At 50.5% G+C, this 57,671-nt stretch carries 49 protein-coding genes, 1 tRNA gene and 1 pseudogene (2 of these 51 cut by a window edge); 25 read left to right on the top strand and 26 right to left on the bottom strand.

Annotated elements, in window-relative coordinates:
* Both AAC007_RS08625 and AAC007_RS08620 read left to right on the top strand, forming a co-directional pair.
* Positions 1-771, top strand: the 3' portion of a protein-coding gene (locus tag AAC007_RS08625; RefSeq protein ID WP_339676003.1) for a GIDE domain-containing protein. The gene continues 102 nt to the left of window position 1, outside the view; the window shows 771 of its 873 coding nt (coding positions 103-873); its start codon lies off the left edge, out of view; its stop codon occupies positions 769-771.
* A gap of 34 nt (positions 772-805) precedes the next feature.
* A complete protein-coding gene (locus tag AAC007_RS08620) occupies positions 806-1,411 on the top strand; it encodes a TetR/AcrR family transcriptional regulator (RefSeq protein WP_295872837.1) in 606 nt (201 codons plus the stop codon).
* Between the two features lie 26 nt (positions 1,412-1,437).
* Here the strand turns inward: AAC007_RS08620 and AAC007_RS08615 are convergent, their stop codons facing one another.
* Positions 1,438-1,890, bottom strand: coding sequence for a DUF2489 domain-containing protein (locus tag AAC007_RS08615; RefSeq protein WP_339676001.1), 453 nt, complete (start codon positions 1,888-1,890; stop codon positions 1,438-1,440).
* Between the two features lie 224 nt (positions 1,891-2,114).
* Here AAC007_RS08615 and mtnA point away from each other — a divergent pair, with 224 nt between their 5' ends.
* The 4 genes from mtnA to mtnC are packed head-to-tail and all read left to right on the top strand — an operon-like array spanning position 2,115 to position 5,066.
* On the top strand, positions 2,115-3,167 hold the full coding sequence (gene mtnA / locus AAC007_RS08610; protein ID WP_339675999.1) for an S-methyl-5-thioribose-1-phosphate isomerase: 1,053 nt from the start codon (positions 2,115-2,117) through the stop codon (positions 3,165-3,167).
* 11 nt (positions 3,168-3,178) lie between these two features.
* On the top strand, positions 3,179-3,802 hold the full coding sequence (locus AAC007_RS08605; RefSeq protein ID WP_339675996.1) for a methylthioribulose 1-phosphate dehydratase: 624 nt from the start codon (positions 3,179-3,181) through the stop codon (positions 3,800-3,802).
* Positions 3,803-3,811: 9 nt separating this feature from the next.
* Positions 3,812-4,357 carry a cupin gene (locus AAC007_RS08600; protein WP_339675994.1) on the top strand — a complete coding sequence of 182 codons (546 nt, stop codon included), beginning with the start codon at positions 3,812-3,814 and terminating at the stop codon, positions 4,355-4,357.
* Between the two features lie 22 nt (positions 4,358-4,379).
* Complete coding sequence (mtnC, locus tag AAC007_RS08595; protein ID WP_339675992.1) at positions 4,380-5,066, top strand: acireductone synthase; 687 nt, start codon at positions 4,380-4,382, stop codon at positions 5,064-5,066.
* A 6-nt stretch (positions 5,067-5,072) separates the two neighbouring features.
* On the opposite strand, the gene AAC007_RS08590 is transcribed toward mtnC, so the two are convergent.
* A complete protein-coding gene (locus AAC007_RS08590) occupies positions 5,073-5,465 on the bottom strand; it encodes a DUF6491 family protein (RefSeq protein ID WP_339675991.1) in 393 nt (130 codons plus the stop codon).
* A 94-nt stretch (positions 5,466-5,559) separates the two neighbouring features.
* On the bottom strand, positions 5,560-7,992 hold the full coding sequence (locus tag AAC007_RS08585; RefSeq protein ID WP_339675990.1) for an ATP-dependent helicase: 2,433 nt from the start codon (positions 7,990-7,992) through the stop codon (positions 5,560-5,562).
* Between the two features lie 360 nt (positions 7,993-8,352).
* Here AAC007_RS08585 and AAC007_RS08580 point away from each other — a divergent pair, with 360 nt between their 5' ends.
* The 5 genes from AAC007_RS08580 to ppa all read left to right on the top strand — a co-directional run bounded on the left by AAC007_RS08580 (position 8,353) and on the right by ppa (position 12,435).
* Complete coding sequence (locus AAC007_RS08580; protein ID WP_295872853.1) at positions 8,353-9,150, top strand: enoyl-CoA hydratase-related protein; 798 nt, start codon at positions 8,353-8,355, stop codon at positions 9,148-9,150.
* A 26-nt stretch (positions 9,151-9,176) separates the two neighbouring features.
* A complete protein-coding gene (locus AAC007_RS08575; RefSeq protein WP_295872855.1) occupies positions 9,177-10,064 on the top strand; it encodes a crotonase/enoyl-CoA hydratase family protein in 888 nt (295 codons plus the stop codon).
* A gap of 118 nt (positions 10,065-10,182) precedes the next feature.
* Entirely contained in the window at positions 10,183-11,403 is a 1,221-nt protein-coding gene (locus tag AAC007_RS08570) for an FAD-dependent oxidoreductase (RefSeq protein WP_339675988.1), read from the top strand.
* Between the two features lie 23 nt (positions 11,404-11,426).
* Positions 11,427-11,747 carry a 2Fe-2S iron-sulfur cluster-binding protein gene (locus AAC007_RS08565; protein WP_295872860.1) on the top strand — a complete coding sequence of 107 codons (321 nt, stop codon included), beginning with the start codon at positions 11,427-11,429 and terminating at the stop codon, positions 11,745-11,747.
* Between the two features lie 160 nt (positions 11,748-11,907).
* Positions 11,908-12,435: an inorganic diphosphatase gene (ppa, locus tag AAC007_RS08560; RefSeq protein WP_295872862.1), complete on the top strand. Its 528-nt coding sequence runs from the start codon at positions 11,908-11,910 to the stop codon at positions 12,433-12,435.
* 347 nt (positions 12,436-12,782) lie between these two features.
* Here ppa and AAC007_RS08555 read toward each other — a convergent pair whose 3' ends face one another.
* From AAC007_RS08555 to AAC007_RS08540, 4 genes are all read right to left on the bottom strand, one after another.
* Entirely contained in the window at positions 12,783-14,243 is a 1,461-nt protein-coding gene (locus tag AAC007_RS08555; RefSeq protein WP_339675985.1) for a capsule assembly Wzi family protein, read from the bottom strand.
* Between the two features lie 499 nt (positions 14,244-14,742).
* Positions 14,743-15,219 carry a hypothetical protein gene (locus tag AAC007_RS08550; RefSeq protein WP_219044121.1) on the bottom strand — a complete coding sequence of 159 codons (477 nt, stop codon included), beginning with the start codon at positions 15,217-15,219 and terminating at the stop codon, positions 14,743-14,745.
* 87 nt (positions 15,220-15,306) lie between these two features.
* Complete coding sequence (gene cysE / locus AAC007_RS08545; RefSeq protein ID WP_296436241.1) at positions 15,307-16,098, bottom strand: serine O-acetyltransferase; 792 nt, start codon at positions 16,096-16,098, stop codon at positions 15,307-15,309.
* Positions 16,095-16,844, bottom strand: a complete 750-nt coding sequence (locus AAC007_RS08540; protein WP_339675982.1) for a M15 family metallopeptidase — start codon at positions 16,842-16,844, stop codon at positions 16,095-16,097. Before AAC007_RS08540 ends, cysE begins: the two co-directional genes overlap by 4 nt.
* A gap of 96 nt (positions 16,845-16,940) precedes the next feature.
* On the opposite strand from AAC007_RS08540, the gene AAC007_RS08535 reads away from it, so the two are divergent.
* Together AAC007_RS08535 and AAC007_RS08530 are read left to right on the top strand one after the other, a co-directional pair.
* Positions 16,941-17,969: a patatin-like phospholipase family protein gene (locus AAC007_RS08535; RefSeq protein WP_295872871.1), complete on the top strand. Its 1,029-nt coding sequence runs from the start codon at positions 16,941-16,943 to the stop codon at positions 17,967-17,969.
* Positions 17,970-18,036: 67 nt separating this feature from the next.
* Positions 18,037-18,363, top strand: a complete 327-nt coding sequence (locus AAC007_RS08530) for a Rieske (2Fe-2S) protein (RefSeq protein WP_339675978.1) — start codon at positions 18,037-18,039, stop codon at positions 18,361-18,363.
* Positions 18,364-18,397: 34 nt separating this feature from the next.
* Here AAC007_RS08530 and sfsA read toward each other — a convergent pair whose 3' ends face one another.
* Positions 18,398-19,108, bottom strand: a complete 711-nt coding sequence (gene sfsA / locus AAC007_RS08525) for a DNA/RNA nuclease SfsA (protein WP_339675977.1) — start codon at positions 19,106-19,108, stop codon at positions 18,398-18,400.
* Between the two features lie 272 nt (positions 19,109-19,380).
* On the opposite strand from sfsA, the gene AAC007_RS08520 reads away from it, so the two are divergent.
* A complete protein-coding gene (locus AAC007_RS08520) occupies positions 19,381-22,068 on the top strand; it encodes a hypothetical protein (RefSeq protein ID WP_339675976.1) in 2,688 nt (895 codons plus the stop codon).
* A 12-nt stretch (positions 22,069-22,080) separates the two neighbouring features.
* Here the strand turns inward: AAC007_RS08520 and AAC007_RS08515 are convergent, their stop codons facing one another.
* The 5 genes from AAC007_RS08515 to AAC007_RS08495 form a co-directional block, all read right to left on the bottom strand.
* Positions 22,081-23,154, bottom strand: coding sequence for a methyltransferase (locus AAC007_RS08515; RefSeq protein WP_339675975.1), 1,074 nt, complete (start codon positions 23,152-23,154; stop codon positions 22,081-22,083).
* Positions 23,155-23,205: 51 nt separating this feature from the next.
* Positions 23,206-23,922: a pseudouridine synthase gene (locus AAC007_RS08510; protein WP_339675972.1), complete on the bottom strand. Its 717-nt coding sequence runs from the start codon at positions 23,920-23,922 to the stop codon at positions 23,206-23,208.
* 115 nt (positions 23,923-24,037) lie between these two features.
* The gene (locus AAC007_RS08505) at positions 24,038-24,517 is read right to left on the bottom strand and encodes a hypothetical protein (RefSeq protein WP_339675969.1); all 480 of its coding nucleotides are present in this window, start codon (positions 24,515-24,517) and stop codon (positions 24,038-24,040) included.
* A gap of 139 nt (positions 24,518-24,656) precedes the next feature.
* Positions 24,657-24,866 (bottom strand): hypothetical protein, encoded by a 210-nt coding sequence (locus AAC007_RS08500; protein WP_339675967.1) that lies wholly within the window; start codon positions 24,864-24,866, stop codon positions 24,657-24,659.
* Between the two features lie 99 nt (positions 24,867-24,965).
* Positions 24,966-26,552, bottom strand: a complete 1,587-nt coding sequence (locus AAC007_RS08495) for a peptide chain release factor 3 (protein WP_219044130.1) — start codon at positions 26,550-26,552, stop codon at positions 24,966-24,968.
* A 289-nt stretch (positions 26,553-26,841) separates the two neighbouring features.
* Here AAC007_RS08495 and AAC007_RS08490 point away from each other — a divergent pair, with 289 nt between their 5' ends.
* Both AAC007_RS08490 and AAC007_RS08485 read left to right on the top strand, forming a co-directional pair.
* Positions 26,842-28,152 carry a DEAD/DEAH box helicase gene (locus AAC007_RS08490; RefSeq protein ID WP_296436232.1) on the top strand — a complete coding sequence of 437 codons (1,311 nt, stop codon included), beginning with the start codon at positions 26,842-26,844 and terminating at the stop codon, positions 28,150-28,152.
* A gap of 172 nt (positions 28,153-28,324) precedes the next feature.
* Positions 28,325-28,819, top strand: a complete 495-nt coding sequence (locus tag AAC007_RS08485) for a TIGR00645 family protein (protein WP_219044135.1) — start codon at positions 28,325-28,327, stop codon at positions 28,817-28,819.
* 12 nt (positions 28,820-28,831) lie between these two features.
* On the opposite strand, the gene AAC007_RS08480 is transcribed toward AAC007_RS08485, so the two are convergent.
* From AAC007_RS08480 to AAC007_RS08460, 5 genes are all read right to left on the bottom strand, one after another.
* On the bottom strand, positions 28,832-29,350 hold the full coding sequence (locus tag AAC007_RS08480; RefSeq protein ID WP_339675962.1) for an AAA family ATPase: 519 nt from the start codon (positions 29,348-29,350) through the stop codon (positions 28,832-28,834).
* Between the two features lie 46 nt (positions 29,351-29,396).
* The gene (dbpA, locus tag AAC007_RS08475) at positions 29,397-30,785 is read right to left on the bottom strand and encodes an ATP-dependent RNA helicase DbpA (RefSeq protein ID WP_295872889.1); all 1,389 of its coding nucleotides are present in this window, start codon (positions 30,783-30,785) and stop codon (positions 29,397-29,399) included.
* Positions 30,786-30,962: 177 nt separating this feature from the next.
* Positions 30,963-31,169, bottom strand: a complete 207-nt coding sequence (locus tag AAC007_RS08470; RefSeq protein WP_008251819.1) for a cold-shock protein — start codon at positions 31,167-31,169, stop codon at positions 30,963-30,965.
* Between the two features lie 259 nt (positions 31,170-31,428).
* Positions 31,429-32,871 carry a sucrose phosphorylase gene (gene gtfA / locus AAC007_RS08465; protein WP_296434167.1) on the bottom strand — a complete coding sequence of 481 codons (1,443 nt, stop codon included), beginning with the start codon at positions 32,869-32,871 and terminating at the stop codon, positions 31,429-31,431.
* 175 nt (positions 32,872-33,046) lie between these two features.
* On the bottom strand, positions 33,047-34,066 hold the full coding sequence (locus AAC007_RS08460; RefSeq protein WP_339675958.1) for a helix-turn-helix domain-containing protein: 1,020 nt from the start codon (positions 34,064-34,066) through the stop codon (positions 33,047-33,049).
* 368 nt (positions 34,067-34,434) lie between these two features.
* Between AAC007_RS08460 and AAC007_RS08455 the strand changes: the two genes are divergently transcribed.
* A complete protein-coding gene (locus tag AAC007_RS08455; protein ID WP_339675956.1) occupies positions 34,435-34,836 on the top strand; it encodes a hypothetical protein in 402 nt (133 codons plus the stop codon).
* A 60-nt stretch (positions 34,837-34,896) separates the two neighbouring features.
* On the opposite strand, the gene AAC007_RS08450 is transcribed toward AAC007_RS08455, so the two are convergent.
* Together AAC007_RS08450 and AAC007_RS08445 are read right to left on the bottom strand one after the other, a co-directional pair.
* Positions 34,897-36,141: a cytochrome P450 gene (locus AAC007_RS08450; protein ID WP_339675954.1), complete on the bottom strand. Its 1,245-nt coding sequence runs from the start codon at positions 36,139-36,141 to the stop codon at positions 34,897-34,899.
* Between the two features lie 126 nt (positions 36,142-36,267).
* Positions 36,268-38,376 (bottom strand): hypothetical protein, encoded by a 2,109-nt coding sequence (locus AAC007_RS08445; RefSeq protein WP_339675953.1) that lies wholly within the window; start codon positions 38,374-38,376, stop codon positions 36,268-36,270.
* Between the two features lie 121 nt (positions 38,377-38,497).
* Here AAC007_RS08445 and AAC007_RS08440 point away from each other — a divergent pair, with 121 nt between their 5' ends.
* The gene (locus AAC007_RS08440) at positions 38,498-39,148 is read left to right on the top strand and encodes a TetR/AcrR family transcriptional regulator (RefSeq protein WP_339675950.1); all 651 of its coding nucleotides are present in this window, start codon (positions 38,498-38,500) and stop codon (positions 39,146-39,148) included.
* Positions 39,149-39,189: 41 nt separating this feature from the next.
* Here the strand turns inward: AAC007_RS08440 and ggpS are convergent, their stop codons facing one another.
* The gene (gene ggpS / locus AAC007_RS08435) at positions 39,190-41,463 is read right to left on the bottom strand and encodes a glucosylglycerol-phosphate synthase (RefSeq protein ID WP_295872908.1); all 2,274 of its coding nucleotides are present in this window, start codon (positions 41,461-41,463) and stop codon (positions 39,190-39,192) included.
* 394 nt (positions 41,464-41,857) lie between these two features.
* Here ggpS and doeB2 point away from each other — a divergent pair, with 394 nt between their 5' ends.
* From doeB2 to AAC007_RS08415, 4 genes are read left to right on the top strand one after another with little or no spacing between them, the layout of a single operon-like run.
* Positions 41,858-43,051 (top strand): N(2)-acetyl-L-2,4-diaminobutanoate deacetylase DoeB2, encoded by a 1,194-nt coding sequence (doeB2, locus tag AAC007_RS08430; protein WP_339675948.1) that lies wholly within the window; start codon positions 41,858-41,860, stop codon positions 43,049-43,051.
* A 53-nt stretch (positions 43,052-43,104) separates the two neighbouring features.
* Positions 43,105-44,343, top strand: coding sequence for an aspartate aminotransferase family protein (locus AAC007_RS08425; protein ID WP_339675945.1), 1,239 nt, complete (start codon positions 43,105-43,107; stop codon positions 44,341-44,343).
* Entirely contained in the window at positions 44,340-45,611 is a 1,272-nt protein-coding gene (doeA, locus tag AAC007_RS08420; protein ID WP_339675943.1) for an ectoine hydrolase, read from the top strand. The genes AAC007_RS08425 and doeA overlap by 4 nt, the downstream gene beginning before the upstream one ends.
* Positions 45,612-45,664: 53 nt before the next feature.
* Entirely contained in the window at positions 45,665-47,026 is a 1,362-nt protein-coding gene (locus AAC007_RS08415) for an NAD-dependent succinate-semialdehyde dehydrogenase (protein ID WP_339675941.1), read from the top strand.
* A gap of 114 nt (positions 47,027-47,140) precedes the next feature.
* On the opposite strand, the gene AAC007_RS08410 is transcribed toward AAC007_RS08415, so the two are convergent.
* Positions 47,141-48,562, bottom strand: a complete 1,422-nt coding sequence (locus tag AAC007_RS08410) for an aldehyde dehydrogenase family protein (RefSeq protein WP_339675939.1) — start codon at positions 48,560-48,562, stop codon at positions 47,141-47,143.
* Positions 48,563-48,995: 433 nt separating this feature from the next.
* On the opposite strand from AAC007_RS08410, the gene AAC007_RS08405 reads away from it, so the two are divergent.
* Complete coding sequence (locus AAC007_RS08405; RefSeq protein ID WP_339675936.1) at positions 48,996-51,089, top strand: acetate--CoA ligase family protein; 2,094 nt, start codon at positions 48,996-48,998, stop codon at positions 51,087-51,089.
* 154 nt (positions 51,090-51,243) lie between these two features.
* Positions 51,244-51,879 (top strand): TetR family transcriptional regulator, encoded by a 636-nt coding sequence (locus AAC007_RS08400; RefSeq protein WP_339675935.1) that lies wholly within the window; start codon positions 51,244-51,246, stop codon positions 51,877-51,879.
* Between the two features lie 358 nt (positions 51,880-52,237).
* Here AAC007_RS08400 and AAC007_RS08395 read toward each other — a convergent pair.
* The 4 genes and pseudogenes from AAC007_RS08395 to AAC007_RS08380 form a co-directional block, all read right to left on the bottom strand.
* Positions 52,238-52,387, bottom strand: a pseudogene (locus tag AAC007_RS08395) (YgjP-like metallopeptidase domain-containing protein); the annotation flags it as partial.
* Positions 52,388-52,993: 606 nt separating this feature from the next.
* Positions 52,994-53,080 (bottom strand) — tRNA-Leu (locus AAC007_RS08390).
* A 142-nt stretch (positions 53,081-53,222) separates the two neighbouring features.
* On the bottom strand, positions 53,223-55,544 hold the full coding sequence (locus AAC007_RS08385) for a CFI-box-CTERM domain-containing protein (RefSeq protein WP_339675934.1): 2,322 nt from the start codon (positions 55,542-55,544) through the stop codon (positions 53,223-53,225).
* Positions 55,528-56,010, bottom strand: a complete 483-nt coding sequence (locus AAC007_RS08380; RefSeq protein ID WP_339675933.1) for a hypothetical protein — start codon at positions 56,008-56,010, stop codon at positions 55,528-55,530. Before AAC007_RS08380 ends, AAC007_RS08385 begins: the two co-directional genes overlap by 17 nt.
* Positions 56,011-56,534: 524 nt before the next feature.
* On the opposite strand from AAC007_RS08380, the gene AAC007_RS08375 reads away from it, so the two are divergent.
* Positions 56,535-57,671 carry the 5' portion of a glycoside hydrolase gene (locus AAC007_RS08375; protein ID WP_339675930.1) on the top strand. It continues 177 nt past the right edge of the window, so only the first 1,137 of its 1,314 coding nucleotides appear in the window; it begins with the start codon at positions 56,535-56,537; the stop codon falls past the right edge of the window.

Here is a 57,671-nt window from a genome sequence, read left to right as displayed (position 1 = left end):
ACCCCCACCTCTAAAATTCGCTCGGCCCACCAGGGCTATGTTGAGCTGATCGGCTTTGCAAAGGTAGGTCCAGAGGCCCTGCTATTAAGTGGTCTTAGCAAAACACCCTGCCTGTGGTTTCGCTACAATATCGAACGCTACGAATCCTCTGGCAAAAACAGTAGCTGGCGCAGCATTGAGAAACACACCAGCACACAGGCCTTCACTTTGAACGACGGCAGCGGCGACTGCTATGTCATGCCTAGCCGCGCCGACGTGAGCACCCAGCGCAAAAGGACATGGCAGGGTAATTCACGTCACCCCAGCAGAACAGGCGGGATGAACCTATTCGGAAAACGCTACCGCTACACCGAGGAAATGCTGTGCACCGACGACCTTTTATATATCATCGGCCTGTTTGAGACCCGCCACCCACCGAATCCAAACGCCGCCCGAGACGCCGAAATGGCAAAGGTTCTTAATGAATGGAAACAGGATTACGATAAACTAACTGCCCGTTTTGATCGTAATGGTGACGGGGAAATTAATCTGCAAGAGTGGGAATTAGCGAGAGCGGAAGCCCTGCGTAAAGCGGAGCGCAACGTAAGCAAACAGGCACCGCTGAACCCGGTTCATACCATTAGCTATTCGCCCAGCCGCCGACAACCCTATATCATTGCGAGTTCGGAGCCAGAATCGCTGAGCAAACGCTATCGCTGGCAAGCCTTCGGCATGCTGCTAGTCAGCTTGGGCAGCGCCACCGCATTGGTTTGGCTGATTGTGCAACAATAGAACGCATACTAAAAAGTAAGAATAGGACAATATTATGGCTAGCCGCCGCAATACCAAAGAACGCATTCTCGATATCGCGGAAGATCTATTTGCCCAACAGGGTTTTGGCGCCACGTCGGTCAGCGAAATTGCCGTTCAGGTCGGCATCAGCAGCCCTGGTATTTACAAGCATTTCAACAATAAACTCGATATTTACGAGCAGGTTTGCCAGCGTCTGTTTGCGCCACTTGCCGATGCGACTCGCGGAATGGCAGCCGATGCTGACTTCGCTGAGACCCGCCAACAGATTCATCAGGTTATGTCGTTACTGGCCAACAAGCCAAACACCGCAAGAATCGTCCAGCACGCCACTCTTGCGAGGGATGAAACACTAGACCTATTAAGTGACCGCTGGTATCGAAAGTTCTTTTCTACCATTAGCGACCCAGCAAGCAACCCCGATAAAGAGTGGATCAACGTACCCACCGCCATGGCCTTCCACTGCATGATTCTGGGCTATGTCACTTTAGCGCCGCTTCATAAAGCCATATTTGGCGTCGACCCCTTGCACCCGGACCAGCTCGAAGCGCAGCTACAATTTCAACAAGATATGGTCGATGGCTTAAGTAGTTTAGTGCAGCGCCAGGTACCCAAAAAGTGAGTGCGACTCAGGCGTCGAGGTGCTCGCTAATTCACAAGCGCTTGCGCAGCGGCTCGCAGTTGTTCACTGTATTTTCCCTCTAACAGCGCCATCTCCGCGCCGTATTTAGCGCGCCGCTCAGCACTTAACCGCTTCCAATCTTGATGAGTCGGTATATGAGCCAGAGCCGCCGCCATCTCAGTAAATACCAGCGTATCCTTATTGTAATTCGAGTCTAGGTTTGCGGTCTCCGCCAACACCGCAATACGAAGTGCAAGCTCGCTGCCACCGAGCTGGCCTCCCAAATAACAGCGTGCCAGAATATTAATACCGCCTTGCGCTTCAGTTTGTTCTGCCATTGCCTCCTGTTGCGCGCGCTGCAAGCCCATGTTTTCAGCGCGAGTTTGGCGCTGCAAACGCCACATCAAGCGACCGGCAATCACCGCTAGCACCGCCACAATGAATGCGCCGACAGAGAGCCAGACCCAGTAATCAGACATATCGAACTCCCAAACTCCACGTAAGCATCATAAAACCATCGAGTTATTGGACCACCATCGATAATCTTGAGCATCAAATAGCAAAGCAGTTTACAGCGAAAAAGCCCGCAAATAAGCCCTGTTGTCGACGATTTTTAAATACTGCAAGAGAAAACCATCCCTCGGGTAGTGTAGCCGAGCCCTCACTGCCTTATAATTCTGGCCCCGAAACGTGGAGGTAATCAGTGTCTACTCCCAGCGCTATCATCTGGTCAAATAATCAACTGCAATTACTGGATCAGCGTGTTTTACCTACACGCTGCGAATACCTCCAGTATGACGATCCCTTCGCCGTCGCAGATGCAATTCGCGCGATGGTCGTTCGCGGCGCGCCAGCAATAGGCATTACCGCTGCATACGGAATATTACTGGCGGCGCAAAAGCTCACTACCTCGCCCACCAGCGTGGATGCCTGGCAAAACGCGTTGCGCCCAGCTCGTGACGCACTAGCCAATTCACGGCCCACAGCAGTAAATTTATTCTGGGCATTGGCTCGCTGTGACCAGGTCATTGCCGAACACGGCAATGGCGACGCGTTAATTCCAGCGCTTACTAAATTAGCGGTGCATATCCACGCTGAAGACATTGAAATCAATCAACGCATTGGTGACTTTGGCGCCAGCTTAATTCCAGCCGACAGCATTGTTTACACTCATTGCAATGCTGGCGCGCTGGCTACCGGGGGCTATGGCACCGCCTTAGGCGTTATCCGCTCAGCTCATCGCGACGGAAAAATCCGTGGGGTCTTTGCTGGCGAAACACGGCCGTGGCTGCAGGGTGCGCGCCTAACAAGCTGGGAGTTAATGCAAGACGGCATTCCGGTAACCTTGGCAATAGAGGGTGCAGCTGCCCACTTAATGCGAGAACACAAACCCAGCTGGGTGATTGTCGGCGCTGACCGCGTTGCGGCAAATGGCGATGCGGCCAATAAAATCGGCACCTACAACCTTGCCATTATCGCCAAACACCACGGCGCCAAAGTCATGGTTGCCGCACCAACCAGCACCTTTGATGCATTACTCGACGGCCCACAAATCCCAATCGAACAGCGGCCGGCAGACGAAATAACCCACAGTTTCGGCCAGCGCGTGGCGCCAGAAAATGTCGTTACCAACAACCCTGCTTTTGACGTTACCCCCGCACAATTGATCGATGCTATCGTTACCGAGTACGGGATTATTCACCAACCTGATCGCGCCAAGGTAACAGCACACCTAAACGCGAATAAAAGGAAATAGCAGCTAGGCTTATGATCGATAGTAAGTTCTTTTATCAACAAGCGATTGCACTTGCCGCGGTCGGCGAAGATATTTACCAGCGCGGCTGGGTTCCTGCCACCAGCGGGAATTTCTCTGCCCGCCTAAACGCCAACTCTGCAATTGTTACCGCATCGGGGAAACACAAGGGCCAGCTTAGCCCGACAGATTTTATTGCCGTCGATCTGACGGGCAAGCCCATTAGCGACGGCAAGCCGTCGGCAGAAACCGAACTACACACCCAGTTATATCAACGCTTCCCTGAGATTGGTGCGGTATTGCACTGCCACTCGCCGGTCGTGACCGTCATTTCGAAGGCACTGCCAAACGCCCAGGCAATTACCCTCGCGGATTACGAATTGATAAAAGCCTTCGATGGCTTCGACACCCACGCCAGCAGCCTTGATATTCCGATCTTTGAAAACACCCAGGACATCAGCGCCCTCGCCGCTGAAAGTGATCGCTATTTAACGGCACAAGCACATTGTCCCGGCTATATAATCCGCGGTCACGGCGTCTACTGCTGGGGTAAAGATCTCAATAGCTGCATGCGCAATTTAGAGGCTTTAGACTTTCTGTTGCACTGTGAATTAGAATTGCTGCGCCTTGCGCGCTAGGGAGCGACGATGAGCCAACTAACTATCTTCCTCGACACCGATGCCAGCCAATCGCTATCGACGACAAGTACACCCGAACACATTCACCGACAGCTTCAAAGCGCCGGTGTGCGCTTTGAACAATGGCAAACCCGCGACGATATCGCAGCCGGTGACAATCAAGAATCTGTTTTGTCCGCCTACGATAGCGACGTCAAACGACTCGTCAGCGAACAGGGTTATCAAAGCGTCGATGTCATTAGCATCGCCAGCAACAATCCGCAGAAAGACGCGCTGCGCTTAAAGTTTTTAGACGAGCACACCCACAGTGAAGACGAGGTGCGTTTCTTTGTTGAGGGCCAAGGTTTATTTGCACTCCACATCGACAACAAAATCTATGAAGTCTTGTGTGAAAAAGGTGATCTATTGAGTGTACCGGCCAATACCAAACACTGGTTTGACCTCGGCCCTGAGCCAAACCTGGTTGCCATTCGCTTTTTTAACAATCCAGATGGCTGGGTCGCCAATTACACCGGTGAAGACATCGCCAGTCGCTACTCACGACTTGACGCATAGCGCCGTTAAAAAGGAATTCTTTGTGATCAAGGCTATCCTTACCGATATAGAAGGCACTACCAGTTCAATTCAGTTTGTACACCAGGTGCTGTTTCCCTACGCCGCTCAAAACCTAGCTGATTTTATCCGCCAGCAACGCGGTGACGATGCGGTCGAAGTCGCCTTACGCGATGTTGCGACCGACGCGAAAATCGATATCGCAGACACCGAAGCCTTAATTGCTCAACTGCTCGACTGGATAGCGGAAGACAAGAAAAATACCGCCCTAAAATCCTTACAGGGAATGATTTGGGAGTACGGTTATCGCAACGGCGACTTCCAGGCACACATCTATCCAGACGCGCTTGAAAAACTCATTGCATGGCATAAACAGGGACTGGAGTTGTATGTGTATTCTTCCGGCTCAATTCACGCACAAAAATTATTCTTCGGCTTTAACGAAGGCGGGGATTTACGATATTTATTTAAAAACTACTTCGACACCACAAGCGGAGCAAAGCGAGACTGGGAATCTTACCGGCGAATACAGCAGCAGATAAACCTGCCCGCCTCTGAAATTCTCTTTTTGTCGGATATTGTTGAGGAGGTAAATGCGGCCGCCGAAGCAGGTATGCAAACCGCGTGGGTTCAACGCGAGTCAGAAAACGTTGCGACGCATCCACAACATCAGTGCGTCTGCAGTTTTGCCGATATTCAATTAACGCAATAAGCGTATTTAGTCAGCCGGGGTCAATCTCGATATTGACTCGATACTGCAACGCTTATTGACGCCGGACTGGGGCACGATCACTACGTCAAATTTCGTTAATGTGCTCGTCCGAGTTTTAAACGCCAGCGTTTCAGAACTGCGCAATTCACCACAGGCGTTTTTCAGGCTAATAAGATAGTGATCCGACAGTCCATTGCTAAACATGAAATGATGATCGTCTAAATACGTCCAATCGCTGATTCTATACGCTTGAATTTGATCAACATTTTCACCGGGACGATAGCCATACTCCGCTATACGCTCATCCAAACCCATCTTCTCGTCTTTAACACCACCGCAGGCTAGTAAAGAAAAACTCAAGAATATCGTCAGACCGACTTTTAAGCTTGTTATGTTCATATCCACCTCGGGGGAAATAAGAGCGGAAAACCGCCTTATTCTGTGTCTGACACTTTGCCGGCAATAAGGTTCTGCTTGGCCGCTAGCGAAACGCTTAACTGCGCGAACTGACGCGGGTTGCACGGAAGAGATCACGGCGGAAGGTTTTGGTCCCCTCTCGAAACCGCACGTGAATAAAGCGGGTATCAATCGACGACACAACACCGCGACCAAACTTTGAATGAGCCAATACATCGCCACTGATAAATTCTGCGGCATTTTCTAGTTCAGGCCCAATCTCGTTTTTCGTATCAATAACTTGCAGCACATGTTCAACATGCAACGACGAAAAATACACCTGTTGGTTTGTAAAATGAACTGTCAGTCCGTGCTCGTCGATTGCGGTAATACGACCATCACCATACTCGCTATGACGGACACAAACGCCATAGTCAAATTTGTTGCCAGACGCCCTAACTGTAAATTCAATATCTAGACCCAGCGCTTCCAGATATGCCACGCCAACAGCGGTGTTCGCTAAGCTTGACGCCGCGAAAGGTTTCTCCCTGGTATCAAGCGCAGCGCCAATCGCTTTTGCCAACGGTATATTCATTTCCTGCAAAAAGGGACTTGGCAGTAAATTCAGCTCTGGCCGCAGGCCGCCAAGCCAGCCATTGCGGCAGTCAATACCGGGGGCAAAGAGATACAAGGCATTAATGGCTCGTGTCATGGCTACATACATCAAGCGCCGCTCTGACTCTTGTTGATCCGCATCAGGACGCCGACGGTTGCCGGCCTGATACGGCATATAATGCGCACTCAAGCCCGGCAAAATAACCACTGGCCACTCCAAGCCTTTGCTACGGTGCATCGTTGTGATGGTAACGGCATCGACCAAGGCGTCACGATCACTTAGCACGCCCCCCGCCAGGCCCATTCCCTGAATCAAATTGATAATCGCTGCGGGGTCTTGCTCGGCTTGCATGGTAATAAAGCCAACAAAGGCACTGATTGTTGCCGCTCTATTCTCGCCCTCTTCCTTGCTGAGCGCGTTGTCGCGAATCAGTTTCAGTAAATCCAGTCCTGCTAAAAATTCATTCAGGCCAACACTCGCACTAGATGATCTTTCCAGCTTCACTAGCGCCTCGGCTAAGCGCTGAAGTCGCTGCTCTTGATAAATTGATAAATCGTCGTCAGATAAATTTAAGGCGCTGAAGCCCTGACCATCTCGCAATGCCTTTTGGGCATAACGACGCAAAACATCGTGCTTAATTTTTAACTCGGAGAAACGCAAACAGTCGAAAAGCTGTTGCTCGCAATCTGCCGGATTTTGCTCGTAAAATCGCCCCGCCATGATACGTAGCAAAATCAGCAACACTTTAATTTCTTGCCGCTCTAGCACCCGGCTACCGCCACTTATACGATTGGGAATTCCCCGCTGCAATAACACCAATTCAACCGGCGCGGCCTGCGCCCATGTGCGACAGAGAAACACCAAATCTTTAAATGGCCGACCATTGGCATGTTCGCTCAAACACACTTCCGCCAATGTGTCGCCATCAGCTGTTTGCAGGCAAAGTTCAATTTTAGTGGCAGGCGCAGTATCAGCGCTGATACACAGTACCGGCTCCCGTCGTTGGTTATTGGCAATAAGATGTGCTGCGGCTAGAGCTAACTGATGACCGTAGCGAAATGTGCGCGACATTTGATAGTTACTATGGGGATAACTATCACCAAAATGCTTGAGCATATAGTCGGGTCGCGCACCTCTAAATTCGTAAATACATTGATCGGCATCGCCAACCACTTGCAGGCGCGCGCGATCACCTGCAAGCGTTTTCAAAAGATAAAACTGGATGTCGTTGATATCCTGAAACTCATCGACAACAAACAAGTCGACGCGATTCGCGAGAAACTCACCCAATTTGGGGTCTGCAAGCAGCGCACAACATGGGTCATAGAGATAATCAGCGAACGTCACTCGCCCAGCTGATTTGCGCCACTGTTCAAAACGCGCGAAAGCCTCTATGAACAATTGGTATTGATCAGGATAAGCCGCCGCGAAAAAGGTTGTTTCTGGTGCTTGTAAATTAGACTTTGCCAAATCGACAAAGCCCGCGAAGGCATCTAACCATTGCTGCTGCTCATCGGCAATTGCTGCCCGCTGTCCCGAGGTACCCGCCGATGCTTGCAATGCTCGCAGCATTTCGATTCGAAGCTGTGCTTCACTCAATGGTGCAGGATCAAACGGCGGTAAATGCCCTTCCTTTGCCAATGCTATGGCAAGGTTTCGCCCCATCGCATGAAAGGTGCGCACCGGCGGCAAACTAATTGAGGAAGCGGAGGCCAGCAGCAGTTTCCGACTGAAATCTTCCTGCGCCGCCTTATTAAACATAACGACCCTAACTAAGCGGGGGTCCATACCTGCTCGCAACCGTTCGAGTAGGTATTGCACCATTGTGGTGGTTTTACCTGCACCAGCAACTGCGGTCACCCGAGCATGATCACGGGTATGGCGGGTAACCAGAACTTGTTCGTCAGTTAGCATAGGTAAATGGATAGGGATTTCATGGCGAAAGGTGTGTATGTCCTTATTTCTGCGGCGACGAAGAATAACAAGGAATGAAGGAGATTTCCGAATTAACGTCTACTTGCACGATAATTCAAGCGCTTACGCGACCACTCAAATTCAGGCTTACTCCCCATGCCGTACGAATAATGTTCTAGCGATTCTTTATCTTGCAAGCTGGATTAACATTAACAAGGAGTACCAAATCAAGATTGATTGGGTCACCATAAGGCCCGCAGGTAAAAGCCCTTGGCAGCGATCTTATAATAAAACCTAAGGCGTGTTACCGCTACTAAGCGACCACAGCAGGTCTCGACGCAACGAGCAAAGGATTAAAAAATGAACTTCCAGGAAATCACAGTAGAGATCCGCGATTCCGTCGGCATTCTCACCCTGAACGCACCATCTACCCTAAATGCGCTTACGCCGGTCATGGTCAAAGAGATTGATGAAGCCATTGATTACCTCGCCAAAAATGCCCGTGCAATGATCCTCTGCGGTGCTGGGCGCGGGTTTTGCTCAGGTGCATCCCTTAACCCCAGCAACCCCCTCACCCCTTTACCTGCTGATCGAAGCCAACGCGATATCGGCTTAATTCTTGAGAAATACCTTAACCCCATTATGCTCAAACTCAAGAACCTGCCAATCCCGTGGATCAGCGCGGTTCGTGGCAGCGCCGCGGGGTTCGGTGCCTCACTAGCACTTGCAGGCGACATGATCGTCGCCAGTGAAAATGCGACGTTTATTCAAATTTTTTCAAAAATCGGACTTGTTCCCGACGGTGGCGCCACCCACTTGCTCAGCCGCACAATTGGCCGCGCCCGCACCATGGAATTAATGTTAACGGGCGACCGCCTAAGTGCCGAGAAAGCCTTAGAGTGGGCACTAATTAATCGTGTTGTTGCAGACGAGAGCTTGGAAGAAGAGGCCTTCAATACCGCCCTGTCACTCGCCAGGGGCCCGACGGTCGCACTAAGTCTAATCCGAAAAGCAGTATGGGCAGCCGTCGATTCAACTTGGGAAGCCAGCCTGGAAACTGAACGCGAACTGCAAAAAATAGCCGGTCAAACAGCTGATTTTGACGAAGGAGTTACGGCCTTCGTTGAAAAGCGCGCAGCCAATTTCACTGGCCAATAGCTCACTATCTTGTCAGGACGCCCTTGATGAATCTCCAGTTTCTACTTTATAAACTTGAAGACGGCATTGCGACGATTACCTTTAACCGCCCCGATAAGCTCAATGCCTTCACCCCAACCATGGCCGATGAGCTAATCGCCGTACTTGATCACATCGACGAAGACGACAAAGTAAAGGCCGTAGTGATTACTGGCGCAGGTCGTGCATTTTGCGCTGGCGCCGACCTCTCATCTGGCAAAGACACCTTTAATGGCGAGGGTAACGGCGAATCTGCAGTTCGCGCGGGCAACACACTTGATTACAGCGATGAATCGGTGCGAGATATTGGCGGCCTTGTCACCCTGCGACTTTATCGCTGCCTAAAACCTATTATTGCCGCTATCAATGGCCCCGCAGTCGGGGTCGGTATTACCATGACATTAGCCATGGACATCCGGCTTGCCAGCGAAAACGCCAAAGTCGGTTTTGTTTTTACTCGCCGTGGCATTGCACCGGAAGCGGCATCATCCTTCTTTCTTCCTCGCATTGTGGGCATTTCACGCGCACTGGAATGGTGCTTTAGCGGGCGTGTTTACCCAATTTCAGAGATCCAGGACAGTGGATTGATCAGAAAAGTGTGCTCTGAGCAAGAATTACTTGTCGAAGCCTATGCAATTGCACATGAAATCGTAGACAATACTGCACCGGTTTCCGTAGCCCTGACTAGACAAATGCTGTGGCGCGGGCTGGACATGAACCATCCTATGGATGCCCACAAGCTAGATAGCAGGGTAATACTCAGCCGAGGACGCAGCAGCGATGCCGCCGAAGGTGTTGTATCATTCATAGAAAAACGTCCACCGGAGTTTAAGAATCAAGTGTCGAAAGACATGCCCGATTTTTACCCGTGGTGGGACGAGCCTAAGTACTTTTAATTTAGTTCCTTTAAGTTAAGTACCTAAAAGCTATGTACCTATAAAATATAATCCATGAATCTTACGGCAGCCCGCAAGACAACATGAAACTGAACACGAGCCTCCTGGAAAATTAGTTATGAGTGAACACTGTATTATTATTGGGGCCAGTCACGCGGCTGCCCAATTAGTATCCAGCCTCCGCCAAGAGGGCTGGGAAGGCAAAATCTCCTTAATTGGCGACGAACCAAATCTACCCTACCACCGCCCGCCCTTATCAAAAGCCTTTTTTGTCGGCGAAAAAACCGAAGATGAGCTGCTAATTCGCGCCGCTGATTTTTACGACAAAAATAATGTCGATTTGCTGCTGGGTTCGCGAGTAACAAAAATTGATCGCGACGCCAAGAAAATCACCCTGGAAGACGGCGCCGAAATCTCCTATACCAAGCTTGCCCTCACGACTGGCGCCCGGGTTCGCAAAATCCCCTTCACTGGCTGCGAACTTGCCGGTGTTTTCTATATGCGCGATCTTAATGACGTTAAACAGACCCATAAATTTACCGGTCCCGGCAAATCTGCAGTCATTATTGGCGGCGGCTATATAGGGCTCGAAACGGCAGCGTCGCTGCGTAAGATTGGCATGAACGTTATCGTAATAGAAGCGATGGAACGTGTTTTACAGCGTGTTACCGCCCCCGAAGTTTCTGCATTTTACACCCGCGTACACACTGAAGAGGGTGTCGATATTCGCACTCAAGCGGGCGTTGACGCCATCGTTGGCGAAAAACATGTAACAGGCGTCCGCCTTGCCGACGGCACTACAGTGCCTGCCGATCTAGTCATTATTGGCGTTGGTGTAATCCCCAATGTTGAACTAGCTGAAGAAGCGGGACTTACCATCGACAATGGCATTGCGGTAAACGAGTTTGCCACTACCAATGACCCAGACATCGTTGCCGCAGGTGACTGCACCAACCACTACAACCCCATTTACGACCGCAAACTACGCCTGGAATCGGTACAAAATGCAACCGATCAAGCTAAAATTGCGGCCAAAAGTATATGTGGTAAACCTGAGGCATATAACGCCCTACCTTGGTTTTGGTCAGATCAATACGACCTTAAACTACAAATTGCCGGACTGTCACAGGGCTTTGACCAGGTGATCATCCGCGGCAATAGCGAGCAAGACCGCAGCTTCGCCGCATTTTATTTCAGTGAAGGTCGCTTTATTGCCGTCGACGCGATTAACCGACCAAAAGAATTCATGATGAGCAAGCGCGCCTTAACATCAGGTCAAACCGCTGATCCGCTGAAGCTCGCCGACGAGACTATCGAAATCAAAGACGTCTTTAACTAATTTCAAGTACGAGAATATAGACAATGCCTTTAATTATTTACAAATCTCACGATGGCAACACGCAGGAAGTTCACGCGGAAGTTGGCACCAGTATTATGCAGGCCGCGGTTGATAACGGCATCGACGGTATCTTGGGTGAATGTGGCGGCTGCTGCAGTTGTGCGACATGTCACTGCTACGTCGACCCCGCTTGGGTTGCTAAAGCGGGCGAGCCTGACAGCACAGAAAAAGACATGCTCGACTGCGTATTAGACCCTCAGGACACTAGCCGCTTAAGCTGCCAAATTGTGATTACAGATGAAATGGACGGTATCGTCATCGCCATGCCTGAGTCGCAGTACTGATTAGCGATTGTGGATAGGGCCTTCTAGCCCTATCCGCCCCAAACTCCCGCCCGCCTCACCCGAAAGCAAACGCCACAGCACTTTGGCAATCCGTCCCCACACAGTTTATAATCTGCGCAGATTTATCAACCCCAAACGCAATCTGAAATGGAAGCCCACAATGAGCTACAACCAAATTCCAGCTGGCAAAGACCTGCCAAATGACATCTACGTCGCTATCGAAATACCTGCAAATAGCAGCCCGATCAAATACGAAATTGAAAAAGAATTTGATGCGCTGATGGTCGATCGTTTTATGGCAACGCCCATGTTTTACCCAGCAAACTACGGCTACATTCCAAACACACTGTCTGAAGACGGTGATGCATTAGACGTATTGGTTGTTACTCCATACCCTGTCGTTCCGGGCTCTGTTATCCGTGCTCGTCCCATTGGCATTCTGAACATGAGCGACGAAGCGGGTAAAGACGCTAAATTGTTAGCCGTTCCCCACGACAAACTATCTGTTCTTTACCAAAACGTGAAAGAGCCATCTGACCTGCCTGAATTGCTAATCAAGCAAATTGAACATTTCTTTGAAAACTACAAAGATCTGGAAAAAGGCAAGTGGGTTAAAGTTGATGGTTGGGCTGGCAGCGAAGAAGCCAAAGCAGAAATCATGAAAGCGGCAGCGGCTTACAAAGGCTAAGCGCCAAGGGCGAAGCTGCACTATCGCAGTTTCGCCTCCCCGCTCAATCCCCTCATAGCACATCTCTTACTTTTCTGGTTCAAACACGACTGCAGCAAAATCTCGAATACACCAATCGCGAAGTATCTGTGATCAGCAGAGCAATACAGATATCGTTAGACAGCATTTTTTCTGTACGAATAACAAGGGATTATTCAGAAGGGACAAACAAGAGCGAGCTGTGTGCGTTACAAACGTTCACAGCTGCGGGAAGATAGCGATAGTGCCTGTACTCTCACAAGAAAAGACACCAATCACGGGCAAAAATACCTTGCAGTTTTTATCCGAAATACGTGGCGGCGACCACCCTACCATCGCCACGCCGTTTCGATAAACAAAGTCTCGGTACCATCGTCTAGACCGCGCACGTCTATGCCGTCGTCAATCCAGCGATAACCTATCGTGGTGTTATTTTGTAACCAGGCAAAACGATAACTGAGCTCTAAAATATCGCCACTGCCGCTAAAGCCAGTTGGTCTCGCACCATCTGTATTAAGGTCCACTGCAGACCATTTGAAGGCTAGCTGGCTTTGTGACGGCAACACCAAACTCAGGCCCACGGTGTCAATGGTACTGTCGCTATCGACACTCGACCCCATTACACGGCCTTTATGACGATAGCCAGTTTTGTATGTCCCATGCTCATAGGCGTAATTAAACCGCTTTTCGCTTAATGTGCCGGCCCGAGTATCACTACGCTCAACAAACCAGTGAATTCTTTTATTGTCGCTAAGCGATACCACACCATCTAAACCCGCGGTGTAAATATATCGCGAGGGAACATAGCCACTTTCATCCTCACCGATAAATTGTGCATAAGCACCCTGGCTACCCCAGGGCACAGCGAAAAGGATTTTCATATCGACGCCACCCAACTGATTGCCGGGTTCGTTTTCTTGCGTTATGCCACTGTCGCCGCGATTGTCTTTACCCAAAATCAAATCTGAGAAGGTACTAAAGTCCTCAGGCCTGCCATCACCGCCCCATTGGGCTGTGCGGCTGGCCGCTAATTCCAGCCAATGCCACGGCTTGACCGCAAAGCGAAGCCCTAAAAGTTTGGCATCTGGAATAGAACGCTCTGATTCTAGCTGCCCCATAAACGCTTGTAATTGCCATGGGCCGAGCCACGACAATAAGGGAGTTTCGAAAGGGATTGCCTTGTTGCGCTGCAGGGACAGACCGGGAACAGGCCGAGCATTATTCGACAAGATAGTGCTAGATTGCCAACCGGGCCCCCACCAACGATCTACCGCGCCAATTGTGACTCCCCAGTTGCCAAAGGCCCCGGCCAAATAACTCTGATCTAACTTGCGGTGCTCTCTCGGCCGGTCAGGGATATCATAGGAAATATTTAACTCCCCAGCCCAGCGTTGACCAACAAAGCTCGCCGATACACCAGCAAATTGCGGCGCATCGTTGCGACTACCAAACCCACCAAAAACAGTCGTATCTTGATCTGCCCAGCCAGCATTTACCTCAACACGAGTTGGTGCACTATCTTCCTCGAATTGAGCTAACAAACTATCGACAGCGTGTTTTTGTGGCGTGGTAAGTTTGCGGTACTGCGACTGGCGAAGATCAGGCAAGATGCCGCCCCACATTAGCGGCCATTGGCTTATTGGCGCGCGAATGATTCCAGCACTAGCAAGAAACTCGATATGCTGCCGAGCTGCAATATCGGTAGCTTTTATCCACGGCGCTGCGTAGTTCAATGACGGTGCTAATAGAAAAAATACGGCTAGGCAGTGACGAAAACGCGATTTGAACATAAATCTTCCGTGAGAGTGGTTATTTGAGCATCATTCGGAGAGTTCCGATGTCGCCATTTAAGCACATAGGTGCGGCTTCACAATGATACGATCCCTAGCCAATGGATGCTAGCTTAAGTGCTTGATGAGTAATAAATATCACCACCTAAGCAAACTCAACAAGCTAAACACCAAGCCGTGAATACATCTCACCAAGTGCGGATTAGGCTCAAGCATGCACCGTCATCGCGGCGACCATCAAGGCAAATACGAGCCTTGGAAAAATTGATCGGAATTGCGGCACATTCAGCCGAGGAATAGGAAATTTGAAATAGCTACTACTTCCAGCGACGCAGGCCCCATCAATAAATAACTACCCGCAGATAGCTACAAATTGATTAACTGGAATTGGAGTACACACTATTGAAGCTAAGTCACAGCAGTTAGGCAGTGGCAGCTCGGGCTAGCAGCCAAAATAGATATGACTGCTAACGCTATCCAACAACGTTAAGCTTCTTTATTAAGAAACTTTCGGCATCGCCTTCAACAAACGTTGATATAACTTGGTGTTCTTGCGGATCGATTTATGTTTCGCATACGCATCAACCGCGCGGTGCCAAGCATCATCACTGCCGTGGGCATTTAGTGAGAAACTCGTACAGACGGTTTTATTTTCCACTTTAGACGCCACGCCAACCTGAAAAATCGGTGTTAAATTGCCACTTTTCTCAGTCTTAAGTAAATAGCTAATGCCACGGACGGTACCGTCACTCTTGAAGCAACGATCCTCTTTGGTCTCGTTCAAATAGCGTTGCTGCTCAGCTTCCAACACCGCATCGCGGGCTAGCGCCTGCTTCTCGGTCTCAAGCTTTTGCTTACCTTCGAGGCGAGCGCCTCCAGTTTTCAGCGAGAAATACTCCTGATACAACTTACCCGCCACGGTTCGACGCACTCTGTAGCCATAGAATGCTTTGTTATCCAGTAGTTTAACGCTCACATTAACCTCGCTCTTCTATATTTCGCCACTATAACCCGAAATATACCATATGTAATTTAATAAATCTGACGTAACTATCTAGCCGCGCTAAATATCTTCGCTGATGTATTGATCCATATTTAAGGCAGGAAGTTCCGCAGATAACGCACCAACTTGCTTCGCAGGTACGCCGGCTACGGTAGAGTGCGCAGCAACATCACTCAAGACCACGCTTCCGGCGGCAATTTTCGCACCTTCACCAACCAATATGGGACCTAATAACTTTGCTCCCGCACTTACCAATACACCATCGGAAATTCGCGGATGACGAGGCCCTGGCCCACTGCCGCAGCCACCCAAGGTCACCGAATGCAGCATCGACACATTATTACCAACCACCGAGGTTTCGCCAATCACCAAACCCGTTGCATGATCAATCATGATGCCGTGACCAATAACCGCAGCGGGATGTATATCCACGTCGAATACGCTGGCAATACGGTTTTGTAAAAATAAGGCTAATGACACACGCCCCTGCTGCCAAAGCCAATGCGCAATCCGATAAGCTTGAATTGCCTGAAAGCCTTTAAAATACAAAAACGGCATTCCGTAATGATCACACGCGGGATCACGCTCAAAATGCGCGCAAATATCCAATGCAGCTGCTTCTACAATACCTTTATCATTTTCAAACGCCTCATTAAACACGTCTCGAATCAACATTGCCGGTACTGAATCACAATCTAGCTTAGCTGCGATATGAAAACTCAAGGCATTGGCGAAATTAGCGTGATTTAGGATGCTCGCATGATAAAAGCTCGCCAAAACCGGCTCATTTTTACCATACTCCCGGGCCTCAGCGATCATCGCAGACCAAAGTTCCGTGACAGTCAAACTCATAAGACTTCCTCACCCAGCAGGGCTTGCGCAAATACCGGTGGGTAGCAACTCGCTGGCACCGCGACATAACGCCGATATATAGTCGGTAGCTCTCTTAAAATAGCGTCTTTCAAACATAAATCTTCCCGCTTCGCTAAGGCCTCTTGAATTACCTCGCTCCGCAAAGCCCAATCACAGTCCGCCGCCAATGGCGCGTAACTTAAATGCCAGCGCTCTGGGGCAATACCACCACGGTCCTCATTATAGGGTCTAAAAAAATCACGGCCGCGACCAGCGGCAAATTCACCATCAAGCCACATATGGAAGGGCCCAAATACGCCATTATCGGCTACTTCGGCAGGTGTTAATTGTACGCGATAATCCGCGGGCACTGCCGCTGCGTCGTATACATCAATATCGCTTCCCCAATGATGCCGTGACGCGCCAGGTAAAGCTGACCACCGCAAAATTGCCGCGATCAACTCGGACTCCGACAAAGATGCCCAATCCAAAACTTGCCCAGCGTCGTTGAGCAGCGCTCGCTGGCCCGCCGCTTTGGCATTCCAAATCGCCAGTTGACGGTCGAAACTACGAAATCCACTTAACACCCGCAGATCAAAACCTGCCTTGGCGGCGTCAGCTTTAAGGGCGCCGAGCGGCGCAACGATATCTTGATGAACAGGAATTCCGTCCACCAAGGTCATCGCTGACTCATCACAGCCAAGCAATAAAGCTTCTCCAATATTTTGGCGGTTCTGATTTGACATAATTTAGGTACAAATTGTCCGTGCAGTTGAGTAAACACTAAGCGTGGCATCATACTACCGGTAATTGATCTTTGTTGAAATTCCGGAGTAAGTGTCGTGGAAGATGTTTCATTAGGTAATAAGAAAGTTGCCCTAGCACTGGGTAGCGGTTCGGCTCGGGGCATGGCCCATATTGGCGTTATTCAACGCCTAGGTGAGCTCGGAATACAGCCCGACATTATCTGTGGTACATCGATTGGTTCCGTCATCGCGGCTTGCTACCTTACCGGTAAATTAGACCACTTTACGGATTGGATCCAATCCCTAAGCACCACACAAGTGCTCCATTATATGAGCGTGAGCCTGACGGCAACCGGCGGCGTAGCCCACGCAACCCGCCTAATAGAATTTTTTATGAACGAGTACGGCAACCCCGACATTGAAGATTTAAACATCCCCTTCGCCGCGGTCGCAACCGACCTAATGCGCGGCCGCGAAGTATGGCTACAACGGGGGCCTCTTTGGGATGCGGTGCGCGCATCCATGGCGATACCAGGAATCCTAACGCCGGTGAAGTTTGGCAATTCGTGGCTAGTTGACGGCGGCTTAGTAAACCCCGTACCGGTGTCTGTTTGCCGCGCCCTCGGGGCCGACATCATCATTGGCGTAGACCTCAACAGCGACCTAGTAGGCCGTCAAAAAATACTTACCGATGCAAAGGCACCCGCCAACGAAGAAACAATAGAAGAGGAAGAGTCAGAAGACGAGGAATTACTTCCCGAAGACTCAGCGGAGGATGATCCATTCCTAGGTGCCGCATTCAGCCGATTTGCAAGCTCCGTAAGAGAAGCCGCCAGCAACTTCCGCAGCAACGACACTCCCAAAAGAGCCGAGCCACCCGGCACGATGAGCGTGATGATGAGTGCAATCAATATTATGCAGGATAGAATCACCCGCAGCCGACTAGCGGGTGAACCCGCCGACATCATGCTCTGGCCGAGACTGGGGCATATTGGTCTACTGGAGTTTAGCAGCGCGGCTGAGGCCATCGTAGAAGGTCGCGATGCCGTTGATCGCATGCTACCCGCCATCCGCCACGCATTCAAAAGTGAAGGCGACGACCGCATGCTAGAAACTGGATTGTAAGCAGGGTTCCGTCAACCCGTCGAAGCCCCGTACCCAACAATGTCACCCAATAATTGTTTAATACCCTATGCTCAAACTTTGCCGACTAGACGAGATTGCTGACCCCGGTTCCAAGGGGTTTAAATTTTCGGACAAATCACTTTTTGCGGTTCGCCAACGCGGAGAGGTCTTTGTCTATCAAAACCGCTGCCCTCATATTGGGATCGAACTAAATTGGCAAGAGGATCAATTTCTAGATTTCGACGATTCACTAATTCAATGCTCCACCCACGGCGCACTGTTTATTATTGAATCTGGGGAGTGCATCGCGGGACCATGTCACGGCAAGAAACTGGAAGCCGTCGCCAGTCGTGTTGAAGACGGCTATGTCGTTCTGAGCGACGACTTTACTTAGACGAAAAACTGGCGATACCAGGATACTGGTATCGCTATAAAATTACCGGAAGCGCTTCGGCCAAGTAGATCTCGTCCTCGTTTATTTGCGCTTTGTACGCTAGCACCTCAAGACCTTGCTGCACCGCATCACTGAGAACTCGAGCGTAATGCGGGTCGATTTCCTCCGCGGGTCTAACACTATGAATATCTTCATGTAAGACAGCAAAGAGCAATACCACCCTCGCGCCCGCTTGCCGCAGACCAAGCAATTCCTCAATATGGCGCACGGCTCGCGCACTGACTGCGTCGGGAAACGCCCCTATGCCACCCCCACAATGAAGAGTCACCGACTTCACCTCAACGTAGCAGTCAGACAGTTCGACCTCATCAGACGACAAAAAGAAATCAATACGACTTCCGGATGCCAAGGTCTTTTCACGCTGAATATGAGAATAGCTGGACAAGGGTTCGATAGCCCCCCGCTGCAGAGCCTCCGCAAGCAAGCCATTCGCTCTAGCCGAATGAATACAAATCATGCCGCCGAATTCGCTTTCGACAAGCTCCCATGTATAGGCGTATTTCCGCTTGGGATTGTGACTATCGAGCAGAAAAACTCGACTACCGGCTAATGCGCATCCCGTCATAGCACCAGTATTTGGGCAATGTACTGTAACGTGCTCGCCGCTATCTAGAACTACATCAGCCAAAAAACGTTTATATCGCTTAAGCAAGCGACCGCGCACCAGCTTTTCAGACCACTTCAACGAAACCTCCACTGGATTGCGATTCTATTAATAATAAAGGCGCCGCGACGTTCGTCATGCAAATACGCCACGCCAAGGTGACTTAACACCACTAAGACACAGGCGGCAAAGTTGTGCAGGTACCATCCAAAGCGCAGCGATGTTAATGTAAGACCCACTACCATTCGCGCTACTACATCGGAAATCAGATAATTTCCGCCGAAAATTCTGCACCAGCCGCAAACCTGCTTTTCAGCGTCGCGGCAGATTGACACCGTAACAGAGTATTTATTGTGATTAAGAAATTTTTACTTGGCCTAGGCCTACTGCTCGTCCTTATCCTACTCACGGTGAGTATAGCCTTAATTCAACCGCAGCTATTACGAGGCCTAATTGGCACTAGCGCGCAACGCTTCGCTGGGCTTGAGGTTGAAATTTCAGACATCCAATCTCATATTAAGCCCCTTCGTTTTGAAATCAGCGGTTTGCGCATCAGCAATCCAGAATGGCCGCGCTCGGAATTACTTTCCTTAGGTGACATCACTATTGCACTCACCGAGAGTCCATTCAGTCATAAGGCATTTTGGGAACTGAGCGCCCAAAAATTACACGTCAATGTAGAACAAAATGATGCCGGTGAAATTAATTGGATAAGCAGTAAATTAAAAGCCGAACCCGAGGTTCCGACTCCGGAAGAAATCGATACAGGTCCACTGCTGCCCGGTGATTTCAATTTCAATCGCATCGCAATCAGCGAGGTTTCCCTGACCTGGCGAAATCGTCGCGGCGATGAAAATACAATTTACTTGCCTGAGGTACGTGGTGAACGCATCGAGGCAGGCAACGGTGACTTCTATATTGGTCTTGATTATCTCGATCAACATGTAGAGCTAAACAGCGCTATTACACTATTCGATCCTCAAAAAGGCATACTCGGCTACGATTTATCAGTTCATCACCAAGACATCGATATCAAGAGTAAAGGCAAATTGTTTCTCAACCCTACATTAAACGGCAGCACGCTGTCGCTTGATCTTGATTTGCGCAGCGCCAGCGCCCTATCAAAACTAGCAAATACCGACATCCCTAAATTACCAAAGACCAAACTTTCGACAAATATCGCGGTGACACCAAACTACGAATTTAGCGATATTCTTCTCCAGCTCAACGACAATAAAATCAAAGGCAAGGTCACCATCAATTCCGAAACCACTGCAATTAATGCGAGTATCCAATCGGCGGCGTTAGATATAGATAGTTTACTCCCCCCCTCTGCCGACACGACCGAGAGTAAAAATACCGCCACGGGCAATACGGCACCGAGCATTTCAGCAGAAGATAACGAAGCGGCGATAGATTGGGCCTGGATCGAGGACTTAGATGTCGCTCTTAAACTCAATATCGAAAAACTCAGCGCAATGGGTTGGCAAGTAAATAAACTGAAATCTGATGTGCAAATTAAATCATCGATAAAGGCCACCATCAGTGCAGCGCAGATATCCGAGCTTGCGACCCAGCGCGATATAAATGACTTTTCTGCCGATATCAGCCTAGAGCCTTTATCTAAAAACACTAGCGGAGCCGACGTTAAGCTGTCCTTAAAAGCCAAGCAGCAAGGTATCGAGGCGGACGCCACCGGCAAGCTTAATTTAAATGGTGTAGCGGGAACTGAGTTACAAGTAAATGCCGAAGCCAATAACAGCAAGGACGTTTGGACACTAGCCCAACTTCCCTGGCAAGACGCCGGTAAACTGGTGGTAAAAGCCAATATTAACGCCGGCGAAGACAGCTATGCTGTTAAAGGAACAAGTCAACTAGGTGAACAAAGCACTGAGCTCGATCTTAGTTTTACACCGGCAGCGACAGCAGAAGACATACCCTCACTAAACGGCACCCTGTCATTGCATAAAATCGATCTTGCCTTTCTAAGCCCACCCGCAAGCGAAATTAGTGCTGATGCCGTGCCACAAAAGAAATCATCGAGTAAAAAACTTATCAATGACGACACAATTCCCCTCGATGCTCTGAAATCTATTAATGCCAAACTGCAAATTAAACTCGAAAACATCGACACCGGTTACAATTTTATCAACAAGGCAACGCTTAAACCCACGCTGCAGGGTGGCCTACTAAAATTAAAAAACACTACCGTCAATTTTGAAGGCGGTGAGGCGAAAGTCGCACTCACTCTTGATGCCAGTAAAACCATCCCCGAGCTGGATATGCAGCTCAGTGTCGATGCCGAAGACTACGGCAAACTGGGACTGGATAAAGCGGCAGGTATCAACCAAGGCAACGGTCGCATTCGTTTAGACGCCGACAGCAAAGGCAGCACGCCTCATCAATTAGCCGCCAATATGAACGCAAAATTAGATATAAAAATCACTGATCTAGTCGCCCAAGGCAATGCTCTGAACCTCATCGGCTCTGATGTGCTAAGTGAGACAATCGACAAGCTGAATCCCTTTTCCGAAAAGAAAACCAGCACGGAAATAGAATGCATTGCCGTTCACTTTAAAGGTAGCAATGGCAAATTTATCAGTGACGACGGTATTGCCTTAGAAACCAAACAAACGAAAATAATCGGCACCGGCAACATTGATATCGGCAATGAAGAGTTTTTACTCGGGGTTTCGCCCATTGCTCGCACCGGGGTTGGCATTAATGTCGGCGCCGCCGCCAGCTTAGTGCGCCTAGGTGGCACCTTTAGCAAACCGAAAATTGTTGCCGACCCAACGGGAATGTTTACCTCTGGCTTATCTACCGGCGCAGCGATCTACACTGGGGGCTTGTCTATGTTGGCGCAGGGTTTGATAAAACGCGCCATCTACTCGGGCAGCGCCTGCGACGGTAATATCGATGAAATTCCGACTGTAGAAGAGTTACCTGAAGAAATACTAAATCCGGTAGCGCCACCCGTGGACAGTCAACCCCAAGGCGCACAGCAGAGTGAGGCACAAACTCAAGCTGCGACAAATTAAATTTCCACCAGCCTATTTTTGCAAGGCCACCAGTTTAAAACCATCCTGTTCTATAAGTACGGTGGCCTCTCGAAATAAGCCGAGGGCTTTACGCTCAAGGGGGATAAACTGGTTTACCACAAACATTGCTCTCCCCCGACTTGCGAGCAAGCGATGAGCCGCAGCCAAAAAGCGATCTGTTAACGACCCCGCGACCGCAAAGCCCTGGTGAAAAGGCGGATTACATAGCACCATGTCAACAGGGCCGTTAATGCCCATCGCACAATCGGCCAGCACCAGCTCGTGTTTTAGCTGATGCACTTCGCAATTTTTCCGCGCAGCCAATATGGCGCTGGCGTTATTATCCGTTAACAGCCACTCGACATCCGTCAGCAACTCAGCCGCCCGCACTGAGATATAGCCATAACCACAGCCAATATCGGCAACTCGCTTGGGTGGCGTGCTAAACAAGCTCAAAAATGCGGGCAGATGCTCTATAAGCAATGCACTACCGCGATCCTGCTTCTGCCAACCAAATACCCCCGGCTTACTAAATAATTGGGGCGCAGACGCAATTTCTCGAATTACCGGGTACTGGCTATCATCCAACGACTCAGTAGGCTCCTGTAATTTCACGACAGTCGCTAGATAGGCTCCTCCGTCCCACTTTTTAATATGTGCCTGTGTGCCTACTACGCTCGCTGCCTTTTTTGCATAGCTATGTAAGCCATCATTTTTATGCCCACTCAGCACTAACTTACCGTCAATGGGCAATCGACTAAGAGCTTGGTTAATTAGGTAGTGTACGAGCGCCTTTTCCTTCGACACGCGATAGCACACTGTTTGCACTTGGTCGAAATCCGCAGCGATATCAAAATCGCCCAAGTCTGTTTGATAGTTCCCAGCGCGCAACTGATCAGCAATATCGCAGCGATTAGTAAAGCACTGCCAGTTTGGCAGTGCAGCCGGCACGGGCATATCGGCAATATGCTCATCTGCAAACCACCACACGGGTGTCTCAAAGGCGGGAAACTGCTTATATAGCGCAGCCAATGCGGTATCGGTTTGTACCTCATGCCCGGAGGCAGTATGACGCAATTTAGCCATATTCCATTTATTCCTTATGCCCAGTGGTTACGGGCAAGCACCGCGAGACTATTATTCAAATACACTGGCGACCTCATCTGTTGATAAAGCTCGATATTCACCCTCTGCCAAATCTGTATCTAAGTGGATATATCCGATGGCCTCGCGATGTAAACGGATGACAGCATTACCCTCGGCACCAAACATACGTTTCACTTGATGATAGCGCCCCTCACAGATTTTCAATCTCGCACTACGATCTTCAATTATCGTGAGCTCGGCGGGTAAAGTCCGCGCTTTGTCGTCTTTCAGAAACACGCCGCGGGCAAAATGTTCAATGCACCGTTCAGGAATCACTTCCGCCGTTTCGACGTAATAGGTTTTCCAACACCTGCGCTGGGGAGAGGTAATCGCATGTGACCAGCCCCCGTCGTCGGTCAACAACACAAGCCCAGTGGTGTCGATGTCCAGCCGCCCCGCCACATGCAATCGCTCAGGATTATCTTCATCTAACAAATCAAGTACCGTGGAGTGCCGCCGGTCACGAGCAGCACAAACGACACCTTGGGGCTTATTCAACATTAAGTAGCGTGGACCGGGTGGACGCAGCGCATTACCCACCAATGTCACGTCTGCGTCAGCCGCTATAAGCTGCGCTGGATCACAGACCGCACGACCATCCACGCATATATCGCCTGACTTAATCAGTTTTTTGGCGTCGTTGCGGGAATAATCGGTCACGCTGGCTAAATATCGATCCAATCGTATTGGCTTACTGGAGGTAGTCACAAATCCGAGCACTCTTACATAATGCCGGTATTGTCGGGGAACAACTCAATCGCTTCAAGCAGACAATAAAAAAGGGCCATAAAGGCCCTTTGTCATACCAAGCTCGGTATTCGATTTACTGAGCGTCAGCACCCGCTTCAACATTTGCGTTAACCTTGATGTTGGTCAGGCTACGCAGTGCGGCCTTTTTCTCATCTATCTTAGCTTTTGCTTCTGCCTTGGCAGCTGCGCGCTCTTCAGCACGAGCCTCTGCATCGGCTTTAGCCTGAGCATCACGCTCTGCTTTAGCGGCTTCGCGCTCCGCCTTTTCGGCTTCTGCTTTCGCTTTCATCTCGTCGCGCTTAGCTTTAGCTTCCGCTTTCTTCTGCTCAGCTTCTGCCTTCATTGCAGCGCTCTTGGCTTCTGCATTGGCTTTGGCTTCCGCTGCTTTCTCGTCGATATTGGTATCGACACTCACATTAGCTTCGGCTTTTGCTTCTGACTTAGAGTCGCCGCCGCCCAAACCGATACGGCTTAAAAAACTGCCTTCAGCAGCCATAACACTGCCGCTTAGACCCACTAATGTCGCTGCAATTACGATATCTTTCATTTTCATACTAGTTTCTTCCCCGTTTGATTTGTCGTGCTTGTTATGTGCTATCCATTGTAGGGAAGCATTCTTCTGTGACAAGCATTCAATGACGTAATTTTCACCGCAACTTTTTTAAAATATAACAGTCGCGTTCAGCTCGGAGTCAGCTTTTATCCTTAGGGTCTGTTGACGTTTCATCACCACCACTGCTGGAGGTCATTTTTCCGTCTGGCAAGGCAGAAGGAGCGCAGTTTGGTGGTTCCAAATAAGCGACTGATAACGCCGCTAGACGGAAAAATGGCCCCAGCGGAACGCCGCCCGGCCCTTTGGGTTGCGCCTGAAAGCGCGACACTTGTCGTTGCTCCTCGTTCATTTGGAACCACCAAACCACACTCGTCGCGTCCCGGCGGGGTTCCGCTAAATTGGCGCGCTTTCAGGCGCAACAGAGGCGGTGATGAAACGTCAACAGACCCTAGTGTTCTCTTGTCGCCCTAAAGCGCACCTCGGGATGACGCTCTTCGGTTAATGCCAAATTTACCCTAGTAGGCGCCAGATAGGTTAAATGTCCACCACCATCCAAGGCCAAATTCTCAGCGCACTTGCGCTTGAATTCTTCAAACTTCTTAGGGTCATCACAATCTACCCAGCGCGCGGTATACACATTAATCGGTTCATACAGGGCCTCGACCTTGTACTCGTCCTTTAATCGATAGGCAACCACATCAAACTGCAGGGTTCCCACCGCACCCACGATAAGGTCGCTATTGCGCTGCGGCATAAATACCTGTGTCGACCCCTCTTCAGACAACTGCTGCAAGCCCTTCTGCAATTGCTTAGATTTTAATGGGTCGCGCAAACGAATCCGACGAAACAGCTCCGGCGCAAAATGCGGAATACCAGTGAACTTAAGATCTTCGCCCTCGGTAAAGGTATCCCCAATCTGGATGGTACCGTGGTTATGTAATCCAATAATGTCGCCAGATACCGCCTCGTCTAATAGCTCGCGATCACCGGCAAGAAAACTCACCGCATCGGCAATTTTAATATCCTTACCAATGCGCACATGACGCATTTTCATGCCCTTGCGATAGGTGCCTGAACACACCCGCATAAACGCAATACGGTCGCGGTGCTTGGGGTCCATATTGGCTTGAATCTTAAAGATGAAGCCCGCAAACGCGTCTTCCCTGGCATCCACTTCGCGTTGATCGGTCGCTCTATTTAACGGCGCCGGCGCCCACTCAACAAAGCCATCCAACATTTCCCGAACACCGAAATTAGAGAGTGCCGTGCCAAAATAGACAGGAGTCATCTTGCCGTTCAGATAGTCCTCAAGATTAAATTCATGGCTGGCGCCACGCACCAACTCTATCTCTTCTAAATAGCTATCGTACTCATCATCCAGCAAGGCTTTTGCTTCGTCGCTCTCTAAACCTTGAATCTGAATATCTTCGGCAACCACCGAGCCTTTGCCCCATTGGAATACATGAATCACATCGGTGTACAAATTATAGACACCCTTAAAATCACGCCCCATCCCAATTGGCCAATTGATTGGCGCACCGGCAATACCCAACACGCTCTCTACTTCATCGAGCAATTCGATGGGGTCACGGATATCCCGATCCATTTTATTCACAAAGGTTAAAATCGGCGTATCGCGCAAACGGCACACATTCATTAACTTAATTGTGCGATCTTCGACACCCTTGGCACCGTCGATAATCATTAAAGCCGAATCCACCGCCGTCAACGTTCGGTAGGTATCTTCCGAGAAATCTTCGTGACCCGGCGTATCCAGCAGATTAACTATCCGGTCTTTGTAGGGAAACTGCATCACCGACGACGTGACAGAGATACCGCGCTCTTTCTCCAAGCTCATCCAGTCAGACGTCGCCGCGCGGTCATTTTTCTTACCTTTCACCGTTCCCGCCACCTGAATCAACTGCCCCAGCAGAATCAACTTCTCAGTAATCGTGGTTTTACCCGCATCGGGGTGGGAGATAATCGCAAAGGTTCTGCGCTTGGCGATTTCCTGCTTTAAAGGCGAAATAGACATTGGTGTGGGTCTTCTGGCTCAAGTAATGGACGCGACACTAACCATGCCACGGCGGAGGCGGGATTCTACGTTATTTACGCAATTTTTTCACCGGTCGTACGCTGCATCAACATGCTTATCGGTCTATCACGTGCCGACATCCATTTCACGAACAAACCTTGCGCACTCCGCCCTATTCACACTCTGTAGTCTGGCGCCAAAGCCCCTTATCCAGTAAGCTGCACGCCGCTGTCACCTTGGCTGCGACCATCACGCCGCGACACGCGACATTTTTTGAGAAGATCTATTTATGAGTTTTACCTCCCTGGGCTTATCTGCCCCGATTTTGGCGGCCGTTGCCGAGCAAGGTTACGACACCCCATCCCCAATTCAAGCGCAGGCCATACCCGCAGTATTAGAAGGCCGAGACGTTATGGCCGCCGCCCAAACAGGCACCGGCAAAACGGCAGGATTTACCCTGCCAATCTTGGAATTACTGTCCCGTGGCGAACGCGCGCAAGCAAACCAGGCCCGCGTATTAATTCTTACTCCCACCCGCGAGTTGGCTGCTCAGGTTGGTGAAAGCGTGGCGACCTATGGCAAGCATCTGCCACTTCGCTCTGCCGTGGTATTTGGCGGCGTAAAAATTAACCCGCAAATGATAAAGCTTCGTCGCGGTGTCGATGTATTAGTTGCCACCCCAGGCCGCCTGCTAGATTTATACAATCAAAATGCAGTGAAATTTAAGCAGCTAGAAATTTTAGTCTTGGACGAAGCCGACCGCATGTTGGACATGGGCTTTATTCACGATATCCGCAAAATTCTGGCGGTGCTCCCCAAGCAACGCCAAAATCTGATGTTCTCGGCGACTTTTTCTGGCGATATTCGCGAGCTAGCAAAAGGCATCGTGAATAATCCGGTAGAGATTTCAGTTAGCCCAGAAAACACGACAGCCAAAAGCGTCACCCAGTGCATCTACCCGGTAGACAAAAGCCAGAAGCCAGGCCTGTTAACTCATTTGATTCACAGCAACGACTGGCAGCAAGTGCTTATCTTCTCTAAAACCAAGCACGGTGCGAATCGGCTAGCCGCCCACTTAGAGAAAGCCGGCATTGGTGCCGCAGCCATTCACGGCAATAAAAGCCAAGGCGCACGAACCAAGGCGCTAGCTGATTTTAAAAGTGGTGCGGTACGCGCGTTAGTTGCGACCGATATTGCTGCCCGCGGCTTAGATATTGACCAACTTCCCCAAGTCGTCAATTTTGACCTGCCGAATGTGCCGGAAGATTATGTGCACCGTATTGGTCGTACTGGCCGCGCTGGCGCGACCGGCAACGCCGTATCGCTGGTATGTTCGGACGATTTCAAATTATTGGCAGACATAGAGCGCCTGATTCAAGAAGTGCTGCCACGTGAAATTTTAGTGGGCTTTGAGCCAACCCACGCCTTGCCGGATTCGCGTCTAAACCAACGCCCTGCCCGCAAACCGAGACCCAAAAACCACAGCGAACACCGCGATGGCCAGCGTCCTGCAGGCAACCCGGCGAATCGCAGCAACCGAAGCAGCCGCCCTAGCGGCAACCGAAGCGGTAATACAGGACGAAGCGCTCCTAAAGCGTAAAGAATTAGCGCGCAACAATCACTTGGGATTGTTGCGCGCTATTATTTTCTTATTACAATCAATCCCCCCAATTCAATTGAAAGTAAAAATCACTCAAACACGTTGCCTTCCATGCCAGCACTATTAAAATGCCGAGCAGGAAATCATTACGCTGCCATTTAAGGTCACTCACATGCTAGAAAAAGTTTTTGAACGTATTTTGTATTCAGCCCGCTGGGTGCTTGCCCCCATTTATCTTGGCCTAAGCTTCGCGCTTTTAGCGCTCGCGATTAAGTTCTTTCAAGAAATCTTTCACGTCTTACCGCATATCTTCGAAACTAGCGAAATGGATTTGGTATTGGTGGTACTGTCGCTTATCGACATATCACTGGTCGGCGGCCTACTGGTGATGGTGATGTTTTCCGGCTACGAAAACTTCGTGTCACAAATAGACTTGGAGGATGGCGATCACAAACTTAACTGGTTGGGAAAACTCGATACCGGAAGCCTTAAAAATAAGGTTGCTGCCTCGATTGTAGCGATATCCTCCATTCACTTACTAAAAGTGTTTATGAACACAGATAACATCGATGAGGGAAAATTGATGTGGTATGTCATCATCCATCTGACCTTTGTGGTATCGGCTTTTGCAATGGGTATGTTAGACAAACTCACCCGGCACGATTAAGTCACAATAGATTTAAATTACAACGTCTACGACGTCGGTATTTGCTGTCAGGATGGTTTTACGACCTTGAAATCGGTCGTAAAACCCAAGATGCGCAGCATAAGAAAACTCGTCTTCGCGACTGGAATACTGGCCTATCCACTCAAGTAGCATCTCGACATTTGCATCCTGGGCAGCCTTAGACGAATATTTGTGCGGCTCCCAAGGTCTGGCCTTTGCGTTAGCAATACACGCCGTAACAGCCAGATTCATGAACACTATATGCCCTGCTTTTTCGCTAAGTAGTTCTAGTAAATCGGTATAACAACCCTCAACTACCCAACCGCGATTTTGCTCTGCGTTGCGCTCAACAAATGCATCCAGCAAGGCATTAACCTGGGATAGTTCAGACCGCTGCGGCGGCTCAGTCGGCTGCCAGGCGAGCGTATCAAGGTCTAAATGATCGAGGTCATGGCGAATAGCTAATGCCTTCGCCAGAGTCGACTTACCCGACCCTGAGTTGCCAAAAATTAATATCTGTCGGCAAGGCATATCCAACACCCCCTTCTAGTGTCTAGCCCTCAATTCAATCAAAAGCTTAGCCGCGAATCCGTCGAACGCGGAAGTTACGGCCTTTCAATTTACCTTCAGTGAGCTTGCGCAAACCATCTGCCGCCACATCATTTCGCACCGCAACATAGGCAGTATTGTCAAAAACATGGATTTTGCCCACATCGGTTCCCGCGATGCCGTCTTCGCCAGTAAGCGCACCAACAATATCGCCGGGGCGAATTTTTTGCTTCTTGCCACCATCAATTTGCAAACAGGCCATAGGCGGCTTGAAGGTTGGTTTGTCGAGGTGATTAATATCCGGCAAAGCCTCTGGCACCACCTTATTACCGCGCATTTCTTCGATACGGGCAATTTTAGCGCTCTCTCGATCGGTGTACAGACTACAGGCAATACCCTTGCCACCGGCGCGGCCGGTACGGCCAATGCGGTGAATATGCACTTCAGCGTCGCGGGCAATATGGTAATTGATCACCGCATCTAAGGCGTCGATATCCAAGCCGCGGGCGGCCACGTCAGTGGCCACCAAAACCGAGACGCTTTTATTGGCAAAACGCACCAAGGTCTGGTCACGCATTTTTTGATCGAGATCGCCATGCAATGCTTGAACGCTAAAACCGGCCTCGCGCAAGTCATCACAAACCTGCTGAGTTTCATGGCGGGTATTACAAAAGATAACCGTCGAGTCCGGGCGGTATCTGAGTAACAACAACTTCACCGCAACGATGCGCTGAGTATTATCGGCGACTTTAAAAAAGTGCTGGGCGATGCTGTCGTTGTCGTGGGTAGATTCAACTTTCACCAGCAAGGGGCGCTGCATAATGCGGGTGGCAATATCCTGAATCTCGTCGGGATACGTGGCACTGAAAAGCAGACTTTGTCGCTCTTTCGGAATATAGCCAATAATGGTGTCGAGGGAATCCTGGAAACCCATCTCCAACATACGATCGGCTTCATCTAATACCAACGTATTCACATTCTCTAACTTTAAAGTGCCTTTGCGCACATGTTCTTCAATACGTCCCGGCGTACCCACTACAATGTGCGCGCCGTGTTCCAGCGAACCAATTTGCGGGCCAAACGGCATGCCGCCACACAAGGTTAAAACTTTAATATTGTGGATGGTACGCGCTAGTTTGCGTAACTCCTTAGCGACTTGATCCGCCAACTCCCGGGTCGGGCACAGCACCAAGGACTGAACACAGAAGCGTTTAACATCGAGTTTTTGCAACTGCGTTAAACCAAATACAGCGGTTTTGCCGGAGCCGGTTTTACCCTGTGCAATCACGTCTTTGCCATGCAAGGTGTGCGGCAAGGCCTTGGCCTGAATTGGGGTCATTTCGGTGTAACCCAATGAATTCAGGTTGTCTAATAAAGCGGGATTTAACGGAAGGGTAGAAAATTCTAGCTGACTCACGGTGTTTTTCCTGTAGTACCGCCAGAATAAATACGCGGCGGTGGCGCAATGTACGCAGAGATAAATAGTAATGCTGAAAAGAAAAAAAGGGCAAGACCCGTAGGTCCTGCCCCTCTTAGCATTCAATCCACAAGGGTTTGAAGCTGGCTGGAACCCGAAGGCCCAGCCCATAGCAAATTACAGTGCTACGATGTTCTCTGCTTGAGGACCTTTTTGTCCTTGAGTAACAGTGAACTGTACGCGCTGGCCTTCAACCAAAGTTTTGAAGCCTGAACCAGAGATAGCGCTGAAGTGAGCGAAAACGTCTGGGCCAGATTCTTGCTCGATGAAGCCAAAGCCTTTAGATTCGTTGAACCATTTTACTGTGCCAGTAGTAGTAGACATAATTTTAATCCTGAAATATTTCAAAGGTAATTTTGATCTGAAATCAGATCGGTTAGGCTGGAAGTGATTCTATTACTTATGAAGTACAGGACGAAAACTACAGACAGGACTTCGAAATGGTGTACATAAATATAGGTCGAACTTTCTAGCTGCCATGAGTATATAGACATTTACGTGCTTGTCTACCCCTTAACACTACCAAATCCCTGCGGAATACGCTTATAAATAACGGACTTACGCAGGAATTTGGAAATAGGCATTAACACTGCAGACGACATTCCGCCAATGACTCTTCGTCTAAGTAAGTTATCGTGGCGGTATTAAAATTAAGATCGACAAAAAGGTGGCAGTAATAATCACCGTGGCGCCACGCCATTGCCACACTGGAGTCGTTGGAATAACCCAGCTCAAAGTGGCCATCAAAGGCAGGATAATTGCTCCGAAAGCGCATTAAAGCCAGCAAACGCTTCACAACGGGCTGTTCTACCGCCTCATCAATTTCTTCCATGCTGTAGTAATGACGATTGATATCTCGCAACTCGCCAGTCGCCTCCATCAACTCATTGTCATTGCAGCCGGCCAACAAGCCCACGTAATAAACCTGGGGGATACCCGGTGAAAAGAACTGAATAGCTCGCGCGGCCAGATAGGCGTCGTCATTACGCATTAATGCGTCATAAAAAGTACAGGTTAATTGGTATATTGCGCCGACGCTGTGAATATTGGCAGCCGAGCGACGCAAAATCGGGTCGGCACTGCGACTGGAAATATTGTCGATAAGAGCGCGAATCTTTTCTTCAGGCAGCACCCCTTCTACATCGGGAATGCATATGCCGTCATGGGTATCCAGTACCGTCACCATGTTTCGCGGGCACATCCGCAGCCAATTTTTTAAGTACACGCTATTGGCATCTAACAGCGAAAACAACAATAGCGGTGGCAAGGCAAAACCATAGGGATGCATATTGCGCCGACTGATGGCGTACTGATAGCTGCTATGGTCATGCACTTCAGGCAAGACTTCGGCGCCATGTATGTGCGCCACGCCGTTGATCCAATCCAAGTTGCGATATACATCGGGCTCAACTAAAAAACAGCTAGTGCCAATGCGTTTGGTCGTGTAACCAAAGGCGTCTAAGCGGAATAGCTTTACGCCGCGCTGGGCTAAAAAGCCGATGTAATTCTCCATCAGCTGGTAGGTCAGCTCAGACTCATAGTTCAAATCAATTTGATGCTCGGTAAATGTGCACCAAACCCGCCCTGTGCTGCCATCGGCGAAGTCCACCCGCCGAAACGGCTCCTTCTCTTTACGGATATGAATTTTGGCTAAATCGTCTGGTGTGATATCACCAAATTGATCGACGTGAACAAACAGGTCGGCGTATTCAGACTCGTAGCCTTTTGCGACGAAATCTAAAAACTCGGCAGACTCGTCGGAAATATGGTTTACCGTGACGTCACAACACAGATCGTATTTCGACGAGATACGCTCAATATCGTCCCAGTCGCCGTATTCAGGATCGACTTCTTTGTGAGTCAAAGGCGAAAAACCCGCGTCGGCATTAGATGGAAAAAACGGCAGTATGTGCACGCCGCCAATAGCATCCGAAAAATGCCGTTCGATGACGGTGTGTAAATCTTTGAGGTTGTTACCAAGACGATTGGGATAGCAAATCATCTGCACAGCATTGCGCAAGGCCATTCGACGGCTCCGGTCTGTGAGTGATGCTTAACCATAAACACTGCTTAGCAAGCATGCAAACAGATAGGCCGAATGACGTGTGATTAAGTGATATTTTCTGCCTTAAGTCACAAACTCCTGCAAATTAGCCAGCGCAACTCTGATTAAAATCACTGGCAAGGCAATGCCACCGTGATCAATGTCGCACTTCATTTTCAATGTTTAGCGCAGGCTCTCGCACAAAACGCTGCCGGTATTCCCGAGGCGTCATCTGACAATAGCGTTTAAACAAACGCCGAAATGCACTCTCATCCTGGTAGCCACAGCGCTGAACTATTTCCGAAAATCTTAGCTGGGTGGTTTCCAGCAATATCTTACTGCGCTCAATTCTCAGCTTTTGCGTTAAGCCTTGGGGGGACTCGCCAATCGCGTTATTAAAACGACGAATTAGGGTGCGTGGGCTTACTGCCACATTCGCCGCCAGGTCTTCAATTTTAAAATCGCGGGCCAAGTTTGCCCTAATCCACTGTTCAGATTTATTTACCACCTCGTCGCTGCTGTCGAACAAAGACAAAATCGCATACGGCGCCTGGGTAATTCGCTGACTATCTAGCATCATATATTTTGCCAGCAAACGAGCGAACGGCTTGCCGGCGTACTTCTCTATTACACTCAAACCTACATCTAAATACGAACTAGACCCAGCGCCAGTCAGCAGATTGCCAGAATAAACACATATTGCGTCTCTATCGACCTGAATAGCGGGATAGCGACGCTGCATTTCACTCTGTAACCACCACGCAGTGGTTACACGACCACCATCTAACAAACCGGCCTCTGCCAAGGCATAGCTACCGCTGCAATTGGTGGCAATGAGGTCTAAACCCGCACCATGCTCACGCAACCACTCAATCAGCTCTTGCCACTGCAGCAGGTTATCGCCCACGCTGGCCGGATTAGGAATCATAAACGCTGGACTAAACAAGGTATCGCCGGCACGAATATCATCAATACTGCCGTCCACGTCCATCCGGCATCCATTCACGCACTCAACCGAACGGCCATCCATCGACACGAAGTGCACGTCAAATAAGGGGGCCGCACTCTTCGCCGTATTCTTGGCAATCATGTTCGCAACCATAAACAAGTCCCGGTTACCTACCAAACTGCTCGCCATCGCGCCATCAACCGCAAGAATAAAGATCCGCCTACTCATACCCGCCACCAATCGACTTATTTAACTTGTTAAATGCCATATACGCCAACAATACCTTAAAAAGCGACTAGATCAAGCCAACAATCAGATTATGGCGTAAACAGCACTTTTAATGTCATATAAGACACTTTTGATGAACTAGACGCCGCCCTAAACTTGCCACATAAAACAACAGGAGGGTTCAAAAGTGAAAACACAAACGAGAAGACGCTTCTTAATCCACCTAGGTATAGGGCTAACAGGCACAGCGTTGAGCCTGAGCGGATGCAGCAACATAACGCCAGAGCCATTCCAGATAGGCGGGGTTGTTAAAGCACCGCTGGGCTGCCAGGAACTATTAGCCCGAGACAAACGTGGGGACTGCTGATATGAGCGAACTAAAGAGAGAATTGCAATATATCCACCGCGTCGTGAGCGAGCACTTCGTGCAAAACAGCGACATCGGAGAGCGCTGGGACATGCCACCAGACGGCTACACCGGCCACCAGTGGCTGCGAGACGATTGTGACGGCTTCTGTTTGGCCTGCCGCGCACTGCTAAGAAACATGGATATTCCCAGCAGGCTCGTCTACTGCGAGCTAGGAAGCAGCGGCCACTTGGTTGTAGAGGTCCAGGGCTGGATTCTGGATTTGCGCCAAAATGGCGTGGTCGCCAACACGTTGTTACCACACTACCGCTGGCTAAGAATTTCCGGGTACGAAGCCGGTGACCCTTGGCGAGAGATTGTAAACAACCGCACTACTTTAGAGGTTGCGGCACTGGATCATTAATATTCACCTTCATGAATATTAGCCAAGCTCCTCAAGAAGTGCTCTGAAAAAAACCACCCATTAAGGATTTATAAATTTATACTTAATCGGCAAAGAATTTAAACCACTCACAAAGTGGCTGGGGATATAAGTCGGCTCGCCGTTAAATTCGATGCTTTCCAACTGTGGCAATAACAAACGCAAAAACGTTTCGATCTCCATTCTCGCCAAGTGCATACCCAGGCAATTGTGGCGTCCATGACCAAAGGCCAAATGTTTGCTGCCCTTGCGAGATACATCGAAGATCTCTGGCCGGTCAATTGCCGAGGCATCACGATTGGCAGATTCAAAAAACATCGTCACGGTATCGCCCTTTTTCAGACTCACTCCGCTTAACTCGGTATCGGCCAACACAGTGCGGGCAAAATGTTTTACCGGCGTGACCCAGCGAATACATTCGTCCGCCGCCTTGGTGTAAAGGCTTGGATCATCAAGCAATGCTTGGCGCTGTTCAGGATGTTGAATGAGCGCTTGTAAGCCGCCGGCAATACTGGCGCTCGTGGTGTCGTGACCTGCAGTTGCAAGCAGCACAAAATACGATGTGAGGGTGAAAGGATCAATCAGCTCGCCATTGAGTTTCGCATTCGCTAATACGCTCGCGATATCATCTTTGGGTGCAGCCCTGCGATCCTCAGCCAACGCCGTAAAATATTCTGCCATCGCTTGCACACATTCCATAAACACCGTCATGGTGTCTTTTTCTTCGGTGGCAAAACCGTCGGGGGCAAACAACTGCTGAGTTAAGTTTAGAATATGCGCTTCGTCTTTTTCCGGTATACCAATCAACTGCAAGATCACCCGCAATGGATACCAAAATGCGATCTCACTGGCAAAATCGCACTCACCCCCCTTGTCTTTCATGCGCGCAATAAAACTTTCTGCAAGCTCCGCAACATGGCCGCGCATCTTGACGATATTGGCTGGCATAAACCAATCCCGGGTGATTTTACGCAGCGCCATGTGCTGCTCGCCATCCATGTGAACAAGGGTTTTAACACCCATAATGTCGCCGAATCGGGCCTGATTCATTTCTTCCAATGCTTGTAAAATTAAAACAGCACGGGGCTCGGCACTGAACAACTCCGGCGTAGACTCAATATAGCGAATATCCTCGTAGCGCGTGACCGCCCAGTAGGGCCTAATATCATCCGGTTCAATTAAGCAGATTGGCCTGTGCTCTCTCAACTCTGCCAGTTTGGCGCTAATGTCTGCAGGACGTGTATACGACATAGCGTCGCTGAGAATTGAATCACTGAGGTTAGACATTTTTTATTTCCCAAAACTGAGCGAGACCCAAGCAGTATTAGCTACGACTAGCACAAACCTGCGTCGGTCTCTTAGAGTTAATATAAATACCAGCACTTAATTTTGCAGCGGTATTTCACCCAACACTTAAAGTGTTTTTAAATATTCTTTTATCGCGCGCCGCTCGGTGACGGTCAACACGCTGGTAAATTCGTGACCACCATTACCTTGGCTATAAAGCTTAGTATTGTATATTTTCCGCTCTTCAATCTGCTGCGGAGTTAATATCGGCACATTGATTAAATTCCATGCCAAGCCACCATTACCCCACAACACCGATAGCGCGTCTTGTAGACTGGCGCCATTTGGATCCAGCGGATTGCAATCCACCCCAGGCGTAACCACACCAATAAGGGGTATCGGTAATCCTGATCCGCATTCTATTTTGTCGTAACGCCAGCCAATTTTTTCAGCGTCGTATCCCGTCTTAAAACTGTAGTCAAAACCCATCACAACCTTGTCAGCTAAATTAGTCGGGGCGTCAATTGAACGGCGACGCCAGATAGCAGGCCGCGCATCAGGATTTAACACACCGTCAATATCAGGCACCGAGCCATTGTGGAAATACGGCGCAGTTGCCCACACACCGTAGAGCGGCGGCGCTAAATAACCCAACTCTCGGTCGCCACGCAGCGACTCATCGGCCCAGTCACCACACAGAGAAACACCGTCGTCATTGTATGGACCGTCGGAATAGGCAAACCAGTTGTTTCGCGAATATTCCGCTACCCGCTGAGAGTTACCGTTTAAGCGCGCAGGATCGGTATTGATAATATCGATAGGCGTAATGTAAGCGGCAATACCGTCCAGTAGTGGTGAATCAAGATAGGTCTTGTCGTTTACATAGCGCGGTGAATACGCACCGTGGCAACTAGCACAAGAGCCATTGCCACCCTCGGGGCGCGATACCGGATTATTCAAACTTGGCGCCCAAAGATCTTTGGCGTGAAACAATATTGCTCCCGCCTCTGCTAGGTTTTCATCTATCTCGCCCAGCGCGGATTCAGGCCATACCGGTGCTTTTAATGAGCTTATCCACGCATCGCTATCTTGTTGATTATCCAACACCCACTGTTTTGCCGCTTCAATATCGTTGAAAAAATCGGGGAAATGAAATGACAACTCTATGCGCTTGGCGTCGGTAACTTGGCCGCCGTCATAAAATTTGGCGCTGCGACTTCCCACATTCCACCACACCGGCGGATCTTCGGTTCCGGTTGACGGTTCAGCTTGTATGGTTAGGTAAGATGGAATCGTCTCGTAGTCGGCAATCGTCAGCACACCAAAGAGCTGGAAGTTCGTTATATTGCCAGTCCCACGCACCTTGTTTTGAGAAATGATTGCCAAGGCAGCTTGCTGAGGCGCCAAACGCGCAAGCTCCGAAAACATGACGGTGATATCACTAAGACTATTGGTACCATACATCGGCCCCATACCTTCGGCCTCATCAGCCAGGCCTACCGCGCCACCATGACAGATACTGCAGGTCACATTGAGCTGACCGGTCCAAGTGCCATCCGCCTCACGAAGCTGGGTAATTCCCATTGGTAGCTGACCGCTGCCACCGCCATTGGCATTTGGATCTTCGCCAGGTAAAGGATAAGGGTTGCGCACCACCGACAGCGGCATACCCCAGCGCTGAGCCACTAACTCGTCATATTGCGCGGGGCGCTCGCTCAAGCCCCAAACAGACTTCCACATCTCTGCATAGGCATCTGCGGGGAAAGAGTAACTGGACTCACTGGCATCACCAGCAAAGAAACTCGCCGCACCGGGTCGGCCTTCTGCAGCAACCAAGGCCAAACCATGCTCTCGACGCTGGCGAAGTTCGCCGCAATTTGCGGGCTGATTATCGTCTTGACAGGTTTGCCACCACGCATTCATTAACACGGCTTTATTTTCGTTTACGCCCGGCACGACCATTTCGCGCGGATCAGCGGGAACCGCTGTGCTATCAGGTTTACCCTCACAGTAATCATGCCAGTAATGACCTCCGCGACGACTCACCAACAGCTCTTGCGAGGCAGGATTTGAACCAGAATCCCCGTCACCAGTGCCGCCACCATTGCCATTGCCATTGCCATTGCCACCACCGCCATCGGTCACGGGCTGCGGCGAGGGGTTGCTCGATGAACCGCCACATGCGCTCAGCAACAACACAGAACACGTCGTTACAACGAATAGGAATTTTTGCATTTCTAGCCTGCCTCACACATTTTTATTGTTATCTTGGTATCAAACGACATTAATGTACTTTTGTATGATTTCGATATTTGTACATTTGTACGTTATTCGTGTCAAGTGCTATGATTCGACCATGACTGAAAATACTGCTATCAATTACGCCACTCCAGCCGCTGTCCCTGCCGCTCGGTCACCGCAACAAGCCCGCGGTCGCCAGCGCTTTGAGCGCATACTAGAAGCTGCTGAGGAGCAACTTATACAGCGCGGCTTAAGTGATTTCTCAATCCCTGAATTAGCCTCGTCACTGAAATGCACACGAACCAGCATCTATCACTTTTTCCCAACGCCCTACGCCATTCTCAATGAGCTAACGCGACGCCACTTAATGACACTGGAAGAAGAAGTAGAAAAGCTGAGCTATACAATTGAAGGAAAAGCGTGGCAGGAAGTGATTACCGAGGTCGCCGATATCGTGGCCGATTATTACAACCAGCACCAAGCCGCCCGGATACTCATTCTAGGCAGCGTCGCCAGCCACGAAAGCCACCAGGCATTACACCTGACGATTTCGCATATTGGTCGTCATGTAGATACCCTGATGCGGGCGATAGGCGTGATGTTACCGAGTGAAAACCCCGACGCCAAAGCGCTCGTGGTAGAACTGGGTACGGCGTGCTTGCGACTATCGTATTTTCTGCACGGCGAAATTACGCCAGCCTATCGGCAGGAATGCGCCGTTGCGATGATCGCCTATTTAGAGCGCATCATTCAGCAAAGCCGGTAAAGCCGGTCGCGCTAGACCGGCATTTACCAAGCGGCGATTTACTATGCGACTTTGCAAGCCACCGTATTTAAGGGTGACTTGCCACTATCGCGACAGGCGTCCACCGCGCTCATAAATTCATCGCCCCACACTGTTATATCGTTGTGTTTAACCACATCATAAGCCTCACGCATTCGACTGCGAGCCTCGTCGCGTTTTAAAGTGAGCGCTAAATAGCAGGTTTTCACCAATTCAGTTCGATCATGGGGGTTTGCCAATATGGGGCCTCTCAGCTCCGCCGCCGCGCCGGCAAATTCCGACAACACCAACACACCCGAGCCGTCCGTCATCCCTTGGGTGGCAATATATTCCTTGGCCACCAAATTCAGGCCGTCCCGCAGCGGGGTAATCCACATGACATCTGCCATGCTGTAATACGCGACTAATTCCGCAAACGGCAAACTGCGGAAGAAGAACTGCAGGGGAGTCCAACCTACTTTGGCAAAGCGGCCATTAATACGTCCCACTGCTTGTTCTATCTGATTTTGCAAATCGCGATATATTGTCATTTCGCTAGCAGCCGGCACACAGACCATCATCAGCGTCACTTTGTCGTGTAGATCGGGGTACTCATCAAGTAAACGCTCGTACGCTTCTAACTGTTCAATTATGCCTTTGGTATAGTCTAATCTTCCCACCGACAAAATCATCCGGGTACCCTGTAGCTCGTGTCGCAGCTCCTCCATTCGCTGCTGAACTTTGACCTCTTTCAGCGCGTTTTCTACCCGCTTTAAGTCCAAGCCGACAGGATGAGCGCCCAAACGAATTCGGCGATCATTAACCTTAATCTCGGTACTCATTTCGTCTAACCCAACGGCGCAGCCATAGGTGAAAAAGCGCGGCGCGCAATTCATTTTTTCGGTCACCTCCAAGGGAGTTACCCCCCGCGCCACGTCGACAAAATTCTCGGACTGGCGGGGAATATGAAAGCCGATATAGTCGCACTGCAGCAGGCTGCCGATAATATCCCGGCGCCATGGGATAACGTTAAACACGTCTGCGGAAGGAAAATAAGTATGATGAAAAAAGGCGATAACCACGTCTGGGCGCAATTCCCGCAAAAACGCCGGCACCATCCATAAATTGTAATCGTGTATCCATATGGTGGCGCCTTCAGCCGCCTCCGCTGCCGCGGCCTCTGCAAAGCGGCGGTTAACATCGAGAAAGACCTGCCAGTGATCCTCTCTAAACGTCGCGCGCTCCCAGAAGGTATGCAAGGTAGGCCAAAAAGCTTCTTTCGAGAATTTTTTATAAAACACATCAACATCGCTTTTACTCAGAGCCACCCGCGACGCAACGAGATTGGGATACTGCTCGGTATCCACCTCGGTATGCGTTTCAAACTTACCATCGCTAGGCTCATGAACAGACCACGCCACCCAAGACCCCGCGCGCCCATCGGCAAAAAAACTCATTAAAGTCGGGATAATGCCATTCGGCGAGGTGGGTTTACGGCGAATAGTCTTGCCATTTTCACGAAATTCTTCATAGGGAAGCCGGTGATATACGATCACCAGATCAGACTTTCCCGGCACCGCTATATCGCGCTGCTCTGCCTCCATTCCCGCCGTACCTAAAAATCCAAAATGCGCAAAGGCTTGCAATATACCGCCACAACCTGGCTCGTCAGCGTGATACACCCGTGCGCGATTTTCGGTTCCCTGCAACAAAGCCGACTCCGACTCGCCCACGCAAACACCGATAAAGCCATGCTCGTACATAGACAGATCATTGAGAGTATCACCTGCCACCAGCACCTCTTCGTCGCTTATGCCAAGTAACTCCACCAAGCCTCGAAGGGTTGATCCTTTATTGACACCTTTCGGCAGAATGTCGAGATACAAGCCGGCCGAGTACAATAGATCGCAATCCAAATCTCGCACCGCATCTTCAAGCTCAGCACTGATAGCCTCGGCGCCGCAGAAGAAAGAGAAACGCCGCTCCTGGGGCACATCTTGACGCTGTAAATCAGGAATATGTGCCACCGCCTGCTCGACCACATGCTCGCCAGGCCAGCGCTTATCAATATCGCCCTGCAGCGGTTGAATGGCTTGTTGAGTATGGCCGTCAACGACGGTACAGCCCACATCGCAAATAATGTAATCGGGTTCAGGAATTGTCGGATCAGCCAGTAAAGGCAACACCGACTCTAGCCCGCGGCCAGTGACAAAGGCCAATTTGATTTCGGGGTGCGCCACAATCAACTGATAGAGCTTAAGGCGCTGATCGTTATCGCCCGCGAGAAATGTGCCGTCTAAATCTGTTGCTAATAGCATTTTAATACCTGCGTTTGAACGCAGAGCCCAGCTCCCACCAGACTCCGGGTGCTGTTATAAAAATTCATAACACCAACATACTACACAGCGCCACCACATATATATCTAAAGAGTTTTAGCTGCATAAGAATTGTGCAAACGGAATCATGCAGATTTTGTGCCGACAAAAAATCACCAAACACTGAAAATATGCTAAAAATGCCAGCACACGCGCTTATCGACGAATTTTAAAAAAAATCGAATTTTTATCAAAAAATATAATATTCGCATTTTTAAAAATCTCAGCGCATTAACAAATACAAAAGTGCACCAAAGTCGACCACGCTTAAGAATGTTAGAATTTATTGAAAGTTAGTTTGCCCCAACGCAAAAGCTGTGCCACAGTAAAAACGCAATGACTGATTTCTGGCTGACCACAATGGCCGCCGCGCAAACCCTGCGCCGCGACCTGCACGCCCACCCCGAGCCTGGCTGGCAAGAGGTTCGCACCGCTGAAACCGTGCGTAATACCCTCGATAAATTGGCTATACCTTGGCGCAAATGCGCCGGCACAGGCACCATTGCCACATTACAGCCGGCAACCCCACGAGACGGCGCTAAACATATCGCTCTGCGTGGTGATATAGACGCCCTCCCCATCGTTGAACAAACCGGCAAAGCGTGGTCATCTACCCAATCGGGTTGCATGCATGCCTGTGGTCACGACGGCCACACCGCAACGCTATTGGCCAGCGCACAATGGCTAAAACACAATGAACAAAGCTTGTCTGGGCCGGTCACACTATTATTCCAACCGGCAGAAGAAGGCGGACACGGCGCGCGCGAAATGATTAACGAAGGCGCATTAGACGGTATCGACGAAATTTACGGCTGGCACAACTGGCCAGCAATACCCTTCGGTAAGCTTGTCTGCCCCGACGATATTATTATGTGTGGCAACGGTACATTTAGCATTACAGTGACTGGCAAGGGCGGGCACGCCAGCCAACCCGAACTCTGCCGCGACCCTGTGCTTGCGGCCAGTGCGATCACCCTAGCTCTACAACAAATTGTGAGCCGTCGCCTGGCGCCACAGCAAGCGGCGGTGATTAGCGTCACCTCGTTTATGGCCGACAGCGGCCCCACTATTATTCCGCAGCAAGCGGTACTGGGAGGAAGCATTCGCGTTCCCGATGACGCCACCCGCGAACAAATCAACACCCTTATTACTAACGTTAGCCAGCAGACCGCACAGAGTTATGGGGTGGAATGCCAAGTGGAAATAACACCGCGTTACAACCCCACCATCAACCATGCCGCACAAGCGCAACACGTTCGCCAGCTATGGCGGGCCAGCTACGGTGACGATTCAATTGATGTGAATACCCGCACGCCGATTATGGCGTCTGAAGATTTTAGTTATTACCTGCGGGAGATCCCGGGCGCATTTGCTCTCATTGGCGCCAATGACGGTGACGAGCATCACCAAGTGCCCTGCCACAGCCCACATTACGATTTTAACGACAATTTAATTCCGCTAGTAAGCACTTTGTTCTCTCGCCTTTGCGGCGTGACGACGCCAGAAAAACCTGCACAACAAACCATCTGAAAATAGTACCCCGTCGGCATCTCGACGGACTTTATTTACATGAAGGAGTTCGCATGAGTATTTTTGAGCAACGTGAATCTGACATCCGCGCCTATTGCCGTGTTTACCCCGTGGTGTTCGACAAGGCCAGCAATGCGCGCCAAACCGACGAAAGCGGTAAGCAGTACATCGACTTTTTTGCCGGCGCCGGCGTGTTGAATTTTGGTCACAACAACCCCCGCATGAAGAAAGCCATGATTCAGTATTTAGAATCAGATGGCGTGACCCATACCCTAGACATGCATTCCACCGCCAAACGTGCCTTTATGGAACGCTTTGTAAAAACCATACTTGAACCACGCAATATGGATCACAAAATGCAGTTTATGGGCCCCACCGGCACCAATGCCGTTGAAGCTGCATTAAAAATTTCCAGACGCGCCACCGGCAGACAGGAAATAGCCGCCTTTACCCACGGCTTTCACGGCATGACCTTAGGGTCACTCGCCTGTACCGCCAACGCCTATTTCCGCGGCGCGGCCGGCGTGCCGTTAAACCACGTTTCACATCACAAATTTGGCTGCATGGAATACCTTGATCAGCTAGCCAGCTATTACGCGGATACCTCTAGCGGCATTACACCGCCCGCTGCATTTTTAGTCGAAACCATACAAGCGGAAGGCGGTGTTAACGTTGCTAGCAAAGTATGGCTGCAAGGCTTGGCAAAGCTTGCGAAAGATGTGGGCGCACTATTTATTATTGATGACATCCAAGTCGGCTGCGGCCGCACCGGAAGCTACTTTAGCTTTGACAATATGGACCTCGACCCCGACGTTGTTTGCCTTGCCAAAGGCGTTGGCGGCATGGGTACGCCCATGGCACTCAACCTCGTCAAACCCGAGATCGACAAGCACTGGTCGCCCGGTGAACACACCGGCACCTTTCGCGGCCAGTCGCTGTCCTTTGTCGCTGGCGCTGAGGCATTAAGTTATTTCGAAGATAATGAGCTGATGACCGAGGTCGGCGGTAAAGCCGAGGTCATGGCGCGGGCACTCGCCCCACTGGAGAAAAACTTTAAGGCCGTGGCTGTGCGTGGCAAAGGCATGATTCTGGGCTTGGATGTGGGCAGTGGCGAGCAAGCCAAAGCCATCGTCGACAGCTGCTTTGCCGATGGCCTGCTCATTGCCAGCTGCGGCACCGGTGGGCGCGTTGTTAAATTAATTCCGCCCCTCACTATTCCCGACGACGACCTGCAACAGGGGCTAGACGTGCTAGTACGCAACACCACTAGAGTGATGGAGGGCGTCGTATGATTGAACGCGATGATATGACATTTCCGTTTGCAGAATACGAGCGCCGCCTAAGTGAATTGCGGCTTCGTATCGCCGATCGGCGCTTAGATGCCGTGGTGATTTCTGACCCGGAAAACATCATGTACCTTACCGACTATCAAACCACCGGCTACTCATTCTTCCAAGCGCTGGTTGTACCCGTAGACGACGAGCCCTTCATGATTACCCGTGCGCTGGAAGAGTCAAACATCATCGCCCGCACTTGGGTAGAACGCACTCGCCCCTACCCCGACACCGGCGACGCCATCCAGATGTTGGTCGATGCGCTGCGGGAATTTGGACTGGCCAATAAACGTATTGGCTACGAGCGAAACAGCTATTTTTTCCCTGCCTATCAACAGGATCGCATCCACACCACCCTGACCGACGCTAAGTTGCTCGACTGCTTCGGTATTGTTGAGCAGGGCCGAATTTGCAAATCGCCCGCTGAAATACAACTTATGCGCAAAGCCGCGCTGGCCACCGAAGCGGGTATGCAAGCGGGTATAGATGCGTGCAAAGCCGGTGTTACCGAAAATGAAATTGGCGCCGCCATTAGTGCCGCCATGTTCCGTTCCGGCGGCGAGCCCCCTGCGGTCATGCCATACGTAACTTCAGGGCCGCGAACCATGATTGGTCACGCCACCTGGGAGGGGCGAGCGGTCTTACCCGGCGAACATGTCTTCCTTGAAGTTGGCGGCTGCTTCCGCCGCTACCACACGGCGATGATGCGCACCGTCGTACTCGGCAAACTCAGCGACTCCATGTATCACGCCCAAGAGCGAATGAAGCATGCCTTGCAAGCCGTTCACGAAAAAGTGCAACCCGGCATGACCGTCTCTGACGCCGACAATCTGGTGCGAAATATTATTTCTGAAAACGACGTTGGCGCGCGACTGATTACCCGATCAGGTTATTCAATCGGCATTGCCTTCCCTCCCAGCTGGGACGAAGGTTATATCGTCAGCCTTAAACAAGGGGAATCCACCGTGCTACAGCCCGGCATGACCTTCCATATTATTCCGTGGATGTGGGGAGTAGACGGCGATAAAACCTGTGGCATTTCGGACACAATTTATATTACTGACACCGGCTGCGAATCATTTTTCAGTATGGACAGAGACTTCACCGTCAAACCAGAACAGGCGGAACCGGCACTTTTAGAGTTTGATGAAGCGCGCAAAAACAAGCTGGAAAAAGCCGAAGCCAACACAAACGATGAGAAGGCCAAAGCAAAAAGCGGCGAGTAATAAATAACTTTGCTTAAGACGCTTTTGACAACACCGACATCAGCGAGGTAACCATGCTAATAGCGACGAACCCTTGTAGCGGTAAAATTATTGCCGAATATCCTAGCCTTAATAACACCGAGCTACACGAGCGCATCGGCGACGCCTTCCGCGCCGCCGATCAATGGCAGGCCTGCAGCTACGATGAGCGCGCAAACACCTTACGGGCAGTGGCCGCCGAGCTGCGTAAACAAAAAAATTACCTGGCCGAGTTAATGGCGCTGGAAATGGGAAAACCCGTCAAGGAAGGCGGCCCTGAAGTAGAAAAAGCGGCGGGCTGCGCGGAATATTACGCAGACCATGCGGCAGAACATCTGGCACCACAAACCCTGCCGTCAGACGCCAGTATTAGCTATGTTTGCCACCCGCCCCTTGGCACCTTACTTGGCATACTGCCGTGGAATGCGCCACTATGGTTAGCCTTCCGCTATCTTGCCCCCGCGCTAATGGCTGGCAACACCTGTGTGATGAAACACGACCCCAATGTCCCTGCCTGCGCAATCGCCATTGCTAAAATTTTTGCCGATGCCGGCGCGCCTGCCAACATTGTGGTAAACCTCGGCATCGACAATGACGCTATTGAAACCGCGATCCGCGATCCGCGTATCGCCGCCGTATCCTTTACCGGCTCAGGTAATGCCGGTCGAATTGTTGCCGCCATTGCCGGTTCAGAAATCAAGCCCACCGTACTTGAGCTGGGGGGCTCAGACCCCTGTATTGTCCTTGCCGACGCCGACTTAGAGGCCGCTGCAGATGTCGCGACACTGTCCCGTATGATCAACGCCGGACAATCCTGTATCGCCGCAAAACGCATTATTGTGGAAGACGCGGTATACGATACCTTGGTAGAAAAATTGCAGAGCCGCATGGCCAAATTTAAATCCGGCGACCCGCTGCTTGCCGATACCGACGTTGGCCCCATCGCCCGTGAAGATCTCCGTCAAAACCTGCATCGCCAAGTAACAGACACCATCAATGCGGGTGCCAAATGCTTATTGGGCGGCGAGTTAACTAACGGCCCCGGCTTCTTTTACCCGCCCACCTTATTGATCGACGTCACGGAAAATATGTGCGCGTTTAAAGAGGAAACCTTCGGCCCGGTAATGGTGGTTATTCGAGCCGCCGATGTTGAAGAAGCCGTGCAGTTGGCTAACGAAACACCCTACGGTTTGGGCGCCGCTGTCTGGACCAAAAATGCGGAGTTGGCCACCAGCATTGCCAATCGCCTGGAAGCCGGCCAAGTGGCAATTAACGGCATCGTAAAAACCGACTCACGCCTACCCAGTGGCGGTGTGAAAGGCTCCGGTTACGGTCGTGAGCTTGGCCCCCACGGCATTAGGGAATTCGTGAACACCAAGCAGATTTGGGTAAAGTAACTATCTAGGTCAAAGCTGCCAAAGATACTGAAAAGAGCGTGAGATTCGGTGCCGAAAACGACCGAATCTCACGCTGCATAGCGAGATCGTTTGAACTCACCTACCCCCAGCAGATCAGGCCGCAGGTTTCGATTTAGGAATGAAAATAGTTTTGGCCTGGGTAAATTCCAATAAGCCATCCAGGCCATTCTCCACACCAATACCGGAATGTCTATGACCACCCATTGGGGTATTCGGTGTGGTTTGTAAATTCTGATTTATCCAAACAGTCCCGGTTTCCAGGCGTTTCGCGACTTCCAGGGCTTGCTCGATATCCTTGGACCACACCGCGCCGGCTAAGCCGTACTCACTGTCATTGGCCCGCGCAATCACCTCGTCTAAATCGCTATAACGCAGCAGCGGTAAAATTGGCCCAAAGGCCTCCTCCACAACGACTCGCTCGCTATCAGCCGGATTATCCACCAGCGTCAGTGGCAAGAAGTAACCCTTTTCTGGCACCGCCCCGCCTTCAAGCAGGGTTAATCCCCGCTCTTTAGCATCCGCCATAAGCGCTTTAACACGATCGTATTGCGGCTTGTTTTGCAGCGGCCCAAACAGACTATCTGAATCCGTCCCATTGCCCACTTTTAAAGCCTTTGCCAAACCGTGAAGCTTGTCGCGCATGGCATCGTAAATACTGTCGTGAATATACAAACGTTTAGTCGCTATACATATCTGGGAGGTGTTGAAAAAAGCGCCCATAAACAATTGGGGCGCCACTTCATCGACATCAACATCTGGTAGAACAATACATGCATCGTTGCCACCCAGTTCCAAGGTAATGCGTTTCAAGTCCTGCGCAGCAGACGCCATGATTCGCTTACCTGTCGCTGTCGAACCGGTAAATGATATCTTCGCGAAGCCAGGATGAACCGTCATCAGCGGCCCCAATTCATCGCCGCCAGAAATAATATTGAGGACGCCAGGCGGCAATATCTCGCGCAGAAGCTCACCAACACGCAAGGTCGTTAAGGGCGTATACGGCGACGGTTTCAGCACCATGGTATTCCCCGCCAGCAAAGCGTGAGACATTTTCCAGGACGCCAACAACACCGGAAAATTCCACGGCACAATGGCGCAGACCACACCTAGGGGCTCGCGGTGTACCTCCACGGTGCGTTGTTCAGTTTCCTCCACCACCTCGACCGGTAGCTCAAAGCTCGCCATGCCCTTAAACCACATTCCCGCGCCGAGAATTTCTTCTTTGGCCATGGTCAACGGTCGCCCTTGCTCAGCGGTAAACAGCGCTGTCAGCTCATCTACGTTAGCCATAATGGTGTCGCCCGCCTTCACCATAAGCGCTGCGCGCTGACTATGAGATAAGGCCTTCCAAGCAGGATACGCCGCTTTCGCCGCATCGTCAGCCGCATTCAAGTCCGCTTCGCTTGCGCGGGGTGCCTGCGCAAAGGACTCTGCCGTCGCCGGATTGATAACGTCCATCGTTTCAGATGCGATCGCTGCCTGACCGTTAATGGTCATCGTAATGTGTTGCGTCATATTTTTTACCCTTACCTTATTTTCAACGCCGCCCCGCTTTGAGGGCCCTATTGGTGGTCTCGCTTAACGCCAAGCACCACCGCTTTTTGCACTATTTAATAACACGTCCGCCTTGGCGACCCCACGGTGTTAATGCCGAGATGCTCATCGCAATCGGTCTCAATCCTGCGCACTTTACCTTTCATTATTCGTAACAAGCGCCTTCACTTGCCCAAAACGTTCCGCTACCAAGGCCAGCAACTTATGCGCGTTCCTGGTTTTTAAACTATCACCGCCAACATAGCTAAGCGGGCCTCAGAGTGCCCGAAATTCTTAGCAAAATCTTGAAAATCTGAGCGATAAAAAGCCTCAGAAAATAATTTAATTAATCATTTAGTTAACTTTACGGTAAGCTGCGCCTAAAATCGACAATAAATTTATGAGGAGCAACCCTGTGCCCACCGAAAACACCAGTGACTTGAACGGCCTACTTCAACCTCGCAGTATCGCTTTAGTTGGCGCAAAAGACCGCTCGGTGTGGTCGGTTTCGGCCTTTGAAAACCTCAAACGCGGCGGCTTCGACGGTGACATTTATCTTATAAACCCCAAAGGGGGCATCATCCACGGCATGGAAGCCCACACCAGCTGTGTCGCCGTAGGTGCCAGAATCGATGTCGCACTGCTTATGGTGCCAGAGTCAGTGCTACTGGATACCTTTGACGACCTGCACTCCGCCGGCGTGAAGGCCGCGGTAATCCTCTCCGCAGGCTTTGCCGAAGCGGGCGAAGAAGGCCAGAAAAAACAACAGGCCATGGCAGAAAAGGCACGCGCCGTTGGCATTAGACTGCTGGGGCCAAACTGCTTAGGCTTCGCCAATTTTTTACAGAAAACAGCCGTTTGGACCACTCCCCTGCGCCGCGCGCAACCGTCCCCCGCCGTGGCGCTGGTTTCCCAAAGTGGCGCACTAGCCAGCCAGCTAGAGCAGTTTGCCTACCAGCAGCGGGTAGCACTTACCCATATGATTTCCACGGGGAATGAAGCCGATATCAGTGTCGCCGAGGTCATTGAATACCTCAGTGCTCAAGATGAACCCAAGGCCATCGCCCTGTTCTTAGAGTCAGTGCGAGACCCCGCGGCATTTATTCGCGCGGCGGAGGCAGCTAAAGCGGCAGGCAAAACTATCGTGGTCTTAAAAGTAGGCAGCAGCGAAGCGGCAGCCAAAGCGGCACAGGCCCACACCGGCTCGCTAGTGGGTGACGACGCGGTGTTCAACGCCCTGTGTAAAAAGCTCGGTATTGTCCGCGTACACTCTTTAGAGCAACTTATTGTTACCACTGATCTCATCGCCCAATTTGGCAGGATCAAACCCGGCGCCAAAGGACTCGCCTTACTCGCCATGTCGGGCGGTCTGTGCGAAATCGCGGTCGACCAAGCTGAAGAACTCGGCTTGTGTATTCCCGAACTGAGTGCAAGCACCAAGCAGGCGCTGGCCGACGCCCTACCAAGCTTTGCCACCCCCAATAACCCGCTAGACCTTACCGGCGGTGCAATGGTGGACCCTGGTTTGATCAGCACCGCCATTGAAATAATAGCGACAGACCCCGCCGTAGGCGCAGTCGGTTTCGTCTTTGACATTCCGGCAAAAGATGACAAACGCGGCTTCGCCCGCAGTTTCATCAAAGAAGTAAGCAGCGGCTTTCAGCGCATTAGCGTCCCTGGATTAATGCTAAGCCATACATTCAACGCCGTTAGCGGTGAAGCGCGAAGCATGGCGGATGAGTACAAATTGATTTATTCCGGCGGTGGACTCAATCATGTATTAACCGCACTGCATAAAATTTTGGATGACCGAGAAACGTCCGCTATCAGCAATACAATTACAGCGGCCCATCATGCGCGCCCGAATAGTGAAAGAGCGGTACTGGATTTTCTGGCAGAGAATGGCGCGAAGGTTATTCCCGCCCATATCGTTAACTCTGCTGACGAGGCCGCCGCTGCCGCTACGACCTTAGCAGCACCGGTTGTGTTAAAAATTCTCTCAGAAGACATTCAACATAAAACGGAAGTGGGCGGTGTACTTCTTAACATCGCTGGCGCCCAAGCTGCCGCCGACGCCTATGAGCAAATCATTGCCTCTGTCTCCGCCAAAGCACCGAATGCGAAAATTGAGGGCGTGATCGTGTCGCCGATGCGCGGCAAAGGGCTTGAAATATTTGTCGGCACAATGAAAGACCCGCAGTGGGGCCAAGCCATTACCGTCGGGCTAGGTGGTATTTGGGTAGAGGCACTAAAAGACACCAGCCTGCGCTTGCTGCCGGTAACTGAAAAGGATGCCAAGGAAATGCTTTCTGAACTGCGCGGCGGCGTACTGCTCGACGGCTTCCGCGGCGCGCCGGTAGTAGACCGCAACGAGCTGGCCAAAACCATCGTCGCCATCGGCAATGCCGCACTGGCACTGGGTCCCGATTTAGTATCGCTGGAAGTGAATCCCATTTTGGCCTCAGAGCACGGTATAGAAGCCTTGGACGGCCTAGCGATTTGGGAGTAAACCGATATTGGGCGGGCCTCTGGCACATCAGCGAATTAATCCGAGTTGTTAATTGCTAATTAAGCGATTGACTAGGCTTATGCTACACTTTCGGCATTATTCAGACCCGCCACTACTAGGACTTTGCGCCGTAACCGGTGACACCACATACATTATGAATTCGCAAAGCACTGCGCAACCAACACGAAAACGCCGCAGCAATGCCAAAGATCAACTTCTACAAGCTACCAGCGATATCTTAAGCCAGCGAAGCGGAATAGACGTATCTCTCAGCGAAATAGCCGAAACATCTGGCTTAAATTCAGCGCTAATCAAATATCACTTCGGAAATAAAGACGGCCTACTTTTAGCCTTGGTAGAACGAGATGCCGCGCCTAGTATGGACTTGTTAAACAAACTAGTCGCAATGGATGTGGGGGCCGCAAAAAAAGTTAGCCTGCATATCACCGGCTTAGTGAATACCTACGCCAAGCACCCCTACTTACATCGATTGATTCACAACCTAATGGACAGCAAAGAAAAGTCCATATCCGAGGCAATGGTCGAATTCTTTGTAAAACCCCTGCTTGCAGCCGAACAAAAAATACTCAGCGAAGGCGTCGAATCTGGCGTATTCCGCGAGGTAGACCCAACGCTTTTTTATTACTCCATCGTCGGTGCCTGCGACTATATTTTCTACGCCCGCCACTCAAGAAAATTTATTACTGGCTACGAAGAGCTCACTCCGGCGCTAATAGAAAAGTACACTGTTTTTGTTTCTGAGATTGCGTTGAGGATGTTGGAGCCTTAGGGCTTGTCCAATCCGTGGCTTAAGCAGTAACAACACACCGAAAACCAAGCACGATACGGCTCGGTAAGTAGTTTTGGGGATTCAGTGCAATGAGATAAAACAATAAGTTAGTGCCAGGGCTGGAATTGAATAGAAACCTTAACTAATTGTTTTGTAAAAATTTAATAAATTCATACCATCATAAATACCGACGCAATTTAATCTACCTTCAAGTCAAAAAAGATAAATAACCTTAGATGATTATTCCCCTAAGCCTGCCTAACAAATTAGGTATTATCGGGTACAATCAGGTATCTCAGCTTGCAAGCCAAAGGCTAAATTGTTGATATAACATATTACTGTTTGGGCAGCATTCAATCTAATAAGCCCAGTTCTCATGAACCAAAGGAGACGTATTAAGGGTTTTCTGGCTGGTTCGCCACTGCGGTAAAAATTGATCCAGTAAAGATCTAAACCTCTCATTGTGGTGACGCTCGTGCAAATGTATCAACTCATGCACAAGGATGTACTCAAGGCATCTTCAGAAATTAGTTCGCGATTATTAATTATGCAAGAGATTCTATCGCAATATCATCTTCGCAGCCATTTTTCAGAAAATCTAGCTATTAGCGAACAAAATAACGAGTAATGCGAACCGTTTTCTGAATCGTTAACTACGCGCTCAACACCGAACTTAGGCCGTATCAATGAGGTTAAGGATGTAACACGGACAGTCGTTTATTTACGATTTATCGGGCAATAACTTAGCGTATTCCGCCATTAATCGCCGTCGGGCTTTTAAAAGACCGTCGTCTACTATACGTCTACTATCCTCTTTTTTAGATCGTCGGGGACTCTTCGAAAGCTGCGGCTGAACCTTTCCGGTTAAAGTCCCCGGCGAGCTCAGTGTTCTAATTTGGGAATGGCAGCGGTATTAACCACGAAGTATAGGTGGTGCCCGGGGCCGGGTTAATCAAATACAGCCTTTGGGCTGTTTTTGACCCCTTCGGGGCTTCGTCGCTCCGCTCCTCGTTCAAAATGCTAGGAGCATTTTCTGAACCTTTCCGGTTCAAGTCCCCGGGGAATTCGGATTTCTATCGGAGTTTAGTAGCGGTACTAATTTTGGGGTAATAAGTGGTGCCCGGGGCCGGACTTGAACCGGCACGACATTGCTGTCGGGAGATTTTAAGTCTCCTGTGTCTACCGATTTCACCACCCGGGCTAAGGGGTTTGGCGTGAGCCAATGTGATAGGCGAGAAACGAAATTATTTTCCGATTCAGCTTATGCGGTAGTGCTAAAAAAGCGTTCGCAGTCTACTTATACTACCCAAAAAAATCAACGGCTTAGAGCAGTTAATTGCAGTTTAACTTGGCACCACAGTAACAGCCCTATTCTGCAAATGACGCCTGCGCAGCAAAACGAGCTGAGCAGCTACCAGCATTAACAAGGCGACAAAGGGGTATTTTAGTCCATAGACCAAGGGGCTTAGGGCTACTCGTGTTACTAAGCGCAGGGATTCAGACTGGGCAATGTGGTCGGCAATAGGCGGTGAGTAGCGGTAATACGTGGCCACAATAGTCTGCCCCCATTTGTAGGGAAGCAGAACTTTGTCTCGAAAATCTCGCAGTATTTTTACGTCAGGGGCAAGGTAGCTTCCATAGGCTGCAGTGGCGATAAAACAGGCTCCGCCACCCCCGCCACCTGAGCGCGGTGCGACTGGCGGCGGCGCTGCGGGCTCTTCACCCAGCGCTGTTGCCAAGGCTGTGGCGGCGGCATCTGCATTGATAAGTCCGCTGCCCGTGACTGTATCAGCACCCACACTCGCACGGAGACCTTTCACGTCGATAGCCGAGCTTTGCACGGCGCTAATTAATTGCGCGGGGCTCGCGCTGGGATAGGCTTCCCTCAAAAGCGCAAATACGGCGGCAGCATTTGGTGCCGCTGCCGAGGTGCCGTAAAAATTTAGAAAATCATCTGGCTCGCCATCTTCTGGCGCCGCCACTGGCGAGCCCAATACCGTGTTGTTATTGCCGTCTACCGCCGCAAATTGCGGAGAGTTACGGGTCTGCGGCGAATACTGACCATTGCTATCAAACTGCAGAATTTGCTGACCACCACGGGAAGTAAATGCTTCGGGATCAATCTCTATGCTGTCGTAGCCCTCTGGTCTAAATTCTGGCGATTCCCACCACGCCACCGCCGCCACGCCAGCAATACCAGCCGCCATTGAATGCCCCCAGACAACCGGCGCGTTATACGCATATTCAGCACTGCTAACTTGAGCGCCTGTTAGCAATATTCTGAATTCCAATGGCACGCCCGCCTGCTGAGGAATATCTCCCTGGCTGCCGTCAAAATGTTCAATGGCGAGATAAAATGTCTGTTCAGATGCGCCCGTTTCCAATGTCACAACTTCTGATGCGTCTCCAAACGGACTTCCCGTCACCCCCTGCTGATTGGCACCCCGTGCATAAAAATCAGCCGACGCGGGATTGAGGGACATCAACGTCGCTGCAGTGGTAGCGTAGAGGTCTAAATCGATTTGCGCCCCTGCGCTTGGGTTTACCGAGCTATAGGGTTGATTCCAGCTTAAAACCACAAAGACAGTGGCGTTTGCGGGGATCGTCACCGCCAAAAATGCATCGTTTCCGTTAGCGCTCCAATTATGAAGATCGTTTCCAGTGGGGAATGCGCTGATTCCCGGCTCATCAATCGCGGTCACCAGATCTTTATAGACATAGCGATAGGCCTGATCACCGTCATTGCCCGCTGCAGATAAGAACGGTTTACCGGCGCTAACACACTCCGATGCGGCTATCGCCGGCACATCGTCTTGGTAGACGCTCTCATTAAGAAACAGAATATCGTCGACCACAATGTCGGCCCGACCTGGGGCACATAATTGCCGAATCGCCTCGGCCATTTCGGCACGGCTTTGCCCCGCGGCGTGAAACATGAGCGGTGCGCCTGGCGCCACGTCGTGAATTAGCTCCGCCATCGCGGCGCCCTCATCGGTGCCGTCGGCAACATCGTCTCGCAATATGGTCACGGTACTAGGTAAGTCACCGTTGTCTTGCTGGCGACTGCCCTGCAACTGTCCCGCAGCGAATTGAGCCGGCGTAGTGTTGCCATCGCGAACGACAGAGGTTTGCGCAAAGCTGTCTGACACAATACCAATGGTTTGGCCGCTGCCCGTCACGCCTAAGGAACTTGCCGCTATATCCGCGCGCATTGCCCTGCCGGCGCGGCTGGTCACCGCCCCTACCCGCATCACCGGTGGCAGCAAATAATGTATTTCCCGAATATTCGTCTGCGCTGAGAGAAGAATTAAGTCCTGCTCGTTGCGCAGCAGTACCGTGGCACGGCTGCCATCTTCAGAAAGAAATCGAAGGGGAATACCCACTTCGTCCAGGAATCGACGCAAGCCGTCACTACTATTAAGAAATAACTCAATGGGAACGCCAGCGCCCGCAATGCTATTTTTTAGGCGGGTTTGCATCACGTCAGAAGTGCTCGCCCCCTTATCTCCGGCGAGAAGAAGCTGAAGACGGCTATCTAATTTTGCAGCAGCTCCGCCGGCCGACCTTGCGGATTGTTTGATATTTTCCGACGCTATTCCATGGCTCGCAGTACCGAGAACAACGATAGAGCACACAAACACCGCTAGTTTATTTTTGAAGATCATCAAAAACCTTTATGGCCACGTCCTTTTTAGGCGGGGTGCGACTCACCGAAACTGCACTCACACCGCGAATTTTAGCTAAACCGGCCAACTGTTCTGCGTTTTTCACCCAAATAAAGACACGCTCGTTAACCGGGTTTACATAGTCTACGGTATAGCCTGCTTTAAGGATTTTTTCGACAAAAACGTCGGCGGTTTCTTCCCAATAGCGAACATCGACCAAAAGCCCGCTAGCACCGTCACTATAATAGCTGGGAGTTTCCAGAAGCTGCTGCCACAAGCCCTCATCGAGACTTAAGAATCCATCCAAGGGTGCTTGAAATATGGCACGCTGAATCATTGCGGACTTTTGCAGAACGGCTTGGCGATCAGATTCTTGGTTACTACAGGAAAATAGCAGCCCACCGAAAGCCACAGCAATCAGTGCTATATCTACCACCGCAATCACATATCTCCTAAGTCTGCTCATATCACCTCGTAAGCGAATAGGCGTATACAACCCTATTGCCAGCTTAGCGACTAATGGGCAGTAACAAACTAAGGGATTTACCTAGTGGCTTTACGTAGCAACGCACATGGATAGCCTGAAAAAATGACAAGAACTACACATAAGACAATGATTTTATTACCATTTACTGGGTTATCAGCCACCAAAGATGGATCGGAGCGAAAACCGACCCTAACGCCCTCTGCAACGCGACAACAGGGAACAATACCTCGACCGCAGTCATCAACTTGTAACCAATTGCGCGTCTAATGAGAGAAGGCAGCGCGGAAACGTTATTTGACGCCCCATGACCGTCGTGAGCTGTAAATCTTCTGGAGCACAACATCCGCTTTCCATTTTTTAAGTCCCGCCAGCAGGCCAATACAAGCGTCGCTATCACCCTGCAGGGCGCTGACCCCGTCGCCGAAACCGAAAAGCGCTATCTCTCGTTTTCAATAGACATTTCATTATTAGCTGGGGGATTTTGGTGGGAAGGCGCCCTGGATGTGCGGCGCGGACTGGGCACATTGCGGGTGCCACCTTTAAAACTAAATTCGCCCAAGCTCGATCGCTTAGTACAACTGTTGGGGCCGGCCTACCTCCGCATTGGGGGTTCGGAAGCGGACAAGGTTCATTACTTCACGCAGCCGGATAACGAACCCGACTCCTTGATACTGACAAAAACGCAATGGGATGACCTACACGGTTTTTTGCAGCGCAATGACTTAAAACTGATCTTCACCTGCAAATACGGACTCTTTAAACGCAAGGATCACGGCCGCTGGCAGGGCGCGGAATTACAGGCTTTATTGGATTACAGCGCAGAACAACAATACTCCATTGAGGTTTTCGAACTGGGCAATGAGCTCAATGCTTATTGGGCTTTTCACGGCCTCTTATCCCAGCCACGGGCCATACATCTCGCCCGCGACTATGAAAAGTTTTACCAGGTCGTGCGGGAAAAATTCCCCACCGCGCTGATATCTGGACCCGGTAGTGCGTTTTGGCCAAAGCTAGGCGAAACCATTCGCCCCATCAGCAATATCACGCCAAAGTTTCTGTCTGAATTACGCGTAAAGCTCGACATTGTGGATTGGCACTACTATCCCTTTCAAAGTGATCGCAGTCCTGTTCGCACCCGCAAAGCACGCATCGAACACCTTCTAGATCCCAAGTCTTTTGAGTATTACCGCAAGTACAGTAATCGCCTGCGCACTCTCCGCGATTTTCATCAACCGCAAGCCGCTCTCTGGACCGGCGAGACGGGGTCGGCCCAGTGCGGCGGCCAACCTGATCTATCTGACCGGTGGGTATCTAGCTTCTGGTGGGCTGATCAATTGGGTATGGGAGCGAGGCTAGGACAAAAGCTTATGGTCCGTCAGTCACTAATAGGCGGCGACTACGGCATGATCGCTCGACTCACTCTAAAGCCCCGTCCCGATTTTTGGGTAAGTTGGCTCTGGGGGCAACTAATGGGCACCACCGTGTTCGCCATCGGCAGCGAGTCGTCCCACTTGCGCTGCTATCTGCACTCAGGCAAAAGCGAGGATTCAAAAACACTGTTGCTGATCAACCTAATGCCGACGCCAGTGGAGGTCACGCTAGAACCGAGTTTGCTCGCCTCGATAGTCAATGGCTACGAA

The organism is uncultured Zhongshania sp., assembly GCF_963975605.1.
In the GTDB taxonomy this organism is placed as follows: Bacteria; Pseudomonadota; Gammaproteobacteria; order Pseudomonadales; family Spongiibacteraceae; genus Spongiibacter; species Spongiibacter aquimaris.
This window is presented reverse-complemented; position numbering and strand designations above follow the sequence as displayed.

Excerpts from the sequence above, each read along its gene's own strand:
- AAC007_RS08605 (WP_339675996.1), top strand. The coding sequence starts at position 3,179 with ATGATCGATAGTAAGTTCTTTTATCAACAAGCGATTGCACTTGCCGCG.
- ggpS (WP_295872908.1), bottom strand. The coding sequence starts at position 41,463 with ATGCTATTAGCAACAGATTTAGACGGCACATTTCTCGCGGGCGATAAC.
- AAC007_RS08450 (WP_339675954.1), bottom strand. The coding sequence starts at position 36,141 with ATGTCTAACCTCAGTGATTCAATTCTCAGCGACGCTATGTCGTATACA.
- AAC007_RS08490 (WP_296436232.1), top strand. The coding sequence starts at position 26,842 with ATGAGTTTTACCTCCCTGGGCTTATCTGCCCCGATTTTGGCGGCCGTT.
- AAC007_RS08505 (WP_339675969.1), bottom strand. The coding sequence starts at position 24,517 with ATGAAAATGAAAGATATCGTAATTGCAGCGACATTAGTGGGTCTAAGC.
- AAC007_RS08600 (WP_339675994.1), top strand. The coding sequence starts at position 3,812 with ATGAGCCAACTAACTATCTTCCTCGACACCGATGCCAGCCAATCGCTA.
- AAC007_RS08480 (WP_339675962.1), bottom strand. The coding sequence starts at position 29,350 with ATGCCTTGCCGACAGATATTAATTTTTGGCAACTCAGGGTCGGGTAAG.
- AAC007_RS08565 (WP_295872860.1), top strand. The coding sequence starts at position 11,427 with ATGCCTTTAATTATTTACAAATCTCACGATGGCAACACGCAGGAAGTT.
- AAC007_RS08485 (WP_219044135.1), top strand. The coding sequence starts at position 28,325 with ATGCTAGAAAAAGTTTTTGAACGTATTTTGTATTCAGCCCGCTGGGTG.
- doeB2 (WP_339675948.1), top strand. The coding sequence starts at position 41,858 with ATGACTGATTTCTGGCTGACCACAATGGCCGCCGCGCAAACCCTGCGC.
- AAC007_RS08575 (WP_295872855.1), top strand. The coding sequence starts at position 9,177 with ATGAATCTCCAGTTTCTACTTTATAAACTTGAAGACGGCATTGCGACG.
- gtfA (WP_296434167.1), bottom strand. The coding sequence starts at position 32,871 with ATGGCCTTGCGCAATGCTGTGCAGATGATTTGCTATCCCAATCGTCTT.
- AAC007_RS08400 (WP_339675935.1), top strand. The coding sequence starts at position 51,244 with ATGAATTCGCAAAGCACTGCGCAACCAACACGAAAACGCCGCAGCAAT.
- AAC007_RS08585 (WP_339675990.1), bottom strand. The coding sequence starts at position 7,992 with ATGCTAACTGACGAACAAGTTCTGGTTACCCGCCATACCCGTGATCAT.
- AAC007_RS08460 (WP_339675958.1), bottom strand. The coding sequence starts at position 34,066 with ATGAGTAGGCGGATCTTTATTCTTGCGGTTGATGGCGCGATGGCGAGC.
- AAC007_RS08455 (WP_339675956.1), top strand. The coding sequence starts at position 34,435 with ATGAGCGAACTAAAGAGAGAATTGCAATATATCCACCGCGTCGTGAGC.
- ppa (WP_295872862.1), top strand. The coding sequence starts at position 11,908 with ATGAGCTACAACCAAATTCCAGCTGGCAAAGACCTGCCAAATGACATC.
- AAC007_RS08410 (WP_339675939.1), bottom strand. The coding sequence starts at position 48,562 with ATGACGCAACACATTACGATGACCATTAACGGTCAGGCAGCGATCGCA.
- AAC007_RS08570 (WP_339675988.1), top strand. The coding sequence starts at position 10,183 with ATGAGTGAACACTGTATTATTATTGGGGCCAGTCACGCGGCTGCCCAA.
- doeA (WP_339675943.1), top strand. The coding sequence starts at position 44,340 with ATGATTGAACGCGATGATATGACATTTCCGTTTGCAGAATACGAGCGC.
- AAC007_RS08415 (WP_339675941.1), top strand. The coding sequence starts at position 45,665 with ATGCTAATAGCGACGAACCCTTGTAGCGGTAAAATTATTGCCGAATAT.
- AAC007_RS08380 (WP_339675933.1), bottom strand. The coding sequence starts at position 56,010 with ATGAGCAGACTTAGGAGATATGTGATTGCGGTGGTAGATATAGCACTG.
- AAC007_RS08495 (WP_219044130.1), bottom strand. The coding sequence starts at position 26,552 with ATGTCTATTTCGCCTTTAAAGCAGGAAATCGCCAAGCGCAGAACCTTT.
- AAC007_RS08440 (WP_339675950.1), top strand. The coding sequence starts at position 38,498 with ATGACTGAAAATACTGCTATCAATTACGCCACTCCAGCCGCTGTCCCT.
- AAC007_RS08470 (WP_008251819.1), bottom strand. The coding sequence starts at position 31,169 with ATGTCTACTACTACTGGCACAGTAAAATGGTTCAACGAATCTAAAGGC.
- cysE (WP_296436241.1), bottom strand. The coding sequence starts at position 16,098 with ATGAGTTTGACTGTCACGGAACTTTGGTCTGCGATGATCGCTGAGGCC.
- AAC007_RS08615 (WP_339676001.1), bottom strand. The coding sequence starts at position 1,890 with ATGTCTGATTACTGGGTCTGGCTCTCTGTCGGCGCATTCATTGTGGCG.
- AAC007_RS08445 (WP_339675953.1), bottom strand. The coding sequence starts at position 38,376 with ATGCAAAAATTCCTATTCGTTGTAACGACGTGTTCTGTGTTGTTGCTG.
- AAC007_RS08580 (WP_295872853.1), top strand. The coding sequence starts at position 8,353 with ATGAACTTCCAGGAAATCACAGTAGAGATCCGCGATTCCGTCGGCATT.
- AAC007_RS08500 (WP_339675967.1), bottom strand. The coding sequence starts at position 24,866 with ATGAACGAGGAGCAACGACAAGTGTCGCGCTTTCAGGCGCAACCCAAA.
- AAC007_RS08425 (WP_339675945.1), top strand. The coding sequence starts at position 43,105 with ATGAGTATTTTTGAGCAACGTGAATCTGACATCCGCGCCTATTGCCGT.
- AAC007_RS08590 (WP_339675991.1), bottom strand. The coding sequence starts at position 5,465 with ATGAACATAACAAGCTTAAAAGTCGGTCTGACGATATTCTTGAGTTTT.
- AAC007_RS08385 (WP_339675934.1), bottom strand. The coding sequence starts at position 55,544 with ATGATCTTCAAAAATAAACTAGCGGTGTTTGTGTGCTCTATCGTTGTT.
- AAC007_RS08515 (WP_339675975.1), bottom strand. The coding sequence starts at position 23,154 with ATGGCTAAATTGCGTCATACTGCCTCCGGGCATGAGGTACAAACCGAT.
- AAC007_RS08555 (WP_339675985.1), bottom strand. The coding sequence starts at position 14,243 with ATGTTCAAATCGCGTTTTCGTCACTGCCTAGCCGTATTTTTTCTATTA.
- AAC007_RS08620 (WP_295872837.1), top strand. The coding sequence starts at position 806 with ATGGCTAGCCGCCGCAATACCAAAGAACGCATTCTCGATATCGCGGAA.
- AAC007_RS08530 (WP_339675978.1), top strand. The coding sequence starts at position 18,037 with ATGCTCAAACTTTGCCGACTAGACGAGATTGCTGACCCCGGTTCCAAG.
- AAC007_RS08540 (WP_339675982.1), bottom strand. The coding sequence starts at position 16,844 with ATGTCAAATCAGAACCGCCAAAATATTGGAGAAGCTTTATTGCTTGGC.